This window comes from Streptomyces sp. NPDC002138 (genome assembly GCF_040296485.1).
Taxonomy (GTDB): Bacteria; Actinomycetota; Actinomycetes; order Streptomycetales; family Streptomycetaceae; genus Streptomyces.
Genome location: NZ_JBEOXE010000006.1, coordinates 1 through 54,923, shown reverse-complemented (window position 1 = coordinate 54,923; position 54,923 = coordinate 1). Strand labels below are relative to the sequence as shown.

At 71.9% G+C, this 54,923-nt stretch carries 58 protein-coding genes and 1 pseudogene (1 of these 59 running past the window's edge); 28 read left to right on the top strand and 31 right to left on the bottom strand.

All coding sequences use genetic code 11. The features are described 5' to 3' along the window. The 3 genes from ABT084_RS05525 to ABT084_RS05515 all read left to right on the top strand — a co-directional run. Positions 1-189: the 3' end of a DUF4307 domain-containing protein gene (locus ABT084_RS05525; RefSeq protein ID WP_351038370.1), read on the top strand. It extends 228 nt beyond the left edge of the window; 189 of the gene's 417 nt are visible here — the last part of the coding sequence; its start codon lies beyond the left edge, outside the window; the stop codon is at positions 187-189. A gap of 214 nt (positions 190-403) precedes the next feature. Further along, positions 404-901, top strand: a complete 498-nt coding sequence (gene greA / locus ABT084_RS05520; protein WP_351038369.1) for a transcription elongation factor GreA — start codon at positions 404-406, stop codon at positions 899-901. A gap of 139 nt (positions 902-1,040) precedes the next feature. Next, positions 1,041-2,030: an NAD-dependent epimerase/dehydratase family protein gene (locus tag ABT084_RS05515; protein ID WP_351038368.1), complete on the top strand. Its 990-nt coding sequence runs from the start codon at positions 1,041-1,043 to the stop codon at positions 2,028-2,030. A 39-nt stretch (positions 2,031-2,069) separates the two neighbouring features. Here the strand turns inward: ABT084_RS05515 and ABT084_RS05510 are convergent, their stop codons facing one another. The 7 genes from ABT084_RS05510 to ABT084_RS05480 all read right to left on the bottom strand — a co-directional run bounded on the left by ABT084_RS05510 (position 2,070) and on the right by ABT084_RS05480 (position 5,673). Then, on the bottom strand, positions 2,070-2,501 hold the full coding sequence (locus tag ABT084_RS05510; protein ID WP_351038367.1) for a hypothetical protein: 432 nt from the start codon (positions 2,499-2,501) through the stop codon (positions 2,070-2,072). Between the two features lie 94 nt (positions 2,502-2,595). Then, complete coding sequence (locus ABT084_RS05505; protein ID WP_351038586.1) at positions 2,596-3,027, bottom strand: glycine-rich domain-containing protein; 432 nt, start codon at positions 3,025-3,027, stop codon at positions 2,596-2,598. Positions 3,028-3,244: 217 nt separating this feature from the next. After that, on the bottom strand, positions 3,245-4,093 hold the full coding sequence (locus ABT084_RS05500; RefSeq protein WP_351038366.1) for a helix-turn-helix domain-containing protein: 849 nt from the start codon (positions 4,091-4,093) through the stop codon (positions 3,245-3,247). A gap of 13 nt (positions 4,094-4,106) precedes the next feature. Next, positions 4,107-4,628 carry a DUF6879 family protein gene (locus ABT084_RS05495; RefSeq protein ID WP_351038365.1) on the bottom strand — a complete coding sequence of 174 codons (522 nt, stop codon included), beginning with the start codon at positions 4,626-4,628 and terminating at the stop codon, positions 4,107-4,109. Continuing rightward, on the bottom strand, positions 4,606-4,833 hold the full coding sequence (locus ABT084_RS05490; protein ID WP_351038364.1) for a hypothetical protein: 228 nt from the start codon (positions 4,831-4,833) through the stop codon (positions 4,606-4,608). Before ABT084_RS05490 ends, ABT084_RS05495 begins: the two co-directional genes overlap by 23 nt. Before the next feature lie 115 nt (positions 4,834-4,948). Beyond that, complete coding sequence (locus ABT084_RS05485) at positions 4,949-5,422, bottom strand: ATP-binding protein (protein WP_351038363.1); 474 nt, start codon at positions 5,420-5,422, stop codon at positions 4,949-4,951. Further along, complete coding sequence (locus tag ABT084_RS05480) at positions 5,422-5,673, bottom strand: hypothetical protein (RefSeq protein ID WP_351038362.1); 252 nt, start codon at positions 5,671-5,673, stop codon at positions 5,422-5,424. The genes ABT084_RS05485 and ABT084_RS05480 overlap by 1 nt, the downstream gene beginning before the upstream one ends. Positions 5,674-5,978: 305 nt before the next feature. Here ABT084_RS05480 and ABT084_RS05475 point away from each other — a divergent pair, with 305 nt between their 5' ends. Next, complete coding sequence (locus tag ABT084_RS05475; RefSeq protein WP_351038361.1) at positions 5,979-6,791, top strand: helix-turn-helix domain-containing protein; 813 nt, start codon at positions 5,979-5,981, stop codon at positions 6,789-6,791. Continuing rightward, complete coding sequence (locus ABT084_RS05470) at positions 6,788-6,967, top strand: DUF397 domain-containing protein (protein ID WP_351038360.1); 180 nt, start codon at positions 6,788-6,790, stop codon at positions 6,965-6,967. Before ABT084_RS05475 ends, ABT084_RS05470 begins: the two co-directional genes overlap by 4 nt. A gap of 82 nt (positions 6,968-7,049) precedes the next feature. Here ABT084_RS05470 and ABT084_RS05465 read toward each other — a convergent pair whose 3' ends face one another. The 3 genes from ABT084_RS05465 to ilvA form a co-directional block, all read right to left on the bottom strand. After that, positions 7,050-7,901 carry an ABC transporter permease gene (locus ABT084_RS05465; RefSeq protein WP_502968845.1) on the bottom strand — a complete coding sequence of 284 codons (852 nt, stop codon included), beginning with the start codon at positions 7,899-7,901 and terminating at the stop codon, positions 7,050-7,052. 2 nt (positions 7,902-7,903) lie between these two features. After that, positions 7,904-8,869 (bottom strand): ATP-binding cassette domain-containing protein, encoded by a 966-nt coding sequence (locus ABT084_RS05460; protein WP_351038358.1) that lies wholly within the window; start codon positions 8,867-8,869, stop codon positions 7,904-7,906. A 157-nt stretch (positions 8,870-9,026) separates the two neighbouring features. Further along, positions 9,027-10,259 (bottom strand): threonine ammonia-lyase, encoded by a 1,233-nt coding sequence (ilvA, locus tag ABT084_RS05455; protein WP_351038357.1) that lies wholly within the window; start codon positions 10,257-10,259, stop codon positions 9,027-9,029. 306 nt (positions 10,260-10,565) lie between these two features. Here ilvA and ABT084_RS05450 point away from each other — a divergent pair, with 306 nt between their 5' ends. Genes ABT084_RS05450 through ABT084_RS05440 form a run of 3 tightly spaced genes read left to right on the top strand, consistent with a single transcriptional unit; the run spans position 10,566 to position 11,924 of the window. Further along, a complete protein-coding gene (locus ABT084_RS05450) occupies positions 10,566-11,087 on the top strand; it encodes a MarR family winged helix-turn-helix transcriptional regulator (RefSeq protein ID WP_351038356.1) in 522 nt (173 codons plus the stop codon). 34 nt (positions 11,088-11,121) lie between these two features. Beyond that, on the top strand, positions 11,122-11,673 hold the full coding sequence (locus tag ABT084_RS05445; protein ID WP_502968839.1) for a sigma factor-like helix-turn-helix DNA-binding protein: 552 nt from the start codon (positions 11,122-11,124) through the stop codon (positions 11,671-11,673). Further along, the gene (locus tag ABT084_RS05440) at positions 11,673-11,924 is read left to right on the top strand and encodes a hypothetical protein (protein ID WP_351038355.1); all 252 of its coding nucleotides are present in this window, start codon (positions 11,673-11,675) and stop codon (positions 11,922-11,924) included. The genes ABT084_RS05445 and ABT084_RS05440 overlap by 1 nt, the downstream gene beginning before the upstream one ends. Positions 11,925-11,957: 33 nt before the next feature. Here ABT084_RS05440 and ABT084_RS05435 read toward each other — a convergent pair whose 3' ends face one another. Next, complete coding sequence (locus ABT084_RS05435; protein ID WP_351038354.1) at positions 11,958-13,115, bottom strand: cystathionine gamma-synthase; 1,158 nt, start codon at positions 13,113-13,115, stop codon at positions 11,958-11,960. A 94-nt stretch (positions 13,116-13,209) separates the two neighbouring features. On the opposite strand from ABT084_RS05435, the gene ABT084_RS05430 reads away from it, so the two are divergent. The 5 genes from ABT084_RS05430 (at position 13,210) to msrA (ending at position 19,094) form a co-directional block, all read left to right on the top strand. Continuing rightward, positions 13,210-14,316 (top strand): hypothetical protein, encoded by a 1,107-nt coding sequence (locus ABT084_RS05430; RefSeq protein WP_351038353.1) that lies wholly within the window; start codon positions 13,210-13,212, stop codon positions 14,314-14,316. 68 nt (positions 14,317-14,384) lie between these two features. Then, entirely contained in the window at positions 14,385-15,479 is a 1,095-nt protein-coding gene (locus ABT084_RS05425) for a hypothetical protein (protein WP_351038352.1), read from the top strand. Positions 15,480-15,644: 165 nt separating this feature from the next. After that, entirely contained in the window at positions 15,645-17,249 is a 1,605-nt protein-coding gene (locus ABT084_RS05420) for a M48 family metalloprotease (RefSeq protein ID WP_351038351.1), read from the top strand. Then, on the top strand, positions 17,249-18,355 hold the full coding sequence (locus ABT084_RS05415) for a hypothetical protein (protein ID WP_351038350.1): 1,107 nt from the start codon (positions 17,249-17,251) through the stop codon (positions 18,353-18,355). The genes ABT084_RS05420 and ABT084_RS05415 overlap by 1 nt, the downstream gene beginning before the upstream one ends. 73 nt (positions 18,356-18,428) lie before the next feature. Then, complete coding sequence (gene msrA / locus ABT084_RS05410; RefSeq protein WP_351038349.1) at positions 18,429-19,094, top strand: peptide-methionine (S)-S-oxide reductase MsrA; 666 nt, start codon at positions 18,429-18,431, stop codon at positions 19,092-19,094. Positions 19,095-19,254: 160 nt separating this feature from the next. On the opposite strand, the gene ABT084_RS05405 is transcribed toward msrA, so the two are convergent. Next, a complete protein-coding gene (locus tag ABT084_RS05405) occupies positions 19,255-20,739 on the bottom strand; it encodes a recombinase family protein (protein ID WP_351038348.1) in 1,485 nt (494 codons plus the stop codon). 54 nt (positions 20,740-20,793) lie between these two features. On the opposite strand from ABT084_RS05405, the pseudogene ABT084_RS05400 reads away from it, so the two are divergent. Then, positions 20,794-20,895 (top strand): annotated as a pseudogene (locus tag ABT084_RS05400) (peptide-methionine (S)-S-oxide reductase MsrA); the annotation flags it as partial. A gap of 99 nt (positions 20,896-20,994) precedes the next feature. Next, positions 20,995-21,243, top strand: coding sequence for a hypothetical protein (locus ABT084_RS05395; protein ID WP_502968838.1), 249 nt, complete (start codon positions 20,995-20,997; stop codon positions 21,241-21,243). A gap of 181 nt (positions 21,244-21,424) precedes the next feature. On the opposite strand, the gene ABT084_RS05390 is transcribed toward ABT084_RS05395, so the two are convergent. Beyond that, positions 21,425-21,781 carry an AQJ64_40280 family protein gene (locus tag ABT084_RS05390; RefSeq protein WP_351038347.1) on the bottom strand — a complete coding sequence of 119 codons (357 nt, stop codon included), beginning with the start codon at positions 21,779-21,781 and terminating at the stop codon, positions 21,425-21,427. An 84-nt stretch (positions 21,782-21,865) separates the two neighbouring features. After that, positions 21,866-22,936 carry an NAD(P)-dependent alcohol dehydrogenase gene (locus tag ABT084_RS05385; RefSeq protein WP_351038346.1) on the bottom strand — a complete coding sequence of 357 codons (1,071 nt, stop codon included), beginning with the start codon at positions 22,934-22,936 and terminating at the stop codon, positions 21,866-21,868. A 185-nt stretch (positions 22,937-23,121) separates the two neighbouring features. Between ABT084_RS05385 and ABT084_RS05380 the strand changes: the two genes are divergently transcribed. Then, positions 23,122-24,111, top strand: coding sequence for a helix-turn-helix domain-containing protein (locus tag ABT084_RS05380; protein WP_351038345.1), 990 nt, complete (start codon positions 23,122-23,124; stop codon positions 24,109-24,111). Here ABT084_RS05380 and ABT084_RS05375 read toward each other — a convergent pair. The 5 genes from ABT084_RS05375 to ABT084_RS05355 all read right to left on the bottom strand — a co-directional run bounded on the left by ABT084_RS05375 (position 24,101) and on the right by ABT084_RS05355 (position 29,444). Beyond that, entirely contained in the window at positions 24,101-25,111 is a 1,011-nt protein-coding gene (locus ABT084_RS05375; RefSeq protein ID WP_351038344.1) for a GNAT family N-acetyltransferase, read from the bottom strand. The genes ABT084_RS05380 and ABT084_RS05375 overlap by 11 nt on opposite strands. Before the next feature lie 119 nt (positions 25,112-25,230). Beyond that, the gene (locus tag ABT084_RS05370) at positions 25,231-25,908 is read right to left on the bottom strand and encodes an ABC transporter ATP-binding protein (protein WP_351038343.1); all 678 of its coding nucleotides are present in this window, start codon (positions 25,906-25,908) and stop codon (positions 25,231-25,233) included. Between the two features lie 95 nt (positions 25,909-26,003). Beyond that, positions 26,004-27,539 carry an ABC transporter permease gene (locus tag ABT084_RS05365; RefSeq protein ID WP_351038342.1) on the bottom strand — a complete coding sequence of 512 codons (1,536 nt, stop codon included), beginning with the start codon at positions 27,537-27,539 and terminating at the stop codon, positions 26,004-26,006. Positions 27,540-27,702: 163 nt separating this feature from the next. After that, positions 27,703-28,971: a L,D-transpeptidase gene (locus tag ABT084_RS05360; protein ID WP_351038341.1), complete on the bottom strand. Its 1,269-nt coding sequence runs from the start codon at positions 28,969-28,971 to the stop codon at positions 27,703-27,705. A gap of 131 nt (positions 28,972-29,102) precedes the next feature. Beyond that, positions 29,103-29,444, bottom strand: coding sequence for a hypothetical protein (locus tag ABT084_RS05355; RefSeq protein WP_351038340.1), 342 nt, complete (start codon positions 29,442-29,444; stop codon positions 29,103-29,105). A 108-nt stretch (positions 29,445-29,552) separates the two neighbouring features. On the opposite strand from ABT084_RS05355, the gene ABT084_RS05350 reads away from it, so the two are divergent. Beyond that, positions 29,553-29,900, top strand: a complete 348-nt coding sequence (locus ABT084_RS05350) for a hypothetical protein (protein ID WP_351038339.1) — start codon at positions 29,553-29,555, stop codon at positions 29,898-29,900. Between the two features lie 101 nt (positions 29,901-30,001). Here ABT084_RS05350 and hutH read toward each other — a convergent pair whose 3' ends face one another. The 5 genes from hutH to ABT084_RS05325 form a co-directional block, all read right to left on the bottom strand. After that, the gene (gene hutH, locus ABT084_RS05345) at positions 30,002-31,543 is read right to left on the bottom strand and encodes a histidine ammonia-lyase (protein ID WP_351038582.1); all 1,542 of its coding nucleotides are present in this window, start codon (positions 31,541-31,543) and stop codon (positions 30,002-30,004) included. 119 nt (positions 31,544-31,662) lie between these two features. Then, positions 31,663-32,772 carry a GGDEF domain-containing protein gene (locus ABT084_RS05340; protein WP_351038338.1) on the bottom strand — a complete coding sequence of 370 codons (1,110 nt, stop codon included), beginning with the start codon at positions 32,770-32,772 and terminating at the stop codon, positions 31,663-31,665. Between the two features lie 290 nt (positions 32,773-33,062). Next, entirely contained in the window at positions 33,063-33,887 is an 825-nt protein-coding gene (locus tag ABT084_RS05335; RefSeq protein WP_351038337.1) for an enoyl-CoA hydratase/isomerase family protein, read from the bottom strand. Positions 33,888-33,916: 29 nt separating this feature from the next. Further along, positions 33,917-35,104, bottom strand: a complete 1,188-nt coding sequence (locus tag ABT084_RS05330; protein ID WP_351038336.1) for an adenylate/guanylate cyclase domain-containing protein — start codon at positions 35,102-35,104, stop codon at positions 33,917-33,919. A 138-nt stretch (positions 35,105-35,242) separates the two neighbouring features. After that, positions 35,243-36,109: a biotin--[acetyl-CoA-carboxylase] ligase gene (locus ABT084_RS05325; RefSeq protein WP_351038335.1), complete on the bottom strand. Its 867-nt coding sequence runs from the start codon at positions 36,107-36,109 to the stop codon at positions 35,243-35,245. A gap of 152 nt (positions 36,110-36,261) precedes the next feature. On the opposite strand from ABT084_RS05325, the gene ABT084_RS05320 reads away from it, so the two are divergent. The 4 genes from ABT084_RS05320 to ABT084_RS05305 all read left to right on the top strand — a co-directional run bounded on the left by ABT084_RS05320 (position 36,262) and on the right by ABT084_RS05305 (position 39,020). Next, entirely contained in the window at positions 36,262-37,848 is a 1,587-nt protein-coding gene (locus ABT084_RS05320; protein ID WP_351038334.1) for an acyl-CoA carboxylase subunit beta, read from the top strand. A 28-nt stretch (positions 37,849-37,876) separates the two neighbouring features. Next, a complete protein-coding gene (locus ABT084_RS05315) occupies positions 37,877-38,086 on the top strand; it encodes an acyl-CoA carboxylase epsilon subunit (protein ID WP_351038333.1) in 210 nt (69 codons plus the stop codon). Positions 38,087-38,210: 124 nt separating this feature from the next. Further along, a complete protein-coding gene (gene mmpB, locus ABT084_RS05310; protein WP_351038332.1) occupies positions 38,211-38,348 on the top strand; it encodes a morphogenic membrane protein MmpB in 138 nt (45 codons plus the stop codon). 57 nt (positions 38,349-38,405) lie between these two features. Then, complete coding sequence (locus ABT084_RS05305; protein ID WP_502968837.1) at positions 38,406-39,020, top strand: nucleoside triphosphate pyrophosphatase; 615 nt, start codon at positions 38,406-38,408, stop codon at positions 39,018-39,020. On the opposite strand, the gene ABT084_RS05300 is transcribed toward ABT084_RS05305, so the two are convergent. Then, positions 39,001-39,426 carry a hypothetical protein gene (locus tag ABT084_RS05300; protein WP_351038330.1) on the bottom strand — a complete coding sequence of 142 codons (426 nt, stop codon included), beginning with the start codon at positions 39,424-39,426 and terminating at the stop codon, positions 39,001-39,003. The two genes, ABT084_RS05305 and ABT084_RS05300, sit on opposite strands and share 20 nt — an antisense overlap. Before the next feature lie 360 nt (positions 39,427-39,786). Here ABT084_RS05300 and ABT084_RS05295 point away from each other — a divergent pair, with 360 nt between their 5' ends. Beyond that, positions 39,787-41,550: an acetyl/propionyl/methylcrotonyl-CoA carboxylase subunit alpha gene (locus ABT084_RS05295; protein ID WP_351038329.1), complete on the top strand. Its 1,764-nt coding sequence runs from the start codon at positions 39,787-39,789 to the stop codon at positions 41,548-41,550. 100 nt (positions 41,551-41,650) lie between these two features. On the opposite strand, the gene ABT084_RS05290 is transcribed toward ABT084_RS05295, so the two are convergent. After that, a complete protein-coding gene (locus ABT084_RS05290) occupies positions 41,651-42,601 on the bottom strand; it encodes a DeoR/GlpR family DNA-binding transcription regulator (RefSeq protein ID WP_351038328.1) in 951 nt (316 codons plus the stop codon). A 144-nt stretch (positions 42,602-42,745) separates the two neighbouring features. Continuing rightward, positions 42,746-44,185, bottom strand: a complete 1,440-nt coding sequence (locus ABT084_RS05285; RefSeq protein ID WP_351038327.1) for an NAD(P)H-quinone dehydrogenase — start codon at positions 44,183-44,185, stop codon at positions 42,746-42,748. Between the two features lie 173 nt (positions 44,186-44,358). Here ABT084_RS05285 and ABT084_RS05280 point away from each other — a divergent pair, with 173 nt between their 5' ends. The 4 genes from ABT084_RS05280 to ABT084_RS05265 all read left to right on the top strand — a co-directional run bounded on the left by ABT084_RS05280 (position 44,359) and on the right by ABT084_RS05265 (position 48,508). Further along, the gene (locus tag ABT084_RS05280; RefSeq protein WP_283460507.1) at positions 44,359-44,796 is read left to right on the top strand and encodes a gamma-glutamylcyclotransferase family protein; all 438 of its coding nucleotides are present in this window, start codon (positions 44,359-44,361) and stop codon (positions 44,794-44,796) included. A gap of 160 nt (positions 44,797-44,956) precedes the next feature. Beyond that, positions 44,957-45,766, top strand: a complete 810-nt coding sequence (locus tag ABT084_RS05275; protein ID WP_351038326.1) for a purine-nucleoside phosphorylase — start codon at positions 44,957-44,959, stop codon at positions 45,764-45,766. Positions 45,767-45,845: 79 nt separating this feature from the next. Beyond that, positions 45,846-47,501: a phospho-sugar mutase gene (locus ABT084_RS05270; protein WP_351038325.1), complete on the top strand. Its 1,656-nt coding sequence runs from the start codon at positions 45,846-45,848 to the stop codon at positions 47,499-47,501. Between the two features lie 659 nt (positions 47,502-48,160). After that, the gene (locus tag ABT084_RS05265) at positions 48,161-48,508 is read left to right on the top strand and encodes a GvpU-like protein (protein WP_351038324.1); all 348 of its coding nucleotides are present in this window, start codon (positions 48,161-48,163) and stop codon (positions 48,506-48,508) included. 58 nt (positions 48,509-48,566) lie between these two features. Here the strand turns inward: ABT084_RS05265 and ABT084_RS05260 are convergent, their stop codons facing one another. Further along, positions 48,567-49,280, bottom strand: a complete 714-nt coding sequence (locus tag ABT084_RS05260; protein WP_351038323.1) for a DUF4232 domain-containing protein — start codon at positions 49,278-49,280, stop codon at positions 48,567-48,569. Between the two features lie 204 nt (positions 49,281-49,484). Here ABT084_RS05260 and ABT084_RS05255 point away from each other — a divergent pair, with 204 nt between their 5' ends. After that, positions 49,485-50,888 carry a helix-turn-helix domain-containing protein gene (locus tag ABT084_RS05255; RefSeq protein WP_351038322.1) on the top strand — a complete coding sequence of 468 codons (1,404 nt, stop codon included), beginning with the start codon at positions 49,485-49,487 and terminating at the stop codon, positions 50,886-50,888. 12 nt (positions 50,889-50,900) lie between these two features. Here ABT084_RS05255 and ABT084_RS05250 read toward each other — a convergent pair whose 3' ends face one another. From ABT084_RS05250 to afsQ1, 3 genes are read right to left on the bottom strand one after another with little or no spacing between them, the layout of a single operon-like run. Continuing rightward, positions 50,901-51,554 carry a hypothetical protein gene (locus tag ABT084_RS05250; RefSeq protein ID WP_351038321.1) on the bottom strand — a complete coding sequence of 218 codons (654 nt, stop codon included), beginning with the start codon at positions 51,552-51,554 and terminating at the stop codon, positions 50,901-50,903. A gap of 23 nt (positions 51,555-51,577) precedes the next feature. Next, entirely contained in the window at positions 51,578-53,116 is a 1,539-nt protein-coding gene (locus ABT084_RS05245; RefSeq protein ID WP_351038320.1) for a HAMP domain-containing sensor histidine kinase, read from the bottom strand. Further along, positions 53,113-53,790, bottom strand: coding sequence for a two-component system response regulator AfsQ1 (afsQ1, locus tag ABT084_RS05240; RefSeq protein ID WP_283460500.1), 678 nt, complete (start codon positions 53,788-53,790; stop codon positions 53,113-53,115). The genes ABT084_RS05245 and afsQ1 overlap by 4 nt, the downstream gene beginning before the upstream one ends. 194 nt (positions 53,791-53,984) lie before the next feature. On the opposite strand from afsQ1, the gene ABT084_RS05235 reads away from it, so the two are divergent. After that, complete coding sequence (locus ABT084_RS05235; RefSeq protein ID WP_351038319.1) at positions 53,985-54,692, top strand: SigE family RNA polymerase sigma factor; 708 nt, start codon at positions 53,985-53,987, stop codon at positions 54,690-54,692. Positions 54,693-54,923: the final 231 nt, after the last annotated feature.

The following is a 54,923-nucleotide window of genomic DNA, read 5'->3' as shown; positions in this document are numbered from 1 at the left end:
GACGCCTCGGTCACCGGGGTGTGCACGCTCAGCTCGCAGGACAAGAACCACGGCGAGGTCGGCCGTGCGGACTACACGTTCGCCCAGGCCTCGGACCGGATCGACGAGATGCTGTCGCTGAAGACCACCGGCCGCGCCGCGATGATCGAGCTGGTCGGCTGCCAGCCGGCGGAGGCCGCCGCCCGCTAGGACCCGCGCGGGGCGGTGCGGGGCGGTGCGGGGCGGTGCGGGACGCCGTACGGGTGATCATCACGGCGGCGGAACGCCGTGCTGACGGGCCCGGACACACTTCACACGCTGGGTGTCCTCCCCCTTTTCTTCCCGAATTGTTAGGCTCGTGGTTTCGCCCATTGTCGGCGACCCTGATGACCCCCTAGTCCCCCTGTACCGACGAGGAGCACCTGTGACCCAGACGAGCGAGAGCGTCACCTGGCTGACCCAGGCGGCGTACGACCAGCTGAAGGCCGAGCTGGACTACCTCTCTGGTCCCGCCCGCACGGAGATCGCGGTCAAGATCGCAGCCGCCCGCGAGGAGGGCGATCTGCGCGAGAACGGCGGGTACCACGCGGCCAAGGAGGAGCAGGGCAAGATGGAGCTGCGCGTCCGCCAGCTGACGCAGCTCCTGGAGAAGGCCAAGGTCGGCACCGCGCCCGCGTCCGACGGCGTGGTCGCGCCCGGCACCCTGGTGACGATCGCCTTCGACGGTGACGAGGACGACACGCTGGAGTTCCTGCTGGCCTCCCGCGAATACGCCTCCTCGGACTTCGAGACCTACTCGCCGCAGTCCCCGCTGGGGTCCGGCGTGATGGGCAAGGCGATCGGCGAGAACGCCGAGTACGAGCTGCCGAACGGCAAGAAGGCCCAGGTCAAGATCCTGGCCGTGACGCCGTTCAACGGCTGATCCCGGAGTCGTACACACGCACAGCGGAGCCCCCGCCGGACACGTTCCGGCGGGGGCTCCGGCGTACCCGCTCGACGGGGCGCTCCGCTCTGGGCGAAGGGGCGTGACCCGGGCCCGCCGACCGTGGTCGAGTGGGCCGATGGAGATCCTGGTACTGGGCGGGACGGCATGGGTGGGCCGCGAGATCTCGCGGCAGGCGCAGGGGCGGGGGCACCGGGTGACCTGCCTGGCCCGCGGGGAGAGCGGCACGGTGGCCGAGGGCGCACGCCTGGTGGCCGCCGACCGGCGCGATCCGACGGCGTACGAGGCCCTGGCGGGCCGTGACTGGGACGCCGTGGTGGAAGTGTCCTGGCAGCCCGGCTTCGTGCGTGGCGCGCTGGCGGCCCTCGGCGGCCGCGCCCGCCACTGGTCGTACGTGTCGTCGGTCAGCGCGTACGCGGAGCACGCGCGGCCGGGCGCGGACGAGTCGACCGCGCTGCTTCCGGCGGCCCACCAGGCCGAGGCCGGCCGCGAGGTGTACGGGGAGGCGAAGGTGGCCTGCGAGGAGGCCTCCGCCGCCGCGGTGGGGGACCGGCTGCTGATCGCGCGGGCCGGGCTGATCGGCGGCCCCGGCGACGGGAGCGGCCGCACCGGTTACTGGGTGGCCCGCGCGGCCCGCGACCCGCTGGCGCCCCTGCTGGTCCCGGACTCCCCGGACCTGCTGACGCAGGCGATCGACGTCCGGGACCTCGCGGCGTGGTTGCTGGACGGCGCGGAGAACGGGACGACCGGCACATACGACGCGGTCGGCCCGATCGTGCCGTTCGCCGAGTGGGTCGCCCTGTCCCGGAAGGTGGGCGGGCACACCGGCCCGGTCGTGGAGGCCGACCCGGACTGGCTGCTCGCACAGGGCGTGGAGCGGTTCATGGGGCCGGAATCCCTGGCCATGTGGATGCCCGGCCGGGACTGGGCCGGCTTCGGCGCGCGCAGCGGAGCGGCGGCGGCCGCGGTCGGCCTGCGCCACCGCCCCCGGGCCGAGCTGCTGAGGGACACCCTGCGCTGGGAACGGGAGGCGGGCCTGGCCCGCCCGCGCCGGGCGGGCCTGAGCGCGGAGCGCGAGCGCACCCTCCTGGAGGCGCTGGCTCCGTAACCGAGGGTTGGCCGGGGGCGCCACGTACGAATTGGCGACTCAGGTCCGATAGATCGAAGGCCGTTCAGCGACCTGCTCAGGGGTGAGTCCTTCGACGGTCATGTTGCCCGTCCACAGCTCGTCGTGGTTGGCATAGGTGACGCCGAAGCCGACCCTCCGCCCACCGGACTCCAGCTTCCAGCTCTGAGCCTCGAACTGAGCGATGCGGTCGCTACCGACGACGAACGCGCGGGTCGCTTGCGTCAAGATCCATTGCGCCAGCCCCACCCGTGGCGTTCCGTCCTTGCACATCTCGGCTGCCATCTGCCAGAGCCGGAACCAGTCCGCTCCGGGAGAGAGGGGACCGACGATGGCCACCTCACCGATGCGGCGTTCGTCCAAGTGGTGTGAGGTGTAGCCGAACACGGTCCCGAAGAGAGCGAACACGGTGACCCTGCCTCGCCCCGTCAAGCCCTCGATATCCGTTGTCATTGATGGAACCCTTGGGAAATGAGGCGGTCCGGACGCATTGCAGGCGTCCGGACCGCTTCGCGCAGGTGAGGGGGACCAGCCGGTCAGTCCGTGATCAACAGCACGGGCCGTCCGCGCAGCACGCGGGCTGGTTGCAGTCGGCTGCGGCACCCCACAGCCTCTCGTCCACGTCGAAACCGGCCGCCTTGATCCGGCCCGTCGTGGAGACCATCAGGGGCCGGGTGCGGATCTTGGAGTTCGGGGCGTGGTGCACGAAGAACCCGAACTGCTCCTGGCACCAGTTGGCGTAGTCCTGCGTGTGGAGCATGAACGTGTGCCATCCGGGGTCCACGCGTTCGCTCGGCGCCAGGTCGTGGGCCTTCTGGCTGCCGATGATGTACACGAACGCGATGGCCTGATCCATCACGCCGTCGGCCACGACACGTTCGAGGCCGTACTCGTCAGCGCAGAACGCGGCGAGGCGTTCGAACAGCGCGGGACTCACGAGGTCCCGCCCGTGCCTCAGGGCGACAGGGGCGTCCAGCATCGTCGTCACGGTGTCTCCACTCGGGTTGATGAGGGTCAGGCAGCCGACGGGGGCGGGAACCGCTCTCCGCCGCGGACGCACCGGTGAGCGGTGCGGTAGGAGCCTGTGGGTGTGCCAGGTTGCGCGGCGCTCGCGAATCCGTGCTGCGGCCCCCGCTGAGAGAGCATCGGCCCCGGGAGAAGTCGGCCTCAATGAACTTGCGCGTGCTTGCAGATTTTCACCTGAGTGCGGCGACGGCATCCACGATCAGACTGCGGGCCGCCTGTCCGACACAGGCGAGTCTTGCCAGCTCGGAAAACATGTGCGCGTAGATGTCGATCTCGCTGGGCTGTTTGACCGTGATCTGAGCCGTAGCCAGCTCGGTGATCACCTGAAGGTCATCGAAGATCCAGAACCCTTCGACGGGCCACATGGTCCGTTCCGCCGTCATCGGCACCACGCCGAGACTGACGTTGGGCATGACCGCGACCTGGAGCAGGTGTCCGAGCTGGGCAGCCATCACTTCCGGTCCCCCGAAGCGGGCCCTCAACGCCGCCTCTTCGAGGATGAACGAGAAGTGCCGGTGGCCGTCCCTCATGTAACGCTGGCGGCGCATCCTGACCTTCACCGCGGATTCCACATCGTCCGGGATCCGCCGGAAGGCGATGATGCGGGACATCATCGTGGTGGCGTAGCCCTCGGTCTGGAGCAGGCCGGGGACGACGCTGGCTTCGTAGATTCGGAAGCGCTGTGTTCGGGCGTAGAGCGGGACGTGTGCTTCCTGTCCGGCCGTGAGGCCGGCCTTCTGGATGGTCTTCCATTCGACGTACATCTGGTCGATGCCGTGCGCGGTGGCCCGCAGATCCTCAAGTGCCCCGGGCGCACCGCACAGCGTCACGTATGCGATCAGATCTGCGTCCGACGGCATGGTCTTGCCGTTCTCGATGCGGGAAGCCTTGGACTCGTGCCAACCGGCGCGGGCCGCGAGGGCCCGCGCCGAGAGGCCGGTCGGCTTGCGCATGTCTCGGAGCCGCCGGCCCAGGGCAGCGCGGGCCTCCTCTACGGCGGACGAAGGTGAGGTCTTCACTAGGGGTGCGGGGTCAGGTGGGCCGGTATTCTGAGTGCGGGACGGCCCGCTCCCACACGGCCTCGAAAGCCGACGAGCAAAGCTTGATGACCGCAGGATCGGTACAAATTTCGATCGGGTCGTCGGCCCACTCGCCATCCCCGGTGAAGTGCAGGATCAGCGCGAGGCTGCCATCGAATACCCAGAAGTCATTGCCGGGGAAGGCGATGTCCGTGGCCCGCCTGCGAGGCAGCCACTTGATCTCTTCTCCAGCCCTGACGTTGGCGTCGGAGATGTGGTGCTCGAACCTCAGGTAGTCCGACTCTGGGACGGAGAAGACGCGGGCGCGTCGGATCCGTACGCCACGCCCGGTGGCTTCCCTGACCCAGCGGAGCCACGGCCACTCGTTCTCGTCGTTGTCCTCGCGGCGGTTGCGCTCACCGGCCTTCCACGCGTCGAGGCCGGGGTCCGGCATGTACCCGTCCCGCATCTCCAGGTGGACGGCCGAGTGCTGCGCCGAGGACAGCAACTCCTCAAACGTCGGTACCTTCGTCACCTTTCACCTCCAAGAAGAACTGCACCATCCGGCGGGGCATTTCGATCACATCCTCGTGCCCGGGGATGCTCATGAGCGCACGCCGCTCGTCGTCGGTCACCTTGAACCCTTGCACCAGGTAGGTGTCCCTGTCCTCGTCCAGGTAGATCGTGGGCGATCCGCCGTCCCGGCTCTCGGGGTCCTTGCCAAGCATCCGCAGGGCCATGAGCTCCTCCTCGCTCCGTACGGACGATCTCTGCGTGAAGCTTGCGCCGCAACCACCCGACGACGCATCGGACTTTCGCGAACTTGCAAGGCCACTTTCAAGGGTGGCTGCTTTGCTACGGGCCCTTGCTGAGCGGTGCGGCCGCGAGTCCTCTCGCGATTTCCGCTTCCGCGGTCGTCAGATCCCTCACGGCCCATACGATCTTTCCGGAACCCTGGTCCGTCACTCCCCAGGAGGAAGAGAAGGCCTCGACCAGGAGCAGGCCGCGCCCGCTTTCCGCGTCGTCCGCAGGACCTGCCACCCGGGGAGTGCCGCCCCTGCCGGCGTCGGCTACCTCGATGCGGATGCTGCCGCTGGTGAGGATCAGCCGCAGCTCGAAGTCCCGCCCGGGAACCTTGCCGTGGGTAACGGCGTTGGCAACCAGCTCGGCCACGATTGCGGCCACCGCATCGGACGTTCCCGTTTCCCGCGCCACACCCCAGTCCTCTAGCTGAAGGAGCGTCAGGCGTCGGGCGAGTCCGGCGCCCCGCGGGGTGGGACTGAACCGCTGAGCGCATACGGGTACCGCGGGTACCGCGGGTGCGCTCATCAGGTATCCCCTGCCGATCCGGATTCCGCCGCTTTTTCGTTGGCCCCTCCGGCGCGCCATTCCCGGCTGACTTCACTCAGGCTTGCCCGGCGAAGCTGCGTGGGCCTTGCCGCTGTCACGGTGCCGCCCGTGAGTGGCCGCACCCAAGCGGTGCCGTTGATGTCCACCAGCACCCGGAGCACGCCTCCCGTGGCGAGGTCCACGACCGCCTCACCGGACACCGGTACGTAGGGGCGGTAAGGGAGGCTCACAGGGCCCTCCTCAAACCGTCTTCCACGCGGACCAAAATGTCCCGGGTGACGGGCGGAAACTCCTGAAGCGCTTCCTCCGGCAACAGGCGGTGAAAGCAGCGGCGGTCTATCGCGTCGCGCAGGTCCGCAAGGCGTGTGACGTGTGCGGTGGACGTGGGGATATGGTCACCCGTCATGAGCTGATCCGCCTCCTGGCCGCCGTCGTGCGGCTTCCGTTTCCTGACTCCAGCGTGGCCCTCAACTCGCTACGCTGAACAGGTAGATCAAGGTGCGTATCGAAATCCCGCAGAAACAGGAGTGCCGACGTGGCACGACCACGTAAGGAGCTGGACCGGACAACGCCGTCCGGTTTGCTGGGTGCCAAGGTCAGAGACCTGCAAGACCTTCGGGGTCTCAGCCCCGCGCAGTTGGCTGCCAAGCTCTTCATCTCAGAAACTCGTCTGATCAAGATTCAGACGGCCAACGATCCGCCGAACAAAGCCTTGGTGGAGCGGCTTACGCTGGTCCTGGACGCTGGCGACTCCCTGATGGAGCTGTATCCCCTGCTGCGGAACGCGAGCTTCAAGGACTACGCGCAGCCGTTCTTGGCAAAGCAGGCCAAGGCCAAGACGATAAAGGAGTTCTCGCTTCTCATCCCCGGCCTGCTCCAGACGAAGGCCTACGCCGCAGCGCTGATGCGGCTGGGCGACCCTGCCGGGCCGGGCGATGAAATTGAGGCTGCCGCCGAGCGCAGATATGAGCGACAAGAGGCATTGGAAGGGCCGGACGCTCCCTGGTTGTGGGTAGTGCTCGACAGGGGCGCCCTGACCAAGGTGATCGGCTCACGGCGGATCATGCGCGATCAGATGGAGCATCTGCTCAAAGTCATCCAGATGCCGAACATCCACGTGCAGATCCTCCCACCCGACTGCCCCACCGTTGGCGGCTCCATCAGCGTGCTCACCTCACGTACAGGTGAGGTCTCCGCGTACACCGAGGGCTTCGACGTCGGCAGGTACATGCAGGACGCTGACGACGCAGAGCGGTTTCAGCGGATCTATGATCAGCTCCACGCTGAGGCCCTATCGCCCAGCCAGTCAGAACAGTTGATCCGGGAAGCACTGGGGACGTACACATGATCACTCAGCCCGTTTGGCGCAAGAGCACGTACAGCGGCCAGAACGACAACTGCGTTGAAGTTGCCAACCGTCCCACCACCAGGATGGTGCGGGACTCGAAGCTCTCGCAGAGCCCGGTCCTTGAGATCACCGAGAGCCGGTGGGAAGCCTTCGTGGACCACATCAAGCAGGCCTGACCCTCTTCTCGGCTTGCGACGCGCCAGAGCCCCCGCCGGACACCTTCCGGCGGGGGCTCCGGCGTACGTACCGGCGGGCGCGCTACGCGGTCGCCGAGCGGTACTTGCGGACCGCCAGGGTCCGGAAGACCACGATGATCACGACGGACCACAGCACGGACGCCAGGACCGGGTGCTGCATCGGCCAGGCGCCCGGGGCCTCGTACCCGGGCGGAAGGTTGCCGAAGAGCTCCCGGGCGGCCTGGACGGTCGCGCTGAAGGGGTTCCACTCGGCGATGTGCCGCAGGAAGGACGGCATGTTGTCCGAGGGGACGAACGCGTTCGAGATGAAGGTCAGCGGGAAGAGCCAGATCAGCCCGCCCGAGGTGGCGGCCTCCGGGGTGCGCACCGAGAGGCCGATCAGCGCCCCGATCCAGGAGAAGGCGTAACCGAGCAGGAACAGCAGGGCGAAGCCCGCCAGCACCTTGCCCAGGTTCTCGTGGGTGCGCCAGCCGACGATCAGCGCCACGACGGCCAGGACCACGATGGTGAGCGCCGTCTGGACCAGGTCGGCCAGGGTCCGCCCGGTCAGGACCGCGCCGCGCGCCATGGGCAGCGAGCGGAAGCGGTCGATCAGGCCCTTGTGCATGTCGTCCGCGATGCCCGCGCCCGCGCCGGCGGTGGCGAAGGTGACGGTCTGGGCGAAGATGCCCGCCATCAGGAACTCGCGGTAGGCGGCGGGCGAGGTGTTGCCGCCGACGCTGATGGAGCCGCCGAAGACGTAGCTGAACAGCACGACGAACATGACCGGCTGGATCACACCGAAGATGATCATCTCCGGGATGCGGGACATCCGGATGAGGTTCCGCTTGGCGATCACCAGCGAGTCGTTGACCGACTGGACGATGCCGCCGCGGGGGCGCGGAGCGGTCAGCTCCGGGGTGCGGGCGGTGATGCTCACTTGGCCTCCTCCTCGTCCGCCAGCTCGGCCGCGTGGCCGGTCAGGGAGATGAACACGTCGTCGAGGGTCGGGCGGCGCAGCCCGATGTCGTCGATCTCGATGCCCCGGCCGTCCAGTTCGCGGATGACCTCCGCGAGCAGCTTGGCGCCGCCCGTCACGGGGACGGTGAGCTTGCGGGTGTGTTCCTCGACGGTCGTCTCGCCCTTGCCGAAGGCGGCGAGGACCTCGCGGGCGGTGGTGATGTGCTCGCGTTCGTGCACGACCACCTCGACCCGCTCGCCGCCGGTGCGTGCCTTGAGCTCGTCGGACGTACCGCGGGCGATGACCCGGCCGTGGTCGACGACGCAGATGTCGTGGGCGAGGTGGTCGGCCTCTTCGAGGTACTGGGTGGTGAGCAGCAGGGTAGTGCCGCCCGCCACGAGTTCCTGGATGATCCCCCATAGCTGCTGGCGGTTGCGGGGGTCGAGGCCGGTGGTCGGCTCGTCCATGAACATCACGGGCGGGCTGACGACCAGGGCGGCCGCGAGGTCGAGGCGGCGGCGCATGCCGCCGGAGTAGGTCTTGGCGGTGCGGTCCGCGGCGTCGCCGAGGTTGAAGCGCTCCAGCAGCTCGTCCGCGCGCGCCTTCGCCGCCTTGGCCCTCATCTGGTAGAGCTGGCCGACCATCTGGAGGTTCTCGCGGCCGGTCAGGTATTCGTCGACGGCGGCGAACTGGCCGGACAGGCCGATCGCGCGGCGCACTTCGTTGGGGTGTTTGAGGACGTCGATGCCGGCGACGACGGCTTTGCCGCTGTCCGGCTGGAGGAGGGTGGTCAGGACGCGCACGGTGGTGGTCTTGCCCGCCCCGTTGGGGCCGAGCAGACCCAGGACGGTGCCTTCGGGGACATCGAGGTCCACCCCGTCCAGAGCCCGTACGTCGCCGAAGGTCTTGACCAGACCTTCGGCGTAGATGGCGCCTGGCATTTGGATTCTCCTAGCAATACAGGATGTTTCCTACGCAAATCTTATGGTTGCCAGGCAGGCCATGCCCGGCCGAACGGGGGATCCCGCGGAACCCGGGCACACGCTATCGCGTCATATCGCGATGCGCAGGAGTTTTTCTATCTGGGGCCGACCCCGTCTAACCCATCACCTTGTACCCCGCGCTGTGCAGCGACCGCGCGACCTCCGCGCAGTGCTCCGGACCCTTCGTCTCCAGGTGCAGCTCCACCTCCACCTCGGTCAGCCCGAGCCGCGGGTCGGTCCGTACGTGACTCACGTCCAGTACGTTCGCATCCACCACTGACAGCACCCCCAGCAGCCCGGCCAGCGCGCCCGGCCGGTCCGTCACGCGCAGCCGCAGCGACAGGTAGCGGCCCGCCGCGGCCATGCCGTGCCGCAGGATCCGCTGGAGCAGCAGCGGGTCCACGTTGCCGCCGGAGAGTACGGCGACCACCGGGCCGTCGCCGTAGCGGTCGGGCTCGCTCATCAGGGCGGCGACCGGGCTGCAGCCCGCCGGTTCCACGACGAGCTTGGCCCGCTCCATGCAGAGCAGCAGGGCGCTGGAGAGCGCGTCCTCCGACACCGTACGCACATCGTCGAGCAGCTCGCCGATGATTTTGAAGGGGACGTCGCCGGGGCGCCCCACCTTGATGCCGTCGGCCATCGTGGTGGGGTCGTCGATGGAGACCGGGTGGCCGACCTTGAGCGAGGGCGGATAGGCGGCCGCGCCCGCCGCCTGGACGCCGATGATCCGGACGTCCGGCCGCAGCGCCTTGACCGCGACCGCGATGCCCGCGGCCAGGCCGCCGCCGCCGATGCCGACGACGATCGTGCGGACCTCGGGGCACTGCTCCAGGATCTCCAGGCCCACCGTGCCCTGGCCCGCGATGATGTCGCGGTGGTCGAAGGGGTGGATGAACACCGCGCCGGTGCGGTCGGCGTAGTCCTGGGCGGCCGCCAGGGTCTCGTCGACGACCTGGCCGTGCATGCGCACCTCGGCGCCGTAGTCACGGGTCGCGGCGACCTTGGGCAGCGGGGCTCCGACCGGCATGAACACCGTGGAGCGGACCCCGAGCAGGGAGGAGGCGAGGGCGACGCCCTGCGCGTGGTTCCCGGCGCTGGCCGCGACGACTCCGGCGGCGCGCTGTTCGGGGCGCAGGCCGGAGATCCGTACGTAGGCGCCGCGCAGCTTGAAGGAGCCGGTGCGCTGGAGGTTCTCGCACTTGAAGTGGACCGGGGCGCCGACGAGCGAGGTGAGGTACCGGCTGCCCTCCATGGCGGTCACCCGCGAGACGCCGGACAGCATCTTCTGGGCCCCCCGGACGTCGTCGAGGATGACCTGGGGGACGGGCTCCGGCACGCGGTAGTTCATGGCGCCAAGTCTCGCAGCTGCGCCGGAACGCGGCGCGGGCCGTCCAGGGAGCGGGCGTCACCCCGGATGCCGCCCCGGACGCCGCCCCGGGCGTCACCCCGGACGCCGCCCGGGCGTCTGCCGGGCCCTCGGCCGGGACCCGTGCCCGAGGGGCGAAATCTCGCCATCCGAGACCCGTCGGCAGAAGGGTGGATCCCCGCCCCGGGCCCGCCGTATCAGTTCTCGCACGAGGCGTACGAGCCGCAGCGCAGCCGCGTACTCTGTCCCCCATCCTTGTCGGCCCCCATGCGAAGAGAGCCCACGGCCATGCCTTCCACTCCGGCCAATTCCGACCTCCCGGCGGCGCCGGACGCGCCCGTCGAGGCGGGTCTCCTCGACGCGCTCCAGCACCAGGTCGCGGTCTTCGCCCGGCGGGCGGAGCAGACCCGCCTCGGCGGGGTCGGCCAGGCCCGCAACTCGATGGACCGCGCCGCGTACCTGCTGCTGAACCGCCTCGACCTGGAAGGGCCGATGGGCGTCAAGGCGCTCGCGGGCGGCATGGGCATCGACTCCTCGACCGTGACCCGGCAAGTCGCGCCCCTGGTCGACACCGGCCTGGTCAAGCGCACCTCGCACCCCGAGGACGGGCGCGCGGTGGTCCTCGCGCTGTCCGCGCGCGGGCTGGCGCGGCTGGAGGAGGTCCGCTCCTCGCGGCGCGAGCTGATGTCCCGGGTGACGGAGGGGTGGTCGCCGCAGGAGCGCGAGGCCTTCACCACGCTGCTCACCCGCTTCAACCTCTCCCTGTCGGAACTCATGGCCGCGGTCGCGGAGGGCGGTCCGACCTCTTGACCGGGGTGGTCCGACTGCCCGCACTATGTGCGTTGTGGACCACCAATCGGCGTACGGAGGCGGGGAGTTCGCCGGACTCCCCGGTTCCCGCACGCGGTCGTACCCGGAGTTCGAGGCCTTCGTCGCGGGCGCGGCGGGCCGGCTGCTGCATGTCGCCGTCCTGCTGACGGCGGAGCCCGGGGACGCGGCGCCGACCGCGCGACGGCTGCTGTCCGGTGCGCTGGCGCGTACGTTCGCGGACTGGCGGCGGCTGCGCGGTGACGACCCGTACGCCGCCACCCGCGCCGAGCTGTGCGCGGCCTTCGCCCGCTCCGCCTGGCGCCATCACGGGCGGCCCCGGCCGGGCGGGGGCGTCCTCGCCCGGCTGACTCCGCAGGAACGTCTCGTCATCGTGCTGCGGGTGTACGAGGGGGTGGCCGAGGAACAGGCGGCCGCACTGCTGGGGCTGCCCGCGGACCGGGTACGGGCGGTGTGCCACCGGGCGATGACCGCACTGCGGGCCGAGGGGAAGGCCGGGGCTTCCGGCGCGGCCGGCGCCGACGCGGCCCGCGCACCGGGAGCGCCCGCGTCCGGCCGGGCGGCGTGATGGGCTCCCCCGACCGCAAGGAGGCCGAGGTCCGGCGCCTGCTGGAGGGCCCGCACCCGGTGGTGCCGGTGGACCTCGCGGCCGTCGCCGCCGCCCGCGGCGCGCGGCTGCTGCGGCGGCGCCGGGTGCTGCGCAGGCTCGCCTGGACCCTGGCCTTCGCGGCCGCGGTCGCCTTCGCGGTCTGGGCGTCGCTCACCCACCCGTGGGAGATCCCGCCGACGGACGTGGCCCCGCCCCTGCGGGGCTGGTAGGGGCCACGCCCGCCGACCGGCTCGCTGCAGGACTCAGCCGAGCGCCTGCGTGAGGTCCGCGATCAGGTCGTCGGCGGACTCGATGCCCACCGACAGACGGACCAGGTCGCCCGGAACCTCCAGGGCCGAGCCCACCACCGAGGCGTGGGTCATCCGGCCCGGGTGCTCGATCAGGGACTCGACGCCGCCCAGGGACTCGCCCAGGGTGAAGAGCTTGGCGCGGTTGCAGACCTCGACCGCCGCCTCCTCGCCGCCGACGACCTGGAAGGAGATCATGCCGCCGAAGGACTTCATCTGCTTCGCGGCGATCTCGTGGCCCGGGTGCTCCGGCAGGCCCGGGTACAGGACCCGCGAGACCTTCGCGTGGCGGGTCAGCATGTCGGCGACGCGCGTGGCGTTCTCCGAGTGCCGGTCCATGCGGACGGCCAGGGTCTTGATGCCGCGCAGCACGATCCAGGAGTCGAAGGGGCCGGCGACGGCTCCCATCGCGTTCTGGTGGTAGGCCAGTTCCTCGCCGAGCGCCGCGTCGGCCGTGATCAGCGCACCGCCGACGACGTCCGAGTGCCCGCCCATGTACTTGGTGAGGGAGTGCAGGACCACGTCCGCGCCGAGCGCCAGCGGCTGCTGGAGGTAGGGCGAGGCGAAGGTGTTGTCCACGACGAGCTTGGCGCCCGCCGTGCGCGCGATGCCGGCGATCATCGCGATGTCCGTGATGCCGAGCAGCGGGTTGGAGGGGGTCTCGACCCAGATGACCTTGGTCTTCGGAGTGATGGCCGCCTGGACCGCCGCCGCGTCGGAGGTGTCGGCCACCGACCAGTCCACGCCCCAGCGGGAGACGACCTTCGCGAAGAGCCGGAAGGTGCCGCCGTACGCGTCGTTCGGGATGACCACGTGGTCGCCCGGGGAGAGCAGCGTGCGCAGCAGGCAGTCCTCGGCGGCCAGGCCGGAGGCGAAGGCCAGTCCGCGGCTGCCGCCTTCCAGCGCCGCCAGGTTCTCCTCCAGGGCGGTGCGGGTCGGGTTCGCGCTGCGGCTGTACTCGTAGCCGCCGCGCAGGCCGCCGACGCCGTCCTGCTTGTACGTGGAGACCTGGTAGATCGGGGGCACGACCGCGCCGGTCAGCGGGTCCGCCTTGTTGCCCGCGTGGATGGCACGGGTCTCGAAGCTCTGGTGCTCGTGGCTGTCGTCGCTCATGAGCAGAGCCTAAGGGCTGTCCCGGGTGAACCGGCTGGTGGAGGGCCCACCCCGCATTCGCGTCCGGGGGCGTGCGTCTGGTTCGCTTGGGTACATGGAGATTTTGTGGTTCCTGATCGCGGTGGCCATGCTCGTCGCCGTCGTCGGGCCGTACGTCCGGCGCAAGCGCATGGGTGTGCGCCTCGTCGCGCCCGGCAGCCCCGACGCCGCCGACCCCGAGACCTACGGCTTCGCCCGGCAGGAGCAGCTCGACATCCGGATCCCCGGCCCGGACCGGGACCTGATGGACGCCCTCGGCTCCGTCGAGCGCAGCGGTCAGTGGCAGGCGGCGTCCATGCTGCTCGCGGGCACCCCGCGTGACGGCGAGGTGCGCTGGCAGCGCGTGCAGGCCTTCGCCGGGGCGGCCGCCCTGGACCTGGCGCAGCGCCCGGGGGTCGGCGCGCCGTGGCTGAAGGCGTGGCGGCTGGAGGCCCCGAAGGACGCGGGCGGCGCCCAGGTACACGCGGAGCTGCTGGTCCAGCAGGCGTGGCGGCAGTCGGGGGGCGTGGGCTCGACCGACCACCGGATCATCCTGGAGGAGGCCCGTACAGCGTGCGGCCACGCGGCGCTGCTCGCCCCCGGCGACCCGGTCCCGTACATCACCGAGCTGGCCGTCGCCCGCGGACTCGGCTATTCCGAGGCCGAGTTCGACGCCCTCTGGGCGAAGATCATCGACCGCGCGCCGGAGCACATGGGCGCGCACCTGGCGGCGCTGCACTACTGGTGCGAGAAGTGGCACGGCTCCCGCGAGAAGGCCGACGCCTTCACGCACGCCGCGGCCGCCCGCGCCCCGCGGGGCTCGCTGCTCGCCGCGCTGCCGCTGTTCGCGGTGTACGAGCACCTGCCCGAATTCACGACGGTGCAGAGCTTCTACCAGAGCGCGGTGGTCACCCGGGCCGTCGAGGGCGCGCTGTACGCCGTGCACTCGGCGCGCGCGGACGACCCGATGCTCGCGCACGTACGGCACCTGCTGATCCTGTTCCTGGTCAACGGCGAGCGGTGGGCCGAGGCGATGGAGCAGCTGCGCCACGTCGACGGGTACGTCGGCGCGCTGCCCTGGTCGCACAGCGCGGACCCGGCGGCGCACTACGCGGTGTACCGGGCGCTGGCCGTGGCGGGCTACGAGGCGACGGGCGGCTCGCCCGCGACGCTGCCGCGCTGACCCGCAGCGGGCCCCGCCCGCACCTATAAGGTTGCCGTAAGTGCAGTTCAGGCCGCATGATTCCGGCCGTGAACCTCGCACTCGTACTCCTGATGCTCCTCGTCCCGCTCGGCGTGGTCGTGTACCTGGCCCGCACCAAGGGCAGGCCCGCGAGCCCGCGGAGCGACCGCTGGATACGCACCCGGTTCGACCCGGCCGCCTTCGGCCTCCTGCCCCGCGACCGGCTCGACCCGAGCCGCGGCGGCCCACCTCGCGACCCCGCCGAGCGCGCCGAGGCCCAGATGGTCGCCGACGCCGCGTGGGACGGGGACTGGCGGGTGGCCGCCGCGTACTGCGAGGCCGCCGGGCAGGACTGGGACGAGCGGTGGTCGCGGCTCGAACTGCTGCTCCGGATCGCCGGGAGCGACGACCGCTGGCTCAACGACTGGCGCGCGGCCCAGCCCGGGAACAGCGACGCGGGCACCGTGTACGCCCAGATGCTCCTCCACCGCGCCTGGGAGATCCGCGGCAGCGAGTACGCCAACAAGGTCCCGGCCGAACGGATGCGGCAGTTCAAGGAGCTGCTTCCCGCCTCCATGGCCGCCGCGCAGCAGGCCGCGACCCACGCCCCGCACGATCCGGGCCCCTGGGTCGTGATGCTCACCGCGGCGCGCGGAATGCAGTACTCCCACAGCCAGTTCGCCGAGCTGTGGCGCAACCTCCAGCTGCGCGCCCCGCACCACGGGCCCGCGCACTGGCAGGCCCTCCAGTACTGGTGCGCCAAGTGGTTCGGCTCCGACAAGCTGATGTTCGACTTCGCCGTGCGCGCCGTCGCGAGCGCCCCGGTGGGCAGCCCGCTGGCGGGGTTGTACCTGCACGCCCTCGACGAGGTCGAGAAGCGCGGCGGGCAGCGCGGGAACCGGGCCGACAAGCACGTCAAGGCCCGGCTGGAGGACGTGGCCCGGCGCCTGGACACCGTCCCGGAGACCCACGAGGACCTGCCGCGCCTGCGCCACCGCCTCGCCCACCACCTGCTGGCCGCGGGCCTGCACCGGGAGGCGCTGGAGCAGTTCCGCCGCATCGGCCCCTACTGCGGCGCCAGCCCCTGGAACAAGGACGGCGCGGACGCCGTCGCCGCCTTCGACCACGCGCGCGGGCGCGCGGCGCACGGGTCGCTGGCCTGACGGGCCGCCCCGCCGCCGCCCCGCCGCCGCTCCGGCGGCGGACCAGGGGTACGTTGCGCTTTCGCACTCTCTCGAGGCGCCCGCCGCGCTCCGCGCCCTGCCGCCTCGTACGCACGTGTCACGTCCCGTGACGCACATGTCATATCCCGTGGGGGGACCTTCCAAGTGGGCGCTTCGCTGCGCGCCGTGCGCGCGCTCGTACTCCTGTCCGGCTTCTATCTGCTCGGCTTCGTCCTGCTCGCCGTCCTGGCGGGCATCGACTACGCCGTGATCGCCTCCGGCGGCCACGGCCCGAACGCCGCCAAGCTCGTCATCGTCAGCCTGATCCTCGCCTTCCCGGTCGTGCGCGGCATGTTCATGCTCCGCACCCCCAAGGGCGAGCCGATGGCCGGCCTGCGCCCCACCGAGCAGCAGGAACCGCGCCTGTGGGCGACCGTCCGCGAGCTGGCGGCCGCCGTCGGCACCCGCGCGCCGGACGAGATCGTGCTGACCGACGAGGTCAACGCGGCCGTCAGCGAGGACTCCCGGCTGCTCGGACTGCTGCCCGGCCCGCGCCGCATGTACATCGGCCTCCCGCTGATGACGGGGCTCGACGAGATGCAGCTGCGCGCCGTCCTCGCCCACGAGCTGGGGCACTACGGCAACGCCGACACCCGCTTCACCCCGCTGATCGTGCGCGGCAAGGCCCAGATCGAGCGGACCATCGCGCACTTCCACGAGCGGGCCGACCACACGGTCGCCAAGGAGCGTGCCAAGCAGGAGAAGCAGGCCGGCAAGCGGATCGCCAAGGGCAAGAAGGCGAAGGAGGTCAACACCACCGGTGCGGGCGTCCTGTACCGAGCGATGGCCAGGATCTACACCGCCTACGGGTCCTTCTTCATGCGGGCCACCCTCTCGGGCTTCCGCCGCCAGGAGTACGCCGCCGACCTGGCCGCCGCCCGGATCGCCGGGCGCGACGCCTACGCCTCCGCGCTGCGCGAGCTGCCCGCGCTGGTCTCCGCGCACGACCTCTACATGGGCTCGTACGCCACGCTCGGCGTCGGCGCGGGTCTGCTGCCCGCCCCCGGCCAGGTCTTCGGCGGTTTCGGCGCGCTGCTGCGCGCCCGCGGGGAGGAGCTGGCGGGGCTGCGCGAGGAGCTGCCGGAGCGGCCCGCCTCCCCGTACGACTCGCACCCGCCCATCGCGGCCCGGGTGGCCCGGATCGAGGCCCTGCCGGACGACGGCCGCGGCGCCGCTCCCACCCGTCCCGCGCTGGAGCTGCTGGCCTCCGCCGACGGCGCCCTGGGCGCGCTGGAGCACGAGGTCCTGACCACCGAGGCGCTGGGCCTGCGGCGCGCCGACTGGCCGGACCTCGTGCACGAGAGCCTGACCCTGTACGTCGCCCAGGGCGCCGCGGCCATCCGCGCGGCCGTGGCCGCGGAGCGCCCGGGCACCGAGGGGGGCCTGGGTGACCTGCTGGACCTGATCGACGCCGACCCGGCCGCCCTGTGGCGGGTCGCGGACCGGCTGCCGAAGTCCGAGGAGGCGGCCGCGGCCACCGGCCGCGCGGCCCGCGAATTCGCCCGCCCGGTGCTGCGGCGCGCGCTGAACCAGCTGGTCACGGTGGAGCTGACGGCCCGAGGCCGGGCCCGCTGGCAGCTGTCGTGGTCGGACTCGGCATCGCTGGACTACCCCACCGAGGAGTTCGGGGAGGAGCTGACCGCCGCCCTGAACGCGGCCGTGGCCGACCGGGCCGACACCGCACCGCTGCGCGAGCTGGTCCAGGTGTGATGATCTTCTTCGGGCTGCTGGGGCTCGCCCTGCTGGCCGTGGCCGGTTACGTCCTGCGCGGCGTCCACCACCTCCGCAAGGCCAAGCGGCTGACCGCCGAGGCCGAGGCCGCCCGCACCCGGCGGGCGGACCTGGCCGTCGCCCGGGGCTTCCTGCCGGGCGAGCGGCTCGACACGGACCACTGGGCGCCCGTACCCCACGGGCACGGCGCCGTCCTGGCCACCGTCCGCTCCGGCGACTGGCGCGCGGGCGCCGCCTGGATCGAGGCCGCGGGCCGGGACTGGGAGGAGCGCCGCACGCGCGTCCAGCTCCTCGGCACGGAGGCCGCCGAGGAGGACGCCTGGCTGCGCGCCTGGCGCGCGGCCCGGCCCGCCGATCCGGCCGCCGCCGCGGTCGACGCGGACGCGACGCTGACCGTCGCCGCGCACGTGCGGGGCGGGCTGCGGGCGAGAGCGATCTCGCCGGAGCAGTACCGCGTCTCCCACGAGCTGCAGGCGCGGGCGCAGGTCCTGGTCCAGGAGGCGCAGGCGCTCGCCGACCCCGCGGACCCGACCCCGTACATCCTGGAACAGCCGATCGCGCTCGGGCTGAGCTATCCGCACGAGCGCTTCCGCGCGCTCTCCGCGGAGATCGCCGAGCGGGATCCGAAGAACCTGTCCGCGCACGTGCGGGCGCTGCGGTACTGGGGCCGCACGTGGCACGGCTCGCACGAGGAGGCGCAGGCCTACGCGCGGGAGGCGGCGGCCCTGGGCGGGCCGGGCGACCTGCTGTCGCTGCTGCCGCTGCACGCGTACTTCGAGCGCGAGACGATCGAGGACGGCCTCGACCCGGGCGTGTACTACAAGGAGCCGGAGATCGTCGCGGCCACGACGGCGGCCCTCGCGGACGTCGCGGCGGCCGCCCCGGGCGACCGGCGGGTGGCGCGGGTGCGGCACATGCTGGCGTGGTTCCTGTACTGGCAGGACCGCTACCCGGAGGCGGTCGAGCAGTTCCGCCACGTCGACGGCCACATCGGCACGGCGCCGTGGACCTACGCGGGCGACCCGGCGGCCCGCTACCTGAAGGCGCGCGACCACAGCGTGGATCGGGTGACGCCGGGCGTGTGAGGGGTGGCCCCGGGGGAATCCCGGGCCGCCCCGCCCCGTTGACCCCTGTGCGACCGCCGCCGAGGAGGACCCCGTGTTCAGTTACCGCCGCTCCCCCGAGCTCCCCACCCCCGAGGAGGCCCTCAAGGGCCGCCCCACCCCCCAGTTCGACCTGCCGGAGCGCCACACGGTGCTCGGCAACCCGCTGGCCGGCCCCTACCCGGCCCACCTCGAGGTCGCGGACTTCGGGCTGGGCTGTTTCTGGGGCGCGGAGCGCATCTTCTGGCAGACCCCGGGCGTGTGGACCACGCTGGTCGGCTACCAGGGCGGCTTCACCGAGAACCCGTCGTACGAGGAGGTCTGCTCGGGCGGTACGGGCCACACCGAGGCCGTCCGCGTCGTCTTCGACCCGGCCGTCCTGCCGTACGAGGACCTGCTCAAGGTCTTCTGGGAGAACCACGACCCCACCCAGGGCTTCCGCCAGGGCAATGACGTGGGCACCCAGTACCGCTCCGCGGCCTACACCCACTCCGCCGCGCACCAGGCCATCGCGGAAGCCTCCCGCGACGCCTACCAGCAGGTCCTGACCGCGTCCCGCTACGGCGCGATCACCACGGCCGTCCTTCCGGCCGCGGACCGCCCGTTCTGGCCGGCCGAGCCGTACCACCAGCAGTATTTGGACCGCAACCCTGACGGCTACTGCGGCATCGGCGGGACGGGCGTCTCCTGCCCGATCGGCATCGCCAAGGCCGACGGCTGATCGACGTCGTGCGGGCCTCAGGACGGCCGACACCAAACGAAGGCGCCGGCGATGCGAAGCCATCGACGGCCAGCCGTCCTGAGGTCCCTTTCAGTCCCTCATTCCGTGATGCCTCGAAGGAGCCGGATGGCGGTACCCCGTTCCACTTCGGCTCCCCCCGTCAGTCCCGCCACTTCGGGACCAGCAGGTCAGGGTTGAACGGGCGACGCCCTCCGCCCCCCACCGGCAGCACGATCACCGCGTGGAGCGCTTCCCGGAGCAGAGCACGCTTCTGCGCCAGGTCAAGCCTGCCCGAAGCCCAGCGCTCACCTACGTCACCCGTTACGTCAACGGCCCGTTGCCGACTCAGAGCGTGACGCGTCCTGTCCGCGCGGAGTTCCTTGACGCGCGCTTCCATCTTCTGGCTCTCGGGGAAGAACAGCTCGTCCGATACCTGGTCTTCCTGCCATGCCAGGAGCAGCTTGCGCTGCTTGGCCATCAGCCGGTCCAGCTCTTCTTCCCCTCCCCACTTCTCGTCGGTGCACGTGGCCCGGGCCGCCCTGTCTTCCAGCTTCGCGAGAACGGCCTCCGTGATGAATTCGTCGATCTTGAGCCCGTTACGCCCGGTGCCCCCGCATCCGCCCATTTCTTTGCTGGGGCACTGATAGAGGTAGCCCCCGGAGAGGTCCGCCCGTGCGGTCGCCCGAAGGGGCGAGTTGCAGATCTGCCCGTCACCCCGAGGCTTTCCGCATCGGAGAATTCCCGTCAGCAGGTACGACGGGGTGCGGTAGTCCGTGACCGATCCGTCAGCCTTAACATTGGGGCCGACGCGAGCCGAGAAGACGGCGTCGATGGCCATCCACTCCTTGGACGTGACGACGGGCTCCCAGAGGCCCGCAACAGGCACACCGTTGGCGTCGCGGACCAGCTCCCCGTTGTGCTTCCGCCAGCCGCACAGCCGCGGGTTCCACAGCGCGAGCTTGAGCGAGCGGCTCGCCCACTCCTTGTCGTTGATCGTGCGGACGCCGGCCTCGCGCCACTCGCGGAGAATCGAGTGCAGAGACTTGCCCGCGATCACCTCGCGGGCGCCCTTCGCCAGCCACGCCGCTTCCTCGGGCTCCAGCGTGAGCTTGTCTTCCTGCCAGCCAAAGGGGCGCTTTCCGCCCACCGGGATGCCCAGCTCGGCGCGGGCGCGGTGCGAGCGGCGTGCACGCCGCTGCATCTTGCGCACCTCCATCTTGGAGATGACGACGCCGAAGAGGCCCATGGACTCGACATCCTCGCTGTAGAGGTCCTTCGACCCCTTGGCGTCGGCGTAGAGCCGTCCTTCCTCGTACGTGAGCGCGTCCACGAACCGCTCGTAGTCACCCGCCCGTCGCGTGAGCCGGTCGTCCGCGACCACGATGACGCCACGCACGTGCTGCCCGTCCGACATGCGACCCGACTTGAGCGCCTTCACCATGGCCTCGAAGTCCGGGCGCACCACCGCCGCCTTGGCCGCCGACAGATCGTTGTCGGTGTAGCGGTGCACGATCGTCCAGCCGAGACGCGCCGCCGTCTCGCCGTTCACCTTGTGCTGGTCCTCAACGCCGTGCCCGTCCCTGGCCGTGTCGGCGGAGATACGCGCGTACGAAACGACCGGGATCACCGGTGCCGCTTCGTTCACTTCCCACCCCTTTGCGAAGAGTCACTAATTCTACGCAAGGAGAAATGGCAATCGCAGCAATACTTGGACAAGAACCCCACGGGCTACTGCGGCATCGGCGGGACGGGCGTCTCCTGCCCGATCGGCGTGGCGAAGCCGCCGTCACCGGATGCCTGACCCGGCGCCGGAGCACGCCTGACCCTTTCGCGGGGCCGAGGCGTACCCACCCCGGTTGGTCTGGCCCCGGGGTACGGAATCTCGCCCATGGGAGCATCGATGACCACGCCCGCCGCCGACCAGCCGCTGATTGCACGGCCGCCGTCGACGGTGACGGCCCTGCGCCAGGCGGTGGCGCAGATTTCCCCCGCCGCCCTTCCCGTGTTCACGCGGGAGCTGGACCGGGCCGCCGACCGGGCCCGGCAGGGCTCGGACCTCGCCCCCTTGCGACGGTTCATCGCCCAGTGGGCGATCCACGTGGAGATCCAGCGCCGGCCGCGGTGGGCCGCGGAACTCCGGCGCTGGTAGGACGTGGCGGCCACCGGCGACGTCGCACAGGTCCGCACAGCCGCATCGGAGATCGACAAGATCCTCGACGCGGCCCACGCGGCCGTCGCGGCCACCCGGCCGTGACTGCCGGGTGGCGCTGGGAGTACGACCCCGATCGTCGTACGGATCGTTCCGCCGTTCGACGCCCTCTGAGGAACGGTCACAGGAGGCCGAAGGCCGCCTGGAGGGAGGGGGCCACCGTGTGGCCCACCAGGTGGTTGGCGACCGCGCCCGGGAGGGCCGGGAGGTAGGCCCAGTGGGTGACGCCCTCCGGGTTCGGGGCGGCGTGCGCGGCGCTGTACGGGAGGCGGACGACCGCTCCCCGGTCCACGAAGCAGTCGTGGAACTCCCGGCCGTCCGGCTCGCGCACGTGGTGCGCGAGGAAACGCATCGGCAGCACCACCCAGAAGTCCGATCCCGGCCCCTTCGCGTAGCGGCCGGCCACCGCTCCCAGTACCCCCGAGCCGTTGTCCGGAAGCTCGTCCGCCGCGTCGATCCACTGCACTACCACTGTCACTCACATCCTCGACTGCCCCGACTGAAAGGGGCATTGAGGACATCTTCCCCCAGCTTCGCGGAGGCCGCCCGTCGAGCTACGACGTCAGATCGTCGACGCGTCGATGACGAAGCGGTAGCGGACATCGCTCGCCTCGACCCGGCCGTACGCCTCGTTGATCTGGTCGGCGCCGATCAGTTCGATCTCCGCGCCCAGGCCGTGCGCGGCGCAGAAGTCCAGCATCTCCTGGGTCTGCGGGATCCCGCCGATCATCGAACCGGCCAGCGTCTTGTTGCCGCCGATCAGGGAGAACAGGTTCAGCGACACCGGCTCCTCGGGGGCGCCGACGTTGACCAGCGCGCCCTCCACCTTCAGCAGGCCGAGGTACGCCCCCAGGTCCAGCGGGGCCGAGACCGTCGAGATGATCAGGTCGAAGGCGCCGGCCAGCTCCGTGAAGGTCGCCGGGTCGTTCGTGGCGTGGAAGTGCGCGGCGCCCAGCTCGGCCGCGTCCGCCTGCTTGCGCAGGGTCTGCGACAGGACGGTCACCTCGGCGCCGAGCGCCGCGGCGATCTTGACGCCCATGTGCCCGAGGCCGCCCAGGCCGATGATCGCGACCTTCTTGCCGGGGCCCGCGCCCCAGCGCTTGAGCGGCGAGTACAGGGTGATGCCCGCGCACAGCAGCGGCGCGGCCACGTCGAGGGCGATGCCGTCGGGGATGCGCAGGGTGTGGCTCTCGGCGACCACGATGTGGGTGGAGTAACCGCCGTACGTCGGCTCGCCGTCGGTGCCGACCGCGTTGTACGTGCCCGTCGCGCCGCGCTCGCAGAACTGGTCCTGGCCCTGTACGCAGTTGGCGCACTCGCCGCAGGAGTCGACGAAGCAGCCGACGCCGACCCGGTCACCGACGGCGAACTTCGTCACGCCGGGGCCGGCCGCGGTCACGATGCCCGCGATCTCGTGGCCCGGAACCATCGGGAAGATGCCCTCGCCCCAGCCGTCACGGGCCTGGTGGATGTCCGAGTGGCAGATCCCGGAGTACTTGATCTCGATCAGGACGTCGTGTTCGCCGACCGGGCGGCGCGGCACGGTGGTGCGCTCCAGCGGGGCCTTCGGCGCGGGGGCCGCGTAGGCGGCGACCCGGGTGGGGACGGACACGGCGGCGGTGGGGTTCGGCACGGGTGGTGCTCCTCGGGGAGGGCGCGGATCGGTGCCCGCGAAGGGAGTGCGGTGGGACTGAAGAAACGATGCCTCTCCTGCGGCCGCCCACCCAGCCCCCTGCCGGGGCTAGGACTGGCGAACCTACCCCTGGCGGGGTCAGGCTCCCGGCCGCCCCCGCTCCCCGGCCCGGGGATACTGGGGGGATGGACCAGGGAACCGACCCTCGAAGCGAGCAGCGAGCCGACCGGCGGACCGACCAGCGCACCGAGCTCGGCGAGTTCCTGCGCTCCTGCCGCGCCCGGCTGCGCCCCGAGGACGTCGGCCTGCCGGACTACGGGCGCCACCGCCGCGTCCCGGGCCTGCGCCGCGAGGAGCTGGCCCAGCTGGCCGGGGTCTCGGTCGCCTACTACACGCGGCTGGAGCAGGGGCAGGGCCAGAACGTCTCGGCGGAGGTCCTGGACTCCCTCGCCCGCGCCCTGCGCCTGGACGACACCCAGTACACGCATCTGACCCACCTCGCCCAGCCCAAGGCCCGCAAGCGCCGCCAGAGCCAGAGCCACCGCCCCGAGAAGGTCCGGCCGGAGCTGCTGAGGCTGCTGGACGCGCTGGACGGCGTACCGGCGTACATCGTCGGGCGGCGCCAGGACGTCGTCGGCTGGAACCGGATGGCGACGGCCGTCTTCGGGGACTTCGGCGCGCTGCCGCCCCAGGAGCGGAACCTGGTGCGGCTGGTCTTCCTGGACCCGGCGACCGCCGAACTGTACGGCGAGTGGGAGTGCCGGGCGTGCGAGGTGGTCAGCAATCTGCGCCTGTACGCGGGCCAGTACCCCGACGACCCGCAGCTGTCCGCGCTGGTCGGCGAGCTGTCGGTGAAGAACGCGGAGTTCCGCACGCTGTGGGCGGAACACACCGTCCACAACAAGGCGCACGGCACGAAGGAGCTGCGGCACCCGCTCGTGGGCCTGCTCACGCTCTCCTTCGAGACCCTGACCTTCCCGGACAATCCCGAGCAGTCCCTGGTCACCTACCACGCGGAGCCGGGGTCGGCCTCGGCGGACGCACTGCGCCTGCTCGGATCCTGGGCGGCGCCGTCGTCCGCGCCCTCGGCCGCCCCTTCGCCGGGCCCTTCCTCCGCCCCTTCCGCCGCGCCGTCGTCCGCCTCCTCGCCGACGGGCCGGAGCGCTACAGCTTGAGCTGGAACAGGCCCACGCCGCGCTCGCGGCGGTAGCCCAGGGCCTCGTTGACCCCGCGCATCGGTGCGTTCTCGTCCGCGACGGCCGTCACGATCTCCCGCACCCGCGGGTACGCCGCCGTCACGTCCACCAGCATCCGCCGCTTGACCAGCCGGCCGAGGCCGCGGCCCCGGTGGGCGGGGGTGACGACCGTGTCGTACTGGACGGCCCGGGTGTCCGCCGGGTCGGCGAGGACCACCTCCGTGTACGCCGCCATCTCACCGCTGTCGGTCACCGCGGCCACCGTGAGGATCACCCCGCCCCGGTCGACGACCAGCCGCTGCGCCTGGCGCACCCGCTCGCCGGTCCAGATCGGGGCCTGCTGGTCCAGGTCGCCCATCGGAGCGTCCTCCATCGCGCCGTGCGCGACGGCCGCGGCCTCGGCCCAGGCGTCGGGGGTCTCGCCGCTCCAGCTCACGAGCCGGTAGCCGGGCGCGTCCCGCGGCGCCTCGACCGGTCCGGCGGGGACCTGCTGCACGTACCAGCCCATCGGCAGCACGTTCTCGAAACCGAGGCTCTCCGCGAACCGCTGCGCGGGGGTGTCGAGTTCGACCGTCGAGGCCACCGACGTACGGTCCTGCGCGAGGAGTTCGGCGCGCACCCGCTCCCACAGGGCGCGCCCGAGCCCGCGGCGCCGGGCGGTGGGGCGCACCGCGAGCACGTCCAGGTACGCGCCGTGCGTATTGCCCTCGTCGGTGAAGAGCAACAGGGCCGCGGCCCCGTCGATTTCGCCGTCCTCGCCCCTGATCGCCCACTGGACGGAGCGCCCGCGGATCGACGGGACTCCCAGCCGTCCGCCCACCTCCACCAGGCTCGGCGCGGGCGTCCCGGGCAGGTCGGCCGCGTACACGGCCCCCAACAGGCGCGTCCACGCGGCGACTTCGGCTCCGGTCGGCGGCACGGAGAGGAGCGAGACGGCGGGGGCGGCGGCAGGCGCGGGTTCGGGCGCGGGTTCGGTCATCCTATGACCGTATCTCCGGCCCGCGCCCGGCCGCCAAGGCTTTTCCACCCGGCCCGGGCCGACCCTCGGACGGGACCCCCGGACCGGCCCCCGAACCTCCCTGACCGGCCCTGACCTGCTCAGACGTTGTCGGTGACGGTGACCCGGCCGCGCCTGATCGTCGCCAGCCGCGGGGCCCGCTTGGCGAGCGCGCTGTCGTGGGTGACCATCACGAAGGTCAGGCCGTGCTCCTTCCACAGCCCCTCCAGCAGGTCCATCACCTCGTCCCGCATGGACTCGTCCAGGTTCCCGGTCGGTTCGTCCGCCAGCAGCACCTTCGGCTTCTTCACCAGCGCCCGCGCGATGGCGACGCGCTGCTGCTGGCCGCCGGACAGTTCGCCCGGCAGGTGGCCCATCCGCTCGGCCAGCCCGACCGAGTCCAGCGCCTCGGCCGCCTGTTCGCGCCGGGCCTTCGCCTTCAGGCCGAGCGGGACGAGCGCCGTCTCGACGTTCTCCTGCGCGGTGAGGGTGGGGATCAGGTTGAAGGACTGGAAGACGAAGCCGATGTTCTCCGCCCGGACCCGGGTCAGCCGGGCTTCCGACAGGGTCGCCAGGTCCAGGCCGTCGAGGACCACGGATCCGGCGGTGGGCCGGTCGAGGCCGCCGAGCATCTGGAGCAGCGTGGACTTGCCGCCGCCCGTGGGGCCCTGGATGACGAGCCGGCCGCCGTCCTCGATGGTCAGGTCGACCCCGGCGAGCGCGGCGACGGTGTCCTTGCCGCGCTTGTAGTTCTTGGTGACACCGGTCAGTTGGTACATCGTGCGTGGGTTCCTCTCGTACGTTCGGCAGTGCTCGGGGCCGGTCGACCCGGGGGCCGGGCGCACCCCGCAGGGGCAGAGCCCGCCCGGCCGGCCTACTCGACGCGGCGCAGCGCGTCCGCCGGGCGCAGCCGGGAGGCCCGCCAGCCGCCGAAGCCGCCCGCGATCAGGCCGCCCGCCACCGCGAGGGCGACGGCGAGGCCGATGGTGGACAGGGAGACGGGCGCGGTGAGCGCGACGTCCAGGGCCTTGGCGGCGGTGCGGCGGGCGCCGCCGAAGCCGCCGCCGCCGAAGCCGCCGCCGCCCCCGAAGCCGCCCGCCCGGCCGCCGCCCGCGCCGCGTCCCCCGCCACCGCCGCCGCCCGCGAGCTGCGCGGTCAGGGTGGGGCTGATGGCGGTGATCAGGTAAGCGGCGCCGAGCCCGAGCCCGATGCCGAGGGCGCCGCCGACGAGGCCGTTGACCAGGGCTTCTCCGGCGACCTGACCGGTGACCCGGCGGCTCTTCCAGCCGAGCGCCTTCAGGGTGCCGAATTCGCGCACCCGGCGGCTGACGGCCGAGGAGGTGAGCAGACCCGCGACGAGGAACGCGGCCGCGAGGACGGTGTACGAGAGCCAGGTGCCGACGGTCGAGGCGAGCGAAGAGGCCGTGGAGAGCGATCCGGAGACGGTGTCGGCGAGGTCCGCGGACGTGGTGACGGTGGTGTCCGGGACGTTCGCCTGGATGGCCGTCTTGACCGAGTCGATCGCCTGGGAGTCCTTGGCCTGGACGTAGACCGTGGTGATCTTGTCCGGGGACTCGGAGAGGGTCTGGGCCTGCTTGAGCGGGACGTAGAGGTTGGCGGCCGCGTCCCCGCTGTCGGCGGTCGCGATGCCGATGACCTTGAACTTTGCGTCCTTGACGGTGAGGTCGGACCCGACGGCCAGCTTGTTCTTCGTGGCGTAGGCGCTGTCGACGACGGCCACGGCCGCGTCGGTCTCGGAGGCCGTGAAGGTGCGTCCGGAGGTGAGCTTGGAGGTGGTCAGCGGACCGAGCTCCGGCTTGGCGACGTCGGTGCCGTAGACGGTGAAGGAGTTGACGTCGAAGTCGGCGCCGCCGCCCTGGACGGACCCGCCCGAGCCGCCCGCGCCGCCCGCGCCCTGGCCGCCGCCGGTGCGGCCGCCCTGCGCGCCGCCCTGACCTGCGCCCTCGGTGCGCTTGAACTCACCTCGCCGGAACTGCCCGTTGACCTTCATCACCTGGAGGCTGAGACCGCCGACGGCGTCGGCGACGCCGTGCTGGCCGGAGACCTTGGAGACGGTGGCCGCGTCCAGGGTCTGGAAGCCCTGCGGCATCACGATGTCGTGGCTCTGCTCGGTACCGGCGGCGCCGTCGGCCCCGTCCTTGGCGTCGAACCGGAAGCGCGGGCGCTGCGCCGCGCCGCCCTCCCCCGGCGGGGTCTGGGCCTTGGTGACGGTCATGTCGGTGCCGAGGCCGTAGAGGGACTGGAGGACCTTGGCCTGCGCCTGCCCCATGCCCGCGGACACGGAGGTCACGACGATGACGAGTGCGATGCCCAGTGCGAGCCCGGAGGCGACGACGAGCGCCGCCTTCCTGCGGCGGCGCAGCTCGCGCCGGAGGTAGGTGAAGAACATGGGGCGACGCTAGGTACCGGCCGTGATCGCGGGATAAGTGGCGGATAAGAGTCGGATGAGAACGCGAACGGCGGGGAAGCCGTGAGGGCTTCCCCGCCGTGGGCGGTGGTTCAAAGGATCAGACGGCTCGGACCGCTCGGACGGCCCGGACGGCTCAGACGGCTCAGACGGCCGAACCGGCCTTCCAGTCCGCCCAGCTGAGGTTCCAGCCGTTCAGGCCGTTGTCCGGCTTGATGGTCTTGTCCGGGGAGTTGACCACGGTGACGACATCGCCGACGAGCGAGTTGTCGAAGAACCACGCGCCGGGCTGGTCCGGGTCGTTGGCACCCTTGGCGTCGTTCAGGCCGACACAGCCGTGGCTGGTGTTGGCGCTGCCGAAGATGGAGTCGTCGCCCCAGTAGTTGCCGTGGATGAAGGTGCCCGAGTTGGACAGCCGCATGGCGTGCGGGACGTCCTTGATGTCGTACTCGCCCTTGCCGTCGCCGTCCTTGAAGCCGACGGTGGCGCCGTCCATCCGGGTCTCCTTGAACTTCTCGGAGATCACCATCTGGCCGTTGTAGGTCGGGTTCGCCGGGGAGCCCGCAGAGATCGGGATGGTCTTGATGACCTGGCCGTCGCGCGTGACGGTCATCTTCTTCGTCTTGGCGTCGACGGTCGAGACCTGGCTGCGGCCGATCTGGAAGGTCGCGGTGCGGTCCTGTACGCCGACCACGCCCGGAGCGCCCTCGACGCCGTCCAGCTTCATCTTCATCGTGATGGTGGAGTTGGCGTTCCAGTACTGGTCCGGACGGAAGTCCAGGCGCTGGTCGCCGAACCAGTGGCCGACGACTTCCTGGCCACTGCTGGAGCTGACGTTGATCGCGGCCTGGACGGCCTTCTTGTCCTTGATCGGCTTGTTGAAGTCGATCGAGACCGGCATGCCCACGCCGACCTTGGAACCGTCCTCGGGCGTGAACGAGCCGATGAAGCTGTTCTCGGGCGAGACGGTGGTGAAGGAGGCGTTCTCGTGGGCCTCCTTGCCGCCGGCGTCCTTCGCGGACGCGGACAGCGAGTACTTCTGCGAGCGCTTGAGCGCGCCCTCGGGCTTCCAGCTCTTGCCGTCGGCGGCTATCTTGCCCTCGACCGCGGCACCCTCCGAGGTCTTCAGCTCCACCTTGGTGAGCGTGCCCTCGCTGACCGTCACAGCGGCGTTGTTCAGGCCGACGTTGGTGGCACCGTCCTTGGGCGCGATGACTATTCGGGCCTTGGACGTGTCCTTCGCGGCTGCCGCGTCCACATCCGCCTGGGACTTGCTGGTCTTGTCACCGCTGCCCGCGGCCTTGTCGTCGCCGCCGTTGCACGCCGAGAGCACCAGTACCCCACCGAGCACCGCCGATGCGGCCACGAGGCCCCGCCTGCGCCGCTTGCTGTCCGTCCTCACACGCCACTCCATCGTTGCCGGAAAACCGAGCATCAGCAGGGCAGGGGAGCGAGCTCCCCTGCGTCAATCCCTGCCTCACACTTACTACGCGCTAACGTGCCCGCCCGGTTCCACATTCAGTTCGAATGTGGGCAACCCCACGGTCAGGCTCTGTCGTCCTCTTCGTCGAATACCCCATCTTCCTCGTCCAGGTCCCACTCCATGGACTCGGGGTCGTATTCGACCGGCTCGGTGCTCCAGGAGGCCTGCGCCAGCTCCACGCCGGGGATCTCGGCGACCAGGTCGGTGGGGTCGATGAGGTACGCCAGCGCCTCCGCGGCGTCCTCGCGCACGGCCGCCTCCGCGTGACCGCGCTCCTCCTCGGGCATGAACTCGTCGGCCTGGATGTGCGCGAGGGCGGCTCCGGTGAGTGCATCCGGATCCGGAACCTCCAGTACCAAATCCACCCGAAGCCGTACGTACCGTGATTCTTCAGAAGCGTTCATACGACGGAGGGTAAGGGTCGACGAACCCCCGGGTTTCCCACGACCCGCCCCTTTAACTAGCATCTGCCCACACGGCCAATTCGCTGCTGCCACAAGGGGGATCGAACTGTGTCCGCACGTCGACCGCTGCTCACCGCCCTCGGGGCGACCACGCTCCTCGGTGCCCTCTGGTTCGTCCCCTCCGCGGGCGCCAGCTCCGCCTTCCCCGACGACGCCGCCCCGGATGTCCCCGCGAGCGCGAACACACAGGTCACAGGGGTCCCCACGGGCGAGGAAGGCTCCGGTTCCGCTTCCGCGAACACGAACGCGCCCGCGCCCCAGGGCCGGCCCGCGCTCCTGCTCGCCGACACCGGCAGCGTGGACACCAGCCCGTACCTGCTCGGCGGCACGCTCTGCCTCGGGGTCGGGGCCGGGTTCGTCGTCTTCTCCGCGCGCCGGGCCCGCTCCGCGCGCTGAGATCCGGCGCGCGGGCGCCCGTACCGACGGCGAAGGGCCGCCCCTCACAGGAGGGGCGGCCCTTGGCGTACGTACGGCCGCGGCCGGGCGGGACGGACCGGTCAGGCGAGGGTGCCGGTGACCGGTTCCACGGCCGCCAGGAGAGCACCCGAACGGATGAACGCGTCCGCGGCGGCCAGGTCGGGCGCGAGGAAACGATCCGGCCCGGGACCCTCGACCCCCGCCGCCCGCGCGGCGGCGATGGCGGCCCGGCTGGCCGGGGCGGGGGTGAGCCCGTGGCGCAGCTCGATGGCGCGGGTGGCGGCGTACAGCTCGATGGCGACGATCCGGGTCAGGTTGTCGATCGAGGTGCGCAGCTTGCGGGCGGCGGACCAGCCCATGGAGACGTGGTCCTCCTGCATCGCGGAGGAGGGGATCGAGTCGGCGGAGGCCGGGACGGCGAGCCGCTTCATCTCGCTGACCAGGGCGGCCTGCGTGTACTGGGCGATCATCAGACCGGAGTCGACGCCGGCGTCGTCCGCGAGGAACGGCGGCAGGCCGTGCGAGCGGTTCTTGTCGAGCAGCCGGTCGGTGCGGCGCTCGGCGATCGAGCCGAGGTCGGCGGCGACGATGGCGAGGAAGTCCAGGACGTAGGCGACGGGTGCGCCGTGGAAGTTGCCGTTGGACTCCACGCGCCCGTCCGGCAGGACGACCGGGTTGTCGACGGCGGCGGCCAGCTCGCGCGAGGCGACCAGGGCGGCGTGCGCGATGGTGTCCCGGCCGGCGCCCGCGACCTGCGGGGCGCAGCGCACGGAGTACGCGTCCTGCACGCGCGGGGCCGACTCCTCCTGGAAGTGCCCGGTGAGCCCGGAGCCCTTCAGCACGGCGGCCATGTTCGCGGCGGAGGCGCCCTGGCCGGGGTGCGGGCGGATGGCGTGCAGCTCGGGCGCGAGCACCTTCTCGGTGCCGAGCAGCGCCTCCAGCGTGAGGGCGGCGGTGATGTCGGCCGAGGTGTAGAGCTTGTTCAGGTCGGCGATGGCCATGACGAGCATGCCGAGCATGCCGTCGGTGCCGTTGAGGAGGGCCAGGCCCTCCTTCTCGCGCAGCTCGACGGGCGTGATCCCGGCCTCGGCGAGCAGCTCGCCGGCGGGGCGCACGACCCCGTCGGGACCTTCCGCGTCGCCTTCGCCCATCAGGGTGAGCGCGCAGTGCGACAGCGGCGCGAGGTCGCCGGAGCAGCCGAGCGAGCCGTACTCGTGGACGACCGGGGTGATCCCGGCGTTCAGGACGTCGGCCATGGTCTGGGCGACCTCGGGGCGGACCCCGGTGTGCCCGGAGGCGACGGTCTTGAGCCGCAGGAACATCAGGGCGCGGACGACCTCGCGCTCGACGCGCGGGCCCATGCCGGCGGCGTGCGAGCGGACGATGTTGCGCTGGAGCTGGGCGCGCAGCTCGGGGCTGATGTGCCGGGAGGCGAGCGCGCCGAAGCCCGTGGACACCCCGTAGACGGGCTCGGGCTTGGCGGCGAGGGCGTCCACGATGGCGCGGGCACGCGCGAGGGCTTCGACCGCCTCGGCGGACAGCTCGACGCGAGCGCCCTGGCGGGCGACGGCGATGACGTCCTCGGCGGTGGTCCCGGACGTCCCCATCACGACAGTGTGCATATCCATATTCAGCACCCTACGGACTGAATCCCAACATGTCACTAGGTCGGTTTTCCCGAACCGGGCCGGGCCCCGTCACACGTCGGCCGACCGGCCCCTGCGCTCTGGCGGACCGGCCCCTATCTGCCCCGGAAGCGGCGGCGCTCGCCGGATCCCGCGGGCGGTGCGTCGGCGAGCCGCATCACGGCGGTGTCCCGCCCGGCCACCACGGGCTTGGGCAGCCGGGCCGCCTTCGCCTTGTACTGGGCCGCGTCCGCCAGCCGGAACAGCCGCCGCGAGGACTTCACCGGGCCGATGTCGTCACCGGTCGAGGCGACCCCGCAGGCCACCCCCTCTCCCAGCTCCAGCTCGGCGGCCCGCAGGCACAGCTCCTCGGTGACCCGGACCACCTCGTCGGCGGTGGGACCCACGCTCACCAGGCAGAACTCGTCCCCGCCGAGGCGGGCCACGAGCGCGCCCGGCAGCATCGCCCCGCACAGGCTCAGCACCGACCCGAACCGCTCCAGCAGCCGGTCGCCCATGGCGTGCCCGAGGGTGTCGTTGACCGTCTTGAGGCCGTTGAGGTCACACACGACCAGGCTGACCACCGCTCCCTTGGCGCGGTGCTCCTCCAGGGCCTCGTCGAGGCGCATGTCGACGGCCCGGCGGTTGGCGAGGCCGGTCAGGGGGTCGGTGAAGGCGAGGGTGCGGGCCTCTTCGAGGCGCTCGTTCTGGGCGAGTCCGGCGGCGACGACGGCCGCCAGTACGGTCGCGAACTCGGCGTCGTCCTCGTCGAAGTCCGGGAGCCCCTCGTCGCGGGCGACGTACAGCTCGCCCCAGGCGCGGCCGCTGAGCACGATGGGGGCCACGACGCAGGTACCGCGGCCGCGGCGGCGCAGCACCTCGCCGCGGCGGCCGGGGCGGTCGCCGACGGCGCTCTCGACCCAGGCGTGGGGGCAGCCGCCGCCGGCCCAGCGGTCGTGGAGGAACTCGGTGATCTCGGGGAAGTCGTGCACGGGATACGACTCGTCGTCGGGGAACTCCTCCTCGCCGTCGCGGCGCTCGCCCTCGTTGACGAGGACGCGCAGGCGGCCGCGCTCGCGCTCCCACGCGGAGATGGCGGCGAACGAGCCGTCCATCGCCAGCCGGGCTCCGCGGGCGGCCGCGCGCACGCTGTCGCGCGGTAGGTGCGCGGCCGCCATGGCCTGCGCGAGTCCCACTACGGCCCGCAGTCGCGCGTCAACTCCCATCGCCCCAGATTAGGCACATTTGCCCATTTCCGTCCCCACCCGGCCGCGGCACATTCAGCCCAGCCGCGGCAAAACCAGCCCCGCGGGCACATCACGCCCCGCCGGGCACATCAAGCCCCGCCGGCGTGTGAGGCGCGGGGTCTGGGGCGGAGCCCCGGTCGGCAACCCGCGGCGCCGCTTCTCAGGGCTCCGCCCCGAACCCCGCGCCTCAAACGCCGACGAGGCTGGATCTGCCCGAGCCACAGCCCTGGGCGGGCCCGGGCCCCGGGGGCGGGGTCAGGGTCCGGGGGTCAGGGGCGCGCGCCCGGCCAGTTCGGCTTGCGCTTTTCGTTGAACGCCGCCACGCCCTCCGCCCGGTCCGCCGAGAAGGCCACGCCCCACCACGCCGCGTCCTCCACCTCCAGGCCGGCCGCCAGGTCGAGCCCGTTCCCCAGCCGCAGCGCCCGCTTGGCCGTCCGCAGCCCCACCGGGGAGTTGGCCGCCATCCGCCCGGCCAGCTCCAGGGCCGCCTCCCGGTCCGTACCCGCCGGGACCACCGACTCCACCAGGCCCAGCGCCAGCGCCTCCGCCGCCTCCACCCGCCGCGCGGTGAAGATCAACTCGGCCGCCCGCGCCGCCCCGACCCGCCGCGGCAGCAGCTGCGTACCGCCGCCGCCCGGGATCACGCCCACCGACACCTCCGGCAGCCCCACCACCGCGGTCTCGTCGGCCACGATCACATCGCAGGACAGGGCCAGCTCGAAGCCCCCGCCGAGGGCGAACCCGTGCACCGCCGCGATCGTCGGCATCGGGAGGCCGAGCACGCCCCCGTACGCACCGCGCGAGGCGGGCCGCCGGGCGGCCAGCTCGGCATCGGTCAGGGAATTGCGCTCCTTGAGGTCCGCGCCCACGCAAAAGGCCCGCTCGTGCGTGGAGGTCAGGACGACGACCCGGACCCCGGCATCGGCGGCCAGCGCCGCGCACGCGGCCGCCAGCGAGCGCGCCAGGGCGTCCGAGACGGCGTTCATGGCCTTGGGACGGTCCAGGACCAGCTCGGCCACACCGCCGCCGTCCCCGTGGCGCCGTACCGCGATGAACTCCCCGAACCGGACCTCAGCCTCGTCGCCAGTGCCCACAGCGCCCACACCCTCCTGGTTAACGAACGTTACCCAGGGATCTTAGGTGTCCGCCGCGTCAGCAACCAGGGCTCCACGACCCCCAGTCCGCGCACCGGCCGCTGCCACATCGGCTGCAGCGCGAAGCGGTACGTCACCTCGTCCGCGTCGGGGCCCGCCTGCGCCCGCGCCTCGGCCGCCTTCTTCTCCGAGACCGGCGCCGCGCCGCTGCGGCCCAGCTCCTCCGCCATCGCGCCGTCCACGAGCACCGCGTCCTTCGGCGCTATCGACGTCAGCCGCGAGGCCAGGTTCACCGTGGTCCCGAAGACATCGCCCATCCGGGTCGTCACGGTGCCGAAGGCGATGCCCACCCGCAGCTCGGGCATCTGCGGGTCCTCCTCCATCGTCTCGATCAGCCGCAGCGCGATCTCGGCCGCCGTCGCCGCGTCGTCGGCGCAGTACAGCACCTCGTCACCGAGCGTCTTGATCAGCCGCCCGCCGTGCGCGGCCACCAGGTCCGCCGCCGTGGTCTCGAAGGCCTCGACCAGCTCGCCCAGCTCCTCCTCCTCCAGGCGCCGGGTCAGCCGGGTGAAGCCCACCAGGTCCGCGAAGCCCACCGCGAGCCGCCGGTCGACCATCTCCTCGTCGTCGGCGACCTGCACCACCCGTCCGGTGGCCGCCGCCAGCTGGCGCCGCCACACGTAGACGAGGAATTCCTCCAGCTCCGGCAGGAGCAGCTCCACCAGCGGGTACGTGACCTCCGTACGGGTCATCCCCGGCTCCGGCGGCTCCGTCAGCCCCTCCAGGAAGGAGTCGATCTGCCATTCCGCCAGCCGCGCCGTGGTCTGCCCGGTGGAGCGCGCCACCTGGACCGCCATCGGCTCGCTCAGCAGCCCGGCCTCCACCAGACCGGCGAGCCGGCGCAGCGCCAGGACGTCGGCCTCCGTGAGCGCCTTGGCCTGGCCGATGTCCGCGAAGCCCATGGCGCGCCAGAAACGGGACGCCAGCTCCATCGAGACACCGGCGCTCCGGGCCGCCTGGAAGGGCGTGTACCGGCGCTCGGCGCCCAGGATCAGCTGCTCCAGCCGGATGGCGAGGGGGTCCGCCGTCGGCTGGGCCGTGTGGTCGACCTCGTGATGGGGAGTGTGCTGGTCACGCCCGATCGGCGTGCCCGGACCGCTCACCGGCCCGGCACCCTGGGAGCCGGACGCGCTGGACGACGGGTCGTCGACGGTCAAGGGCCGCCTCCTGTCCATTCCGTGCGCACTGCCCTGCCGAACCGGTTGATCACCGGGAGCACCGGGATCGCCTAAACCATACGGCAGGTGTGCCGTAGCTCACTCCCCACTCCGCCCGCTGCCCGGTGAACGCGCCCGCTAGTGGATGGACCGCAGGTGTACGACGTCCCCCGCGCCCACCGCTTCGTGCGCGTCCTCCGCCGTGCGGATCACCAGCCGGCCGTCCGCGTCGACCGCTTCGGCCGTTCCGGTCAGCTGCCGCCCGCCGGGCAGTTCCGCCCGTACGTGCCTGCCCAGCGTCGCGCAGCCCGCCGCGTACGTCTCCTGCAAGCCGCTGGCCGCCGGGTCGCCGCCCGCCGCGCGCCAGCGCTCGTACCACTCCTCCAGGGAGCGCAGTACGGACCTCAGGAGCGGGTCGCGGTCGGTCACGGCGGCCTTGGCGAGCAGCAGCGAACCGGCCGTGGGCACGGGCAGCTCGTCCTCGGTCAGCGAGACGTTCAGCCCGATCCCGACGACCACCCCGTCGCCGGTGCGCTCGGCGAGGATGCCGCCGGCCTTGCGCTCGTCGCCGTCCACGGTGACCAGCAGGTCGTTGGGCCACTTGAGTGCGGTGTCCACCCCGGCCGCCCGGGACAGCCCGGTCGCGGTCGCCACCCCGGCGAGCAGGGTCAGCCACCCCCACCGCTCCTGCGGGACCCTCGGCCCGGGCTTCAGCAGTACGGAGAAGAAGAGCCCGGACCGCGCGGGCGCCGTCCAGCTCCGGTCGAGGCGCCCGCGCCCGGCGGTCTGCTCCTCGGCGACCAGCACGGCCCCCTCGGGCAGCCGCGCGGCCCGTGCGGCGAGGTCGGTATTGGTGGACCCGGTGGCCCCGACCACCTCCAGGGAGGTCCACAGCCCCCCGGGCACCACGAGGGCCCGCTGCAGCGCGGCGACGGACAGGGGGGGCCGGTCCAGGCTGGACCAACGACCGGCGGAAGCTCCGGCTGAGGCATCTGATGGCGTCATGCAACCCACAGTAGGTGTGGCAAACGCCGCACTGCCGAGCGCCATGCCCGCCGATACGCTACGCACCAGTAGCCAGCCAGCAGCCGGCCAGTAGCCAGCAGCAGTGACCCCATTGACCACGGCAGTTGACCACCCAGGGAGCCGCGACCCCGATGTCTCAACCCTCAGAGCCCATCGACATCCACACCACCGCGGGCAAGCTCGCGGATCTGCAGCGCCGGATCGACGAGGCGACCCATGCCGGCTCCGCGCGCGCCGTGGAAAAGCAGCACGCCAAGGGCAAGCTGACGGCTCGTGAGCGCGTGGCGCTGCTGCTGGACGAGGGTTCGTTCGTCGAGCTCGACGGCTTCGCCCGGCACCGGTCGACGAACTTCGGCCTGGAGCAGACCAAGCCCTACGGCGACGGCGTGGTGACCGGCTACGGCACGGTCGACGGGCGTCCCGTCGCCGTGTTCTCGCAGGACTTCACCGTCTTCGGCGGGGCCCTCGGCGAGGTCTACGGCCAGAAGATCATGAAGGTCATGGACTTCGCCCTGAAGACCGGCTGCCCGCTGGTCGGCATCAACGACTCGGGCGGCGCCCGGATCCAGGAGGGCGTCAGCGCGCTGGGCATGTACGGCGAGATCTTCCGCCGCAACGTGCACGCCTCCGGGGTGATCCCGCAGATCAGCCTGGTCGTCGGCCCCTGTGCGGGCGGCGCCGTGTACTCCCCCGCGATCACCGACTTCACGGTGATGGTGGACCAGACCTCGCACATGTTCATCACCGGCCCGGACGTCATCAAGACGGTCACCGGCGAGGACGTCGGCTTCGAGGAGCTGGGCGGCGCCCGCACGCACAACAGCGTCTCTGGCGTGGCGCACCACATGGCCGGGGACGAGAAGGACGCGATCGAGTACGTGAAGTCGCTCCTCGCCTACCTGCCCTCGAACAACCTCTCCGAGCCGCCCGCCTTCCCCGAGGAGGCGGACCTGGAGATCTCGGCCGCGGACCTCGACCTGGACACGCTGATCCCGGACAGCGCCAACCAGCCGTACGACATGCACACCGTGATCGAGCACGTCCTGGACGAGGGCGAGTTCCTGGAGACCCAGAGCCTGTTCGCGCCGAACATCCTCACGGGCTTCGGGCGCGTCGAGGGCCACCCGGTGGGCATCGTGGCGAACCAGCCGATGCAGTTCGCCGGCTGCCTCGACATCGACGCCAGCGAGAAGGCGGCCCGGTTCGTGCGGACCTGCGACGCCTTCAACGTGCCCGTGCTGACGTTCGTCGACGTCCCGGGCTTCCTGCCGGGCACGGACCAGGAGTACAACGGAATCATCCGGCGCGGCGCGAAGCTGATCTACGCCTACGCCGAGGCCACCGTCCCGCTCATCACCGTGATCACCCGCAAGGCCTTCGGCGGCGCCTACGACGTCATGGGCTCCAAGCACCTCGGCGCGGACCTGAACCTGGCGTGGCCGACCGCGCAGATCGCCGTCATGGGCGCGCAGGGGGCGGTGAACATCCTGCACCGGCGGACGATCGCGGCCGCCGAGGATCAGGAGGCCACCCGTGCGCAGCTGATCGCCGACTACGAGGACACCCTGCTCAACCCGTACACGGCCGCCGAGCGCGGTTACATCGACGCGGTGACCATGCCCTCGGAGACCCGGGCGCACATCGTGAAGGGGCTGCGGCAGCTGCGCACCAAGCGCGAGTCGCTGCCGCCGAAGAAGCACGGCAACATTCCCCTGTAGGACCCCGGACCGGACCCTGGAGGTCTCTGTGGTGATCAAGGTGGTCAAGGGCAATCCGACCCCCGAGGAGCTGGCCGCCGCACTGGCGGTGGTCCAAGCGCGCGCGGCGGCGCTGGCAGCGGCGGCGCCGGGCGCACCCGTGGTCGAGGACGAGTGGGCGGCACCCTCGCGGGTGGCCCGGCGGCGGCTGCCGCAGCCGGGACCGCGCGCCTGGGGGCGTACGTACTGGCCCTCCTGAACCGGAGCCCGGCCGAGGACGGCGTGAGCCGAAGATGGCGTGCGCCGAAGATGGCGTGAACGGACGGTGGCGCCTGAGTACCCGTACTCAGGCGCCACCGGCGTCCGCGGAGCACGATCGTGCAATGCTCTGGTCCGATCCGAAGAACGAGCCGCCGAAGGACATGCGCGAGGCGCAGTCGATGCTCCGCCGCATGAGCGTGGTCCTGGCGTTGGCCATGGTGGTGGTCGTGTACGTCCTCGGGGTGCACGGCCTGCGCTGAGCGGGCGCCGAGCGCTCCGCCCGCGCGGGGGCCCCGGGGGTCCCTACGATGGCCCCCATGACCGTCACGCCCGCGCAGCCGCGCGCCCTCGTCCTGGCCTCCGCCTCGCCCGCCCGCCTGAACCTGCTGCGCCAGGCCGGCCTCGCCCCGCACGTGATCGTCAGCGGGGTGGACGAGGACGCGCTGGTCGCGGACTCGCCCGCCGAGCTGGCGCTCGTCCTGGCCGAGGCGAAGGCCGCCGTCGTGGCCGCCCTGCCCGAGGCCGCGGGAGCACTGGTGATCGGCTGCGACTCCGTGCTGGAGCTGGACGGGGAGGCGCTGGGCAAGCCCGCCGACGCCGAGGAGGCCACGGCCCGCTGGAAGTCGATGCGCGGCCGGGCGGGCGTCCTGCGCACCGGACACTGCGTGATCGACACCGCGAGCGGCCGTCAGGTCTCGGCCACGGCGTCCACGACGGTCCGCTTCGGCGAGCCGACGGACGCGGAGGTCGCGGCGTACGTGGCGAGCGGCGAGCCGCTGCACGTGGCCGGGGCGTTCACCCTGGACGGGCGCTCGGCGCCCTTCATCGAGGGCATCGACGGGGACCCGGGCAATGTGATCGGGCTGTCGCTGCCGCTGCTGCGCTCGCTGCTGGCTGAACTGGGCGTGTCGATCACGGACTTGTGGACGTGATCTTCATCTCCCCGGTGACCTTGGCGTAGAGCGTCAGGGTCAGGACCAGCAGGCAGAAGATCAGCATCGTGGCCGCGAAGGCGCCCCAGCCGACCAGTGCGGCGGCGAGGGCGCCGAGCACGATGTGGGTGACGGCCGTGATGACGAACAGCACCCGGGCGAAGCGGCCCGGCGGCCGGTCGCGGATCGCGGTGACGGCCAGCAACACGGCCCCCACCAGCAGGAACGTCCCCATGCCCGCGCCCATGGCGTACGTGGCCGTGGACATGACGTCAGGATCCATGCCCGCTATGGACATGGCCTGGTTGTGCGTGGTCGCGCCCAGCACGAGGTGCACGAGCACCAGCACCGCCGCTTCCACCACAAGCACGATCGCGGCCACCGAGGCCACGAGTCTGCGCAGCACGGCGCCCCCACCCGATCCGCATGCGTCCACAAAAGCGTTCGACTCCTGGAGGCTACTAACGGGTAAACCAGCGGACAAGGGGTCGGGACGGCTTCGTTACGGGCAAAGAAAGCCGGGCCCGTTGGTAGGGAGTCCACAAAGAAACCCGGCGACCCGCTGACCCCAAACGCAGAGACCTTGGACACACGGCACGGCTAGGGTGCACTCGGGGATCCCGCTGACCTGGGGCGCCACAAGGGGTGTCGACACTCGAGGGAGCCTCGAATAACGCTCCGTGTGGGCAAGCTCACCTCTGGGGACGGGTCGAAAGGCCGTGTCGGCTGTCCCTAAACTCAGCTTGTTTTCAAGGAGGGAGTCATCGTGCGCAAGGTGCTCATCGCCAACCGTGGCGAAATCGCTGTCCGCGTTGCTCGGGCTTGCCGGGACGCCGGGATCGCCAGCGTTTCCGTGTACGCCGATCCGGACCGGGACGCTCTGCATGTCCGCGCGGCCGACGAGGCTTTCGCTCTGGGCGGTGACACCCCGGCCGCCAGCTACCTGGACATCGCGAAGGTCCTCCAGGCGGCAGCCGATTCCGGAGCGGACGCCATCCACCCCGGATACGGCTTCCTGTCGGAGAACGCCGAGTTCGCCCAGGCCGTCATCGACGCGGGCCTGACCTGGATCGGCCCGCCCCCGCAGGCCATCCGTGACCTGGGTGACAAGGTCGCCGCCCGGCACATCGCGCTGCGCGCCGGGGCCCCGCTCGTCGCGGGCACCCCCGACCCCGTCTCCGGCAGCGACGAAGTCGTCGCGTTCGCCGAGGAGCACGGGCTGCCCATCGCGATCAAGGCCGCCTTCGGCGGCGGCGGACGCGGCCTGAAGGTCGCCCGCACCCTCGAGGAGATCCCCGAGCTCTACGACTCGGCGGTCCGCGAGGCCGTCGCGGCGTTCGGGCGCGGCGAGTGCTTCGTCGAGCAGTACCTCGACAAGCCCCGCCACGTGGAAACCCAGTGCCTGGCCGACTCCCACGGCAACGTGGTCGTCGTCTCCACCCGTGACTGCTCGCTGCAGCGCCGCCACCAGAAGCTGGTCGAGGAGGCCCCCGCCCCGTTCCTGAGCGAGGACCAGAACGCGCAGCTGTACGCGGCGTCGAAGGCGATCCTCAAGGAAGCCGGCTACGTCGGCGCGGGCACCGTGGAGTTCCTGGTCTCCGCCGACGGCCTGATCTCCTTCCTGGAGGTCAACACCCGTCTGCAGGTCGAGCACCCGGTCACCGAGGAGGTCGCCGGCATCGACCTGGTCCGGGAGATGTTCCGGATCGCCGACGGCGAGGAGCTCGGGTACGGCGACCCGGTCCTGCGCGGGCACTCCTTCGAGTTCCGCATCAACGGCGAGGACCCGGGCCGTGGCTTCCTGCCCGCCCCCGGCACCGTCACCAAGTTCGCCCCGCCCTCCGGCCCGGGCGTGCGCCTCGACGCGGGCGTGGAGTCCGGCAGTGTCATCGGCCCGGCCTGGGACTCGCTCCTGGCCAAGCTGATCGTCACCGGCGCCACCCGTGAGCAGGCCCTGCAGCGCGCGGCGCGTGCGCTCGCGGAGTTCGAGATCGAGGGCATGGCCACCGCCGTCCCCTTCCACCGCGCGGTCGTGGTGGACCCGGCGTTCGCTCCGGCCGACGGCAGCCCGTTCACGGTCCACACCCGGTGGATCGAGACCGAGTTCGTCAACGAGATCCCCGCGTTCGTGGCCCCCGCGGCCGACGAGGACCAGGACGAGCCGGGCCGTGAGACCGTCGTGGTCGAGGTCGGCGGCAAGCGCCTGGAGGTCTCGCTGCCCTCCAGCCTGGGCATGACCCTGGCCCGCACCGCGGCCGCCGGGGGCGCCAAGCCCAAGCGGCGCGTCGCCAAGAAGTCCGGTCCCGCCGCTTCCGGTGACACCCTCGCGTCCCCGATGCAGGGCACCATCGTCAAGGTCGCCGTCGAAGAGGGCCAGCAGGTCAACGAGGGCGACCTGGTCGTCGTACTCGAGGCCATGAAGATGGAACAGCCCCTCAACGCGCACCGCTCCGGCACCATCGTCGGACTCGCCGCCGAGGTCGGCGGCTCGGTCACCTCGGGTGCCACCATCTGCGAAATCAAGGACTGACCTCGGGGACCGCTGCCTGACGCACACCGCAGCGCAGCACATCGCGCCGACGGGGCCGGATCACTCCGGCCCCGTCGGCGTTCCCACGCGTTCACGCGCCCTAGCGGCGGCGCATGTCCGCGACCCTGGCGCGCTCTCCCGCCTGCTGCTCCAGCATCCCCGAAGGGGCGCTGCGCAGCTGTGCGGTGGGGCCGCCACGGCGTTGTACGGGCAGCGGGGAGTCCCGGCGCGGGCGCCGTCCCTGCATGCCTTCGGCGGTTCCGGGAGCGGTGGCCCCCGCGACCGTGATCTGTACGCCCTGGTCGGCCAGCGCCTGCAACTCGGTGGCGGCACGGTCGTCGTGCGCCTGCGGCTCGTCCGTCACCAGCCGGGTGATGACGTCCGTGGGCACCGTCTGGAACATGGTGTCCGTGCCGAGCTTGGTGTGGTCGGCCAGGACCACGACCTCGGCGGCCGCCTGGACGAGCGCCCGGTCCACGCTCGCGGAGAGCATGTTGGACGTGGACAGCCCGCGTTCGGCCGTCAGACCGCTGCCGGACAGGAACGCCCGGGAGACGCGCAGCCCTTGGAGGGACTGCTCGGCCCCGCTGCCGACCAGCGCGTAGTTGGACCCGCGCAGGGTGCCGCCGGTCATCACGACCTCGACGCGGTTGGCGTGTGCCAGTGCCTGGGCGACGAGCAGCGAATTGGTGACGACGGTCAGACCGGGCACCCGGGCGAGCCGGCGGGCCAGCTCCTGGGTCGTGGTGCCCGCGCCGACGACGATGGCTTCGCCCTCTTCGACGAGGCTCGCCGCGACATCGGCGATGGCGGTCTTCTCCGCCGTCGCGAGATGGGACTTTTGCGGAAAGCCGGACTCCCGCGTGAAACCGCCCGGCAAGACCGCACCGCCGTGCCGGCGGTCGAGGAGTCCTTCTGCCTCCAGTGCCCGCACGTCCCGCCGTACGGTCACTTCGGAGGTCTGGACGACGCGGGCGAGCTCACGGAGCGATACCGCTCCGTTGGCGCGCACCATTTCGAGGATCAATTGACGACGTTCTGCAGCGAACACGAAACTGACAGTAACGCAACCAGTCCGTTCCTTTCAGTCCCCGGCACCGAAATGCAGAAGATGAGAACAGATCGGGCACTGGTGTGATATGCGCGCTTCCGGCACAACCGGTGGGAACCGGAAGCCCCGGAAGCGCAGCGGCACTTACGCCTCTCCGGCGGCCTTGCGGGTGTGCAGCTGGCGGGCCACCTCGGCGATCGACCCCGACAGCGAGGGGTACACGGTGAACGCGTTTGCGATCTGCTCGACCGTCAGGTTGTTGTCGACGGCGATCGAGATGGGGTGGATCAGCTCGCTCGCGCGCGGGGCGACGACGACACCGCCCACCACGATGCCGGTGCCGGGACGGCAGAAGAGCTTCACGAAGCCGTCGCGGATGCCCTGCATCTTGGCGCGCGGGTTGCGCAGCAGCGGCAGCTTCACGCAGCGGGCGTCGATCTTGCCCGAGTCGACGTCGGCCTGGGTGTAGCCGACGGTGGCGATCTCGGGGTCGGTGAAGACGTTCGAGGAGACCGTCTTGAGGTTCAGCGGGGTGACCGCGTCGCCGAGGAAGTGGTACATCGCGATCCGGCCCTGCATGGCCGCGACGGACGCCAGGGCGAAGATCCCGGTGACGTCACCGGCGGCGTACACGCCCGGGGAGGAGGTCCGCGAGACCTTGTCGGTCCAGATGTGCCCGGACTCGGTGAGCCGGACCCCGGACTCCTCCAGGTTCATGTTCCCGGTGTTGGGGATCGCGCCGACCGCCATCAGGCAGTGCGTACCGGTGATGACCCGGCCGTCGGAGAGCGTGACCTCGACCCGGTCGCCGACGCGCTTGGCGGACTCGGCGCGGGAGCGGCCGACGACGTTCATGCCGCGGCGGCGGAAGACGTCCTCGAGGACGGCCGCCGCGTCCGGGTCCTCGCCGGGCAGCACGCGGTCGCGGGAGGAGACGAGGGTGACCCGGGAGCCGAGGGCCTGGTAGGCGCCGGCGAACTCGGCGCCGGTGACGCCGGAGCCGACCACGATCAGTTCCTCGGGCAGCTCCTCCAGGTCGTAGACCTGGGTCCAGTTCAGGATCCGCTCGCCGTCGGGCATCGCGTCCGGGATCTCGCGCGGGTGGCCGCCGGTGGCGATCAGGACGGCGTCGGCGGTCAGGATCGTCTCGGTGCCGTCCGCGGCCGTCACGATGACGTCACGGGTGCCGTCGATGCCCTGGGGGCCGCCGAGCTTGCCGCGGCCGCGCAGCACGCGGGCGCCGGCCCGGGTGACGGAGGCGGTGATGTCGTGGGACTGGGCCAGCGCGAGGCGCTTGACCCGTCGGTTGACCTTGCCGAGGTCCACGCCGACCACCCGGGCCGCCTGTTCCAGCGGCGGGGTGTCGTCGGCGACGACGATGCCCAGCTCCTCGTACGACGAGTCGAAGGTGGTCATCACCTCGGCCGTGGCGATCAGGGTCTTGGAGGGCACGCAGTCGGTCAGGACCGACGCCCCGCCCAGACCGTCGCAGTCCACGACGGTCACCTCCGCGCCGAGCTGGGCCCCCACCAGGGCCGCCTCATAGCCGCCGGGGCCGCCGCCGATGATCACGATCCGGGTCACGAAAAGTCCGCCTCACGTCTACCCGGCCGGCTGCCGCCCCGGCCGGGGTTCCGGGGGGTCTCCCCGGGGGATGCATTCCGTCCCCCATTGTCCCGCACGCTTCAAGGTGCTTCGCGCCCGGTCCCGCCATCCGGGCAAGCGTCCACCGCCGTCCCTCCCGTACCCTCGACCTCATGTCGCTCTACGCCGCGTACGCCGGCAACCTCGACCCGCGGCTGATGACGCGCCGCGCTCCGCATTCCCCGCTGCGCGGAACGGGGTGGCTGAACGACTGGCGGCTGACGTTCGGCGGGGAACAGATGGGCTGGGAAGGCGCGCTCGCCACGATCGTGGAAGCGCCCCGCCACCAGGTCTTCGTCGCCCTCTACGACGTCGCGCCGCTGGACGAGGAGTCCATGGACCGGTGGGAGGGTGTCGGGCTCGACATCTACCGCCGGATGCGCGTGCGGGTGCACACGCTGGACGGCGAGGAAGCCGCCTGGGTGTACGTCCTGAACGGGTACGAGGGCGGCCTGCCCTCGGCGCGGTACCTCGGGGAACTGGCCGACGCCGCCGAATCCGCGGGCGCGCCGCACGATTATGTGATGGAACTGCGCAAGCGTCCCTGCTGACCCCGGGCCCCCGGGCCCCCGGGCCCCGCTCCCCCGGCCCCGGTCCGCGGGGCCCGGCGCCCCCACCGGGACAATTGGTCGGAAACGACAAAGCAACGATCCGAACACCGTGAGCTGTGCCATCTACGCGCGTAGGGGCAGAGCGGTTACGCTCGTCCGCGTGAACGCATCTGTTACCGATCCCCACGCCGCCGCCGCCGACGCCGCGGCCGCGCGTCTGCGTGAGCTCACCGGCGCCGAGACCCACGACGTCGCCCTCGTGATGGGCTCCGGCTGGGCGCCCGCCGCCGAGGCGCTGGGCGCTCCCGAGGCCGAGTTCCCCGTGACCGAACTCCCGGGCTTCCCCCCGCCCGCCGTCGAAGGACACGGCGGCAAGATCCGCTCGTACAAGATCGGCGACAAGCGCGCGCTGCTCTTCCTCGGCCGGACCCACTACTACGAGGGCCGCGGCGTCGCCGCCGTCGCGCACGGCGTCCGTACCGCCGTCGCCGCCGGCTGCAAGACCATCGTCCTCACCAACGGCTGCGGCGGCCTGCGCCCGGGCATGCGCCCCGGCCAGCCGGTCCTGATCAGCGACCACCTCAACCTGACGGCCACCTCGCCCATCATCGGCGCGAACTTCGTGGACCTGACCGACCTGTACTCGCCGCGCCTGCGCGCGATGTGCAAGGAGATCGACCCGTCGCTGGAAGAGGGCGTCTACGTCCAGTTCCCCGGCCCGCACTACGAGACCCCGGCCGAGATCAACATGATCCGCGTCATGGGCGCGGACCTGGTCGGCATGTCCACCGTGCTGGAGGCCATCGCCGCCCGTGAGGCCGGCGCCGAGGTGCTGGGCATCTCCCTGGTCACCAACCTGGCGGCGGGCCTGTCCGGCGAGCCGCTCAACCACGAAGAGGTCCTGCAGGCCGGCCGTGACTCGGCCGCGCGCATGGGCCAGCTGCTCACCCAGGTCCTCGCCCGGATCTGAGCCACCCGGAGCACCCCGGAGACCCGGCATCCGGGCATCCGGGCGTCCCGGCCACCGTACGAGAGGTAAGGCGGAAGCAGTGCAGGAACAGGACGACCTGATCGCCCGGGCGCAGGCCTGGCTCGCGGAGGACCCGGACCCGGAGACCGCCGACGAGCTGGCCCAGCTCATCGAGAAGCGGGATCTGGACGAGCTGGCGGACCGGTTCTCCGGTCTCCTCCAGTTCGGCACCGCCGGACTCCGCGGCGAGCTGGGCGCGGGCCCGATGCGGATGAACCGCAACGTGGTCATCCGCGCCGCGGCGGGCCTCGCGGCCTACCTGAAGGCGCAGGGACACGCGGGCGGCCTGGTGGTCGTCGGCTACGACGCGCGCTACAAGTCGGCGGACTTCGCGCGGGACACCGCGGCCGTGATGACCGGCGCCGGGCTGCGCGCTGCCGTCCTGCCCCGCCCGCTGCCGACGCCGGTCCTCGCGTACGCCATAAGGCACCTGGGCGCCGTCGCCGGCGTCGAGGTGACCGCGAGCCACAACCCTCCCCGGGACAACGGCTACAAGGTCTACCTCGGCGACGGCTCGCAGATCGTGTCGCCCGCGGACGCGGAGATCGCGGCGCAGATCGACGCGATCGGTGCGCTGGCCGAGGTACCGCGTCCGGAGAGCGGCTGGGAGGACCTCGGTGACGAGGTCCTGGAGGCCTATCTGGCGCGTACGGACGCCGTGCTGACCCCCGGGTCGCCCCGGACCGTGCGGACCGTTTACACGGCCATGCACGGCGTCGGCAAGGACGTCGTGATGGCGGCCTTCGCCCGGCACGGCTTCCCGGCGCCGGTGCTCGTCGCCGAGCAGGCCGAGCCGGACCCGGCGTTCCCGACGGTGGCCTTCCCCAACCCGGAGGAGCCGGGGGCGATGGACCTGTCGTTCGCGACCGCCGCCCGGGTGAACCCGGACATCGTGATCGCGAACGACCCGGACGCGGACCGCTGCGCCGTGGCCGTCCCGGACGCCGCCTCGGCGTCGGGCTGGCGAATGCTGCGCGGCGACGAGGTGGGCGCGCTGCTGGCGGCGCACCTGGTGTCCAAGGGCGCGCGGGGCGTATTCGCCGAGTCGATCGTCTCCTCCAGCCTGCTGGGCCGGATCGCGGAGGCGGCCGGCGTCGGCTACGAGGAGACCCTGACGGGCTTCAAGTGGATCTCCCGCGTCGAGGGCCTGCGCTACGGCTACGAGGAGGCGCTCGGCTACTGCGTGGACCCCGAGGGGGTCCGCGACAAGGACGGCGTGAGCGCCGCCCTGCTGGTGGCCGAGCTGGCGTCCGTACTCAAGGACCAGGGCCGCACGCTGACCGACCTGCTGGACGACCTGGCGCTGGCCCACGGCCTGCACGCCACCGACCAGCTGTCGGTGCGGGTGGAGGACCTGTCGGTCATCGCCTCGGCGATGGCGGCGCTGCGCGCGCACCCGCCGGTCTCGCTGGCGGGCCTTCGGGTGGTCTCGGCGGAGGACCTGAACGAGGGCACGGCGTCGCTGCCGCCCACGGACGGCCTGCGCTACTACCTGGACGGCGCCTACAAGGCCCGCGTCATCGTCCGGCCCTCCGGCACCGAGCCCAAGCTCAAGTGCTACCTGGAGGTCGTGGTCCCGGTCGCGGACGCCGCGGACCTGCCCCCGGCCCGCACCCGCGGCCAGGACGTCCTGGACGCGATCAAGAAGGACCTGGCCGAGGCGGCGGGCATTTAGCCCCCGCCCCACCGGACACGAAGGCCCCCCGAGTCCCGGGGGGCCTTCGGCGTGTTGTTGCGGCAGCAGAGACCGGGCCGACACCGAACGCTGCGCCCCGCACCACAGGCACTCACACAGGGGGTACCGGCCCGGGTCCGAAAGGATCGCCACCGGGTCGCCCTCACGCACCTCGGACGCGCGCCCCCAGGTCCGACCCGTATCCCTGGACACCCGCACGGTCATCAGCACGCGCGGTTCACAGCCGCCCACGCCCCGGATCACTCCGCTACCGCGGCGGCCGTCGCGGCGTCCGGGATGGCGCCCGGCGGACGCGGCCGCCGCGAACGCAGGTGCCGCCCGGCGACCCTGTGGCCCGCTGCTCGACCACCCGAACTACCGGGTAGACGTCTTCCTCGACCGGCTGGACCGGCATGCCACCGAACCCGGATCGGCCCCTGCGACCGCTGGTGGAAGCGCATGACCGTACCGGTCACGGCCCGCTTCACAGCCCGGGACACCGTCGCCGTCGAGGAGATCGGCGTCATCCCCGCATGGCGCGGCACCGGGCTCGCCCGCCGGACCTCCGGAGCGCGTCAAGCCGCGTCGCCCACGGCGGGGCCCGGGCCCGGACACCCTCGCACGGCTCCGCCCGCCCGCGTGATCATTAAGGTTCCGTCATGACCACACGGGACGACTTGCTCATCGATCTGATCAACCGCACGGAGATGGAGGGGGAAGGCCCGCGCATCACCGTCGTCGCGCAAGGTGTGGTGATAACCGGTCGCATCGCGGCCCACCGGCGCTGGGCGACGGACCTCGCCGGACGTCTCGGCGACGCGGAGCTGCCCGACGAGCGGTTCGCCGAGGACTTCGCCCGGGAAGCCGGGGAGACCCCCGACTACCCTCCGGCCTTCCTCCATCTCCGGGGCTGCCAGCTCATCTCCGGCACCAGCAGCCTTCCCGCCGCACTGGGCGAGTTCTTCAAGGTGCCGCTCGCCATGATCAGTGCGTGGAGCGTGCGGTGATGGGGGCCTGGAACCCTGTCCGCCCCGCGGCGGCGGCCCTGGGTGTGGCAGCGGTTCCTCAGGACTGCACGGTGGCCTGGTTCATGGAGTCGATCGCGGCCTTGATGTTGTCCTCGTACAGGCCCAGCTTCGGGTTCAGCACCCGGGCGTTGGAGCCGAGGGGGAAGTTCTGCGTGTCGGCGTTGGGCATGTCGGCGTGGGCCAGGACGTTCAACTCGTAGCCCTGGGTGGCGTTCGGGGCCTTGCCGCTGGGGTCGAGGTCGATGACCGCGTAGGCGGTCTTCCCGGCGTGGAGCGCGTATGCGGGCGGGCCGCCGAGGCCACCGGGGATCAGGGGCTTGACGTCGTAGGTGTGATCCGCGGCGTTCGGGCTGCCCATGCTGACCAGCGGGTAGTAGGAGAGGCCGCAGGAGTTCACGCCGAGGTTGCGCACCTCGATCACCCGCTGGCTGGACGTCGCCGACTGGCGGACCACCCGCACCGACAGCCCGTTCTTGGAGCAGGCGTGGGTGTATGCGTAGCTGTCGCTGTTGGCGTTGGCGTTGGTCGCCGAGCCGCCGCTGCGGGGCGCCGACGCCGGGGTGGACGGCGCGGAGACGTGAACGGTGGAGGCCTTCGGGGCGGTGGAGGCCGACGCGGCGGCGGATGCGGCCGGGGCCGCGGGGGAGGCCGAGGACATGCCGGCGCAGCCGATGAGTGCGGTGGAGCCGAGGGCCAGGGCGGCGCACGAGAGCAGGGTGCGGGTACGGGTGCGGGTACGGGTCATGGACATGGGGCTTCCTCCGTCGGGTGGTTCACACGGGGCCTGGAGTCCGGTCGGCTGTGGGGCGACCGGCTGGCCTGGCCAACTCTGCGGCCCGTTTCGTCCCAGTCGCCGCTCCTGCCGGGAAATAGGAACCCTGGAACGGTTCCCACTACTCTCACCTGGGGAAACGGCCGCGCCTGGAACGGCGTTACGGGACGAGGGTGGGGCGGAATGGGTACGGAGACCGAGCGGTTCGCGGAGCTCATGAGCGAGCTGAAGGAACGTTCCGGGCGGAGTTACGGCACCCTCGCCAAGCGGCTGCGCTCCAGCAACTCGACCCTGCACCGCTACTGCAACGGGCAGACGGTGCCCTCGGACTACGCGCCCGTGGAGCGGTTCGCCAGGGTCTGCGGAGCGTCCGCCGACGAGTTGGTGGCTCTGCACCGCCAGTGGATCGTGGCCCTGGCCGAACGCCGCCGGGAGTCGGCGGTCGGCGGTGCGCCCGCCCGGAACCCGGCCCGTACGGAGGATCCGCGCAAGGTCACCGACGCTCCGGTCACCGACGAAGCCGCGCCCGTCCCGGCCCTGGCGCCGGAACCCCCGTTGGCCTTGCCGGACGTGACGGATCTGAGGGACCAGGACGGCGCCTCCGCCACGCCGGAGGCGGACCCCGCCCGCGTACCCGCCGGGCCCGGCGGTCGGGGCCGTCGGCCGGTCGCGCTCGCGGTGGGCGTCGTCGTGGCTCTGGCGGCCGGCACGACCGTGGCCGTGGCGACGCTCGGCGGCGGCGCACACCCCACCGAGCCCTCCGGCGCACGGCAGGGAACGGCCTCGGCGAAGGCCGGGCAGTCCCGCTCCGCGGGGGCGGCCCCCGGCACCGTCACCTCCCTGTCGCCGTCGCCCTCGGGCACCCCCGGCACCCCCGCCCCCGGTGCCACACCGCCCTCCGCGGCCCCCGGGCAGGACGGCGGCCGCGCCCAGGCTTCCGGCGCGCCGTCGTCCGGTCCCGCCGCCCTTCCCTTCACCGTCAACGTGCTGGCCAACAACTGGGGCAGCCCCTGCGGCCAGTGGTTCGCCCTGGATCAGGAGCCGGGCAAGGTCCCGCCGCCCCCGGCCCGGGGCGCCACCGACGGCTGGGCGTCCGCGCTGCACGCCGTACCCGCCGGTCACCTGCGGATGGAGGTGACCGTGCAGGGCACCGGCAGCACCCCCGTCGTCCTGAACGCGCTGTACGTCCACACCGTCGACAGCGGCAAGGCTCCCGCGTGGAACGGTTACACCATGGGCGCGGGCTGCGGCGGCGAGCTGGCGCCCGCCTCGTTCGCCATCGACCTCGACGACGCCTCACCCCATCCCCGGCCGGTCCCCGGCCTGGAGGGCGAGCGGCGGACGTCGACCACCGACTTCCCGTACAAGGTGTCCGCCACCGACCCCCAGGTGCTCGACATCGACGCCGCCACGCTCAGCCATGACGTCCGCTGGTATCTGGAGCTGGCCTGGACCAGCGACGGTCGGCAGGGCACCATGACGATCGACGACCACGGCCGCCCGTTCCGGACCACGGCGCTCAACACCGGCCGAAGCTACTGGTACGACGCCGGCCCCAACGCCTGGGTGCCGACGGGACCTGAGTGAGCACGGACCTCGTCAGCCGGGAGTCGCCCCCGGCACCGGGCTCGGCGAGCGCCCCGGGCCGGCGCTCGGTCTGACCACGTCGCCCAGGGTCGGGATCGACTCCGGGCGGGCGCGGACCGCGTCCGTGCACTCCCAGGTGCGCGGCGGGTCCGCGTCCGGGCCGCCCAGGATGACCGGGCCCGTGCCCAGGCCCACCGCTTCGCTGCCCGCCAGGGTGCAGATGATCTGCGCCAGGGCGATCGGCGGCATGTCCTCGGGCTTGCGGCTCAGGCGCAGCGTGCCCTTGGGGTCGCCGGGCCGCGACGGCCCGGCCGAGAGGCCCTGCTTCACCCCTGTACTGAACCCCGCGTCCGCCTCCTGGGCCGACGGCGCCCGCTCCAGCGCATCCAGCAGTGCCTGCGCGACCAGCACCAGCGGCTCGCCGGCCGTCCGCTTCTCCGGCAGTGGAACCACCCGCTCCACGCCCGCCAGCTGCGATCCGCACACCAGTTGCACCGTGGTCCGGAACCCCTGGGCGTCCGTGCCCGACGGGGCGGGCGTGTCGCAGGACACCCGCGAGGGCGCCGCACCGACGTCCACCGGGACCGTCGTGGCCCGGATCCCGCAGCCGACCGTGCCGGCCAGCAGCCCGGCGCCGGCCGCGACGAAGAGCAGCCCGTTGCGCATGCGCCTCATTCGCCTCATCCGCCTCATTCGCCCGCACCTCCTCCCAGGTCCACCGGCAGCCGGAGCGTGAACACCGCGCCGCCTCCGTCCCCATTGGCGGCGGTGATCTCCCCGCCCTGGATGTGCGCGTTCTCCACCGCGATGGACAGCCCCAGCCCGCTGCCGTCCGACCGCGGCCGGGAGGCGCTCGCCTTGTAGAACCGGTCGAAGACGTGCGGCAGCACCTCCTCCGGGATGCCGGGCCCGTTGTCCTTCACCTCGATGACCAGCCACGGCACGCCCTCGTCGGGGTCCGCGTCCGGCTCCCGGCCGGCCTCCGGGACGGGCTCGGACACCCGTACGGAGACCCGGACCGGCGAGCCGCCGTGCTTGAGGGCGTTGCCGATGAGGTTCGCGAGGATCACGTCGAGGCGGCGCGGGTCGAGGCGGACCATGAGGCCGCGCTCGGCGTCCAGTTCCACCGCGTCCAGCCAGGCCCGCGCGTCGATGCAGGCCGTGACCTGGTCGGCGACGTCGACGTCGTCCAGCACCAGCCGGGCCGTCCCGGCGTCGAAGCGGGTGACCTCCATCAGGTTCTCGACCAGCTCGTTGAGCCGCCGGGTCTCGCTCACGACCAGCCCGACCGCCGGTGCGATCATCGGATCGAGCGTGTCGGCTTCCTCTTCCAGTACCTCGGCCACCGCCGTCAACGCCGTCAGCGGAGTGCGCAGTTCATGGGACATGTCGGCGACGAAACGCCGGCTCGACTCCTCCCGCGCGCTCATGTCCGCGACCTTCTTCTCCAGCGCCTCGGCCGTCTTGTTGAACGTGTGCGACAGATCGGCCAGTTCGTCGGTGCCGGACACCTCCAGCCGCGTGTCCAGCTCGCCCTCGCCGAGCTTGCGCGCCGCGTCCCCGAGCCGCTGCACGGGCTTGAGCACGGTGCGCGCCGCCGCCTGCGCGAGCAGCGCCGAGCCCAGCAGGGCGAGCCCCGTCGCGATGCACAGCGACCAGGCCAGCGCGTTGAGGTCGTCCCGCTCCTGGGCGAGCGACTTGTACATGTACCCGGTCGGGCCGCCGCCCACGATCCGCGTCCCGCCGACCAGGTACGGGTTCCCGTGGGGCTTCGTCCGCTGCCAGTACATGTGGTAGTCGGCGTTGTTGGCCGAGGTCGTCTTCTGCCGGTCGTTCACCGCCTGCTGGAGGGACTTCGGTACGTCGCCCAGCCCGAAGGAGTCGGGCCCCGCGACCCCGAACACCCGGCGCCCGTCCTTGCCCTCGCGCACCAGCAGCACGCTGTAGCCGGGGCTGCTGCCCGCCATCAGCTCGGCGGTGCGCTGCAGCTCCTCCTGCGAGGGGTCGGCCGGGAGCGCCGCCGCACGGTTCTGCATCTCCTGGCGGAAGTCGCCGAGGGCCGCGTCCTGGGTACGCGTGAGGACCGCCTCGCGGTTGAGCCAGTACGCGATGCCCGACGCCGAGACCGCCGCCGTCAGCGCGACGAGCGCGAAGACCAGGAGCAGCCGCAGCCGCAGACTGGTCCAGCGCCTGCCCCCGAGCAGCGTCCCCGCCGCCTCACGGATCACTGTGGGGAGTCCAGGCGGTAGCCGACGCCGCGCACGGTACGGATGAGCGTCGGCGAGGAGGGGATCTCCTCCACCTTGGCGCGCAGCCGCTGGACGCACGCGTCGACCAGACGCGAGTCGCCGAGGTAGTCGTGCTCCCAGACCAGGCGCAGCAGCTGCTGGCGCGAGAGCGCCTGCCCGGGCCGCCGGCTCAGCTCCAGGAGCAGCCGCAGCTCGGTGGGCGTGAGCTGGAGGTCCTCGCCGTTCTTGGTCACGGTCATCGCGGCGCGGTCGATCACGAGCGAGCCGAAGACCGCCGAATCGGTGGCCTCCCGCTCGCCCCGGCGCAGCACGGCCCGGATCCGGGCGTCGAGCACCCGGCCCTGGACGGGTTTGACGACGTAGTCGTCGGCCCCCGACTCCAGGCCGACGACGACATCGATGTCGTCGTTGCGCGCGGTCAGCAGGATGATCGGCAGCTGGTCGGTGCGCCGGATCCGCCGGCACACCTCGAAACCGTCGATCCCGGGCAGCATCACGTCGAGCACGATCAGGTCCGGCCGCTGCTCACGCAGCAGTTTCAGGCCGTCCTCACCCGTCGCCGCGGTGGCCACACGGTGGCCCTGGCGTGACAGGGAGAGTTCGAGGGCCGTGCGGATGGCGTCGTCGTCCTCGATCAGCAACAGGAAAGGCACGGGCTCATTCTGTCCCATCGACCGTCGGGCGTACGACCGTCGTGCGCCGAACTCCGGCCGGGAGGGCGTCCACAGGTGGCTGTGACAGGCCTGTGACAGTCGACGGACACCCCGGTTATCTGCCCGGGGCAGTCTTCTACCAACGCACAAGACGCAGAACCGAAGCAGACACACTCCACGACGGGGGGCGCGAGATGAACACGCTGTACGGCACCACGACCAGCGCGGTCGTCACGCGGCTGCACGATGTGAACCGACGGGCGGGTGTCCGTCAGGTCACCGTCGCCCGGCAGCGCCCGGCACACACGGTAGCCATCGACGCACAGACCTACTCCGCCCCCTCCGTGGCCCGCCCGGCCGCTCCCGCCCCGTCGGCGGCGGCCGAAGCCGAGTTCACGGCGTACGTCGAACAGCGGCGGGCATCGCTCTACGCGACCGCCTTCCACCTCACCGGTGACCGCCACGAGGCGGAGGACCTGCTCCAGAGCGCGCTGTTCTCCACCTACCGCGCCTGGGACCGGATCAGCGACAAGGCGGCCGTCGGCGGCTACCTGCGCCGCACCATGACCAACCTGCACATCAGCGCCTGGCGCCGCCGGAAGCTGAACGAGTACCCGACCGAGGAACTGCCGGAGACGGCCTCCGACACGGACGCGATGCGCGGCACGGAGCTGCGCGCGGTCCTGTGGCAGGCCCTGACCCGCCTCCCGGAGCCGCAGCGCACGATGCTCGTGCTGCGCTACTACGAGGGCCGCACGGACCCGGAGATCGCCGAGATCCTGGACATCAGCGTCGGCACGGTCAAGTCGAGCATCTGGCGCTCGCTGCGCCGCCTGCGCGAGGACGAGGCCCTGAGCTTCGGCGCGGACGAGGCGGAGTCGTTCGAGGAGCTGGTGGCGTAACGCCACGGAGACCACACGGCCGGGGGGACCGTCCTACGGGGGTGGGACGGCGGCCACGGAGGGGGAGCGAGCGGGATCAGGCGGCCGGGGGTCCGCGTGGTCCCGCTCGTTTTTTGCCGTGCGCCGCCGGGCGCGGCGACGTGACCCATGGTGCCGATGTTGAGGTGCGGCTTGGTCCGCACGAAGGCCGTCTTGGCCATGACTGTTTCCCGTATTTCCCGTGTTTTCCGG

Excerpts from the sequence above, each read along its gene's own strand:
- ABT084_RS05515 (WP_351038368.1), top strand. The coding sequence starts at position 1,041 with ATGGAGATCCTGGTACTGGGCGGGACGGCATGGGTGGGCCGCGAGATC.
- ABT084_RS05510 (WP_351038367.1), bottom strand. The coding sequence starts at position 2,501 with ATGACAACGGATATCGAGGGCTTGACGGGGCGAGGCAGGGTCACCGTG.
- ABT084_RS05505 (WP_351038586.1), bottom strand. The coding sequence starts at position 3,027 with ATGCTGGACGCCCCTGTCGCCCTGAGGCACGGGCGGGACCTCGTGAGT.
- ABT084_RS05490 (WP_351038364.1), bottom strand. The coding sequence starts at position 4,833 with ATGGCCCTGCGGATGCTTGGCAAGGACCCCGAGAGCCGGGACGGCGGA.
- ABT084_RS05485 (WP_351038363.1), bottom strand. The coding sequence starts at position 5,422 with ATGAGCGCACCCGCGGTACCCGCGGTACCCGTATGCGCTCAGCGGTTC.
- ABT084_RS05470 (WP_351038360.1), top strand. The coding sequence starts at position 6,788 with ATGATCACTCAGCCCGTTTGGCGCAAGAGCACGTACAGCGGCCAGAAC.
- ABT084_RS05460 (WP_351038358.1), bottom strand. The coding sequence starts at position 8,869 with ATGCCAGGCGCCATCTACGCCGAAGGTCTGGTCAAGACCTTCGGCGAC.
- ilvA (WP_351038357.1), bottom strand. The coding sequence starts at position 10,259 with ATGAACTACCGCGTGCCGGAGCCCGTCCCCCAGGTCATCCTCGACGAC.
- ABT084_RS05450 (WP_351038356.1), top strand. The coding sequence starts at position 10,566 with ATGCCTTCCACTCCGGCCAATTCCGACCTCCCGGCGGCGCCGGACGCG.
- ABT084_RS05440 (WP_351038355.1), top strand. The coding sequence starts at position 11,673 with ATGGGCTCCCCCGACCGCAAGGAGGCCGAGGTCCGGCGCCTGCTGGAG.
- ABT084_RS05435 (WP_351038354.1), bottom strand. The coding sequence starts at position 13,115 with ATGAGCGACGACAGCCACGAGCACCAGAGCTTCGAGACCCGTGCCATC.
- ABT084_RS05430 (WP_351038353.1), top strand. The coding sequence starts at position 13,210 with ATGGAGATTTTGTGGTTCCTGATCGCGGTGGCCATGCTCGTCGCCGTC.
- ABT084_RS05415 (WP_351038350.1), top strand. The coding sequence starts at position 17,249 with ATGATCTTCTTCGGGCTGCTGGGGCTCGCCCTGCTGGCCGTGGCCGGT.
- ABT084_RS05395 (WP_502968838.1), top strand. The coding sequence starts at position 20,995 with ATGACCACGCCCGCCGCCGACCAGCCGCTGATTGCACGGCCGCCGTCG.
- ABT084_RS05380 (WP_351038345.1), top strand. The coding sequence starts at position 23,122 with ATGGACCAGGGAACCGACCCTCGAAGCGAGCAGCGAGCCGACCGGCGG.
- ABT084_RS05375 (WP_351038344.1), bottom strand. The coding sequence starts at position 25,111 with ATGACCGAACCCGCGCCCGAACCCGCGCCTGCCGCCGCCCCCGCCGTC.
- ABT084_RS05370 (WP_351038343.1), bottom strand. The coding sequence starts at position 25,908 with ATGTACCAACTGACCGGTGTCACCAAGAACTACAAGCGCGGCAAGGAC.
- ABT084_RS05365 (WP_351038342.1), bottom strand. The coding sequence starts at position 27,539 with ATGTTCTTCACCTACCTCCGGCGCGAGCTGCGCCGCCGCAGGAAGGCG.
- ABT084_RS05360 (WP_351038341.1), bottom strand. The coding sequence starts at position 28,971 with ATGGAGTGGCGTGTGAGGACGGACAGCAAGCGGCGCAGGCGGGGCCTC.
- ABT084_RS05355 (WP_351038340.1), bottom strand. The coding sequence starts at position 29,444 with ATGAACGCTTCTGAAGAATCACGGTACGTACGGCTTCGGGTGGATTTG.
- hutH (WP_351038582.1), bottom strand. The coding sequence starts at position 31,543 with ATGCACACTGTCGTGATGGGGACGTCCGGGACCACCGCCGAGGACGTC.
- ABT084_RS05340 (WP_351038338.1), bottom strand. The coding sequence starts at position 32,772 with ATGGGAGTTGACGCGCGACTGCGGGCCGTAGTGGGACTCGCGCAGGCC.
- ABT084_RS05325 (WP_351038335.1), bottom strand. The coding sequence starts at position 36,109 with ATGACGCCATCAGATGCCTCAGCCGGAGCTTCCGCCGGTCGTTGGTCC.
- ABT084_RS05320 (WP_351038334.1), top strand. The coding sequence starts at position 36,262 with ATGTCTCAACCCTCAGAGCCCATCGACATCCACACCACCGCGGGCAAG.
- mmpB (WP_351038332.1), top strand. The coding sequence starts at position 38,211 with ATGCTCTGGTCCGATCCGAAGAACGAGCCGCCGAAGGACATGCGCGAG.
- ABT084_RS05305 (WP_502968837.1), top strand. The coding sequence starts at position 38,406 with ATGACCGTCACGCCCGCGCAGCCGCGCGCCCTCGTCCTGGCCTCCGCC.
- ABT084_RS05280 (WP_283460507.1), top strand. The coding sequence starts at position 44,359 with ATGTCGCTCTACGCCGCGTACGCCGGCAACCTCGACCCGCGGCTGATG.
- ABT084_RS05265 (WP_351038324.1), top strand. The coding sequence starts at position 48,161 with ATGACCACACGGGACGACTTGCTCATCGATCTGATCAACCGCACGGAG.
- ABT084_RS05260 (WP_351038323.1), bottom strand. The coding sequence starts at position 49,280 with ATGTCCATGACCCGTACCCGCACCCGTACCCGCACCCTGCTCTCGTGC.
- ABT084_RS05255 (WP_351038322.1), top strand. The coding sequence starts at position 49,485 with ATGGGTACGGAGACCGAGCGGTTCGCGGAGCTCATGAGCGAGCTGAAG.
- ABT084_RS05250 (WP_351038321.1), bottom strand. The coding sequence starts at position 51,554 with ATGCGCAACGGGCTGCTCTTCGTCGCGGCCGGCGCCGGGCTGCTGGCC.
- ABT084_RS05235 (WP_351038319.1), top strand. The coding sequence starts at position 53,985 with ATGAACACGCTGTACGGCACCACGACCAGCGCGGTCGTCACGCGGCTG.